This window comes from Pedobacter sp. UYP30 (assembly GCF_040547165.1).
Lineage (GTDB): Bacteria > Bacteroidota > Bacteroidia > Sphingobacteriales > Sphingobacteriaceae > Pedobacter.
Window position 1 is genome coordinate 1 of the sequence record NZ_JBEPPD010000009.1, and the last position, 57,671, is coordinate 57,671.

Below are 57,671 nucleotides of genomic sequence, written 5' to 3' on the forward strand. Positions count from 1 at the left end.
ACCAAGGAAACGATTTGGGTTTAAGACACCCAACGAAGTTTTCGCCGAAAAACTAAACAATCTAGCAGATGTTGCATTTATTACTTGAATCCACCTCCTTTAATAGGCCATTCCAAATTAACGATACCATAAAAAGTGGCGATATTTTTGGCAAGGTGAAATCTATGGAGTTTAGGTACACCAAAGTAAAAACTTTCGACGGAAGAGACGTGTACATTCCCAATAGCGATGTACTTAAATTACCCCTGTTTAATTATACAGAAGATGGTTTGTTTAGATGGGATTTTGTGGTAGGCATTGCATACGAGGATAACATAGATGCTGCGCAAAACTTAATTTTAAAAACAGTTAACAATACCGAAGGAGTCTATCAAGATGAAGACCACGAAACTTATGCTACAGTTGACGAGCTTTCTGTTAGCACGGTAAATATTAAGATTTTCTTTTGGGTATCTACCAAAGAATTTAGAAAAGACGCCGCTAAAAAACGCGGAGAAGTAATTACCACCGTAAAAATTGCGTTAGAACAAAATGGCTTCAGCATGCCTGCCGATATTCAAGAAATTAAACTTTACGGAAGCCAAAAAGCGATACCCATTTCTATAGAAAAAGGGGACGTAGGAGTAAAAGGCGAGACGAACAAATAATTATGTGAATTTTTCCTAGCGTTTTTTATTGTATTCAATAGCGCTAAAGAAATTAATTTTATGTTTTTAACAAGCTTCTTCGGCTGTTAAGAAATGTAATGGACGGCTAGCCTGTATTGATTTTGACTCCTATTAAGCTTTAAAATTATATTCTACTATATTCTAAAAATATTTTGGGCGTTACCCTGAAGAGGGTCGCGCTTTACGTTCCAATCTTTTACCTCCCCAAACCCCAAAGGGACCTTTTTTGGGTAAAAGGATTTCCTCTCCAATCTCTAACGCAAAAAACGTCTCAATCACAGCATTGATCAACAGAATACATTAGATCTTCGATTTTAAAGTCGTTACGAATCCCGAAGGGATTTAATGCTTATAGATTTATTTCAGGAAAGGATTATGCGACCCCGACGGGGTCGGATTTCCCGTTACACCAAATCTATAAACATTTGAATCGGTCCGGTTCAGATTTTGACTATTTAGAATGGTTTGTTCTTACGCTTGAAAGAGCGCTAACGACAGGAATGGCATTCTTTCTCACTGGGTTTTAGCAGGGAGAAAGATAGAATGGATGGCGTGTTAAGGCGGCCAATTTTTAACCTTGGATTTAGAAAATTACGTGATTATAATGTTAACAAATGCAAATCATTAAATTGGTTCGTACCCCGCAAAGATGATTTGTGAGAGAAATTAAACAAAAATTTACAACCTAAAAACCTATTGTTCTTGTTTCTGACCTCAAACTTCTGACTTCTCTACCCTATTTCAACGCTACTTTACTAAAAATATGGTATTCGCCAGGTGCTAGCTTAGACTTGTACGTGGTAGAACTCAAATTTACAGAAGAGCCAACGGCATCAGTCCAAGTGCCAGAGCTACCAAAATCTACATTGGCGGTTTGACTGACTACATCAAAATTACCAACTACTACCACGGTGTTTGTGGCATCGCTAAGCTTGATGTATTTGATCCCATTACTTAAGCTAAACGTTGGATTCGGCGCCGTAAAAATAACGTTGTTTTCCTTTAACTTAATAAATTTCGAATAGGCATCGTACAGCGCTTTTCTATTTGAATCGTTGTAGTATTCTGGATGAATGGGTTTTTCGCCAGTACGCCCGTTATAGTCGATACTGACATCGTAGCCCAACTCGCCAAACTGCCAGATCATTTTTGGACCAGGAATAGCGAACAGAAATGCAGCGGCCATCTCTTCGCGCTTTAGCGAAGTTGGCAAATTCCCTTTAATTGAATAGGAACTCGAGACAGAGGCATTTCCGTACGCGATGTTCTTATAATTTAAGCGTTCCTCATCATGACTTTCGCCGTAGGTAACCAGATTTTCTGATTTAGGAAAATCATGAGTTTGATACATTCCAGAAGAAAAATCAGAGGTTGGAACATAGCCCATAGTCGCTTCGTTCATGTTATAATTTAGGTTATTCCACATCATCATACCTTCATTAGCATACACTTGCTCTTCGGTTTTATCTGCAAAAAGCTCTAAAATAGTATAGAAATTATTATTGTCTATGCTCTTAATAAAGTTGTGGTAATCTTTCCAAATGGCAATCCTATCAGTATCGTAAGATCTAAACTCGCCATCATCCGTAGAAAAATGTTGTGTAAAACCTTTTGCCAAATCAAATCGAAAGCCATCTATTTTGTACTGTTGCATCCAAAATTTAATCACGTTTTTTGTAAAATATTTAGTGGCTGGACTATCGTGGTTGAAATCATAACCCACATTAAACGGATGTTTTGGATCTACATTAAACCATGGACTATCTGCAGTTGGTTTGCTGCCATCAAAATAGAGCTGCACCATGGGCGATTGGCCAAAAGAGTGGTTTAACACCATATCTAACACAACCGCAATCCCGTTTCCATGACATTCATCTATAAAATTTTGCAGTGCAACCTTAGTTCCATAGTATTTATCTGGAGCAAAATAGAACGATGGGTTGTAGCCCCAACTAGAATTCCCCTCAAACTCATTTACCGGCATCAACTCTATTGCATTTATGCCCAAACTCTTTAAATAAGGAAGTTTAGCCAGCGTAGATGCGTAATTATGATCGGCAGTAAAATCTCTAACCAGCAACTCATAAATAACCAGGTTGTTTTTCGCAGGGCGAACAAAACTGTTATTTTTCCAACTGTATTTAGGTTGATTTGCCTGCATTACGCTTACAATTCCGGTTGTTTTTCCTGTAGGATAAGGTTTTAAATTGGGATAAGTAGTTGCAGAAATGTATTTATCGTTTTGGGGATCCAATACCTTTTCGCAATAAGGATCGGCCACTTTAAGTGTTCCATCAACCAAAAATTGATAGGCGTATTCTTTATTCGGATCTAAATTATCTACCTGGACAAACCAATATTTCCCATCGCTGGTATTTTTCATGGCATTGCTAGTTGTTTTCCAATCGTTAAACTCGCCAATTACGGAGACCGATTTTTTACCGGGCGCAAATAATGTTACGATGGCCGAAGTACCATTATTTACAAAAGCTACGCCATCTTTTGCGCCAGCAGGTAAACCTACATTTGTAGCAGGAGGGGTTGGTGTTGGTGGAGCTGGTTGATCCGTACCGCCGGAGCCGCCTTTTTTGCATGCCGCAGACAGGGTAACTACAATTAATAAAAAGTTTAATAGCTGTTTCATATTGGTATGATGTTATTTTTTTAAGATCGCCCTATACAGACCTATCTTCTTCTATTTTAAGTTTGGTTGACAATATTTCGTTGGTCTTCTTCCCTTCTCTGATAAATAAAAAGCAAATAATGGCGGCCAAAACCATTAATCCACCACCCAATTGAACGGCTAGAAGTCTGTCATTATTTAGCACGTTTTTCATCAACCACCCAAAACCCAGCGATGCTATAATTTCTGGTAGTACAATAAAAAAGTTAAAAATGCCCATGTAAACGCCAATTTTATCTTTTGGCAAGCACCCGCTTAACATGGCATAAGGCATAGATAGAATACTTGCCCAAGCAATTCCAACACCAGTCATGCAGACGTACAACATGTTTTTATCGTGCACCCAAGCCACGCTGATTAAACCAATGGCACCGATAAGTAGGCAAATGGCATGGGTGGTTTTACGCCCAAGCAAATCGGCAATTTTCGGTAGCACCAAGGCAAATAAAAAGGTTATTACGCTATAATACGCCAAAGTTAAACTGCCAAAATCGGCGCCACGGGCATAAACTGGATCGCTTGCATCAATACCGCCAAATACGTTTACAGCAACCGCAGTGGTGTAATAAAACCACATTAAAAACAAGCCAGGCCAAGTAAAAAACTGCACGAGGGAAATAATCTGCATCCGTTTTGGCATATTCTTTAACGCTGAAAGAATTTCAGAAATCCCTTTAGAAATCCCTCCTTTCTCCTTTTTCATCCTCGATAGCTCTTCTGCCGTTGGCGGATACTCTTTAGTGGTAAAAACCGTGTAAAATACAGAGGCAAAAAAGAAGAATGCACCTATGTAAAAAGAGTATTGTACGTTTTCTGGAATGTGTCCTAAAGTTGCTGTGTTTTCTAGATGGAAAACATTATTCATTAGCCAAGGCAGAGAAGAGGCAATGCTCCCGCCTAAGCCAATCATTAAACTTTGCATTACAAAGCCTCTATTTACCTGACTATCGGGTAATTTATCTGTAACAAATGCCCGAAACGGCTCCATAGAAACATTGCCAAAAACATCTAACACCCACAACAAACCAGCTGCCATCCAAAGGGCAGAACTGTGCGGCATGGCAATAAGCGCTAAACTGCTTATAATCGCTCCGATCATAAAGTAAGGTCTCCTTCTTCCAAATGTAGGATGCCAGGTATTATCGCTTAGATAACCGATTATTGGCTGAACAAGCAGTCCTGTTAATGGCGCCGCTAAAAACAACAAGGGCACTTGATCTGGGTTTGCGCCCAAGCCTTCGTAAATACGCCCCATGTTTGCACGCTGTAGGTCCCAACCAAACTGGATTCCGAAAAAACCAACGCTCATGTTTATAATCTGTACCAGGCTGAGTTTTGGATTTTCGATGACTGACTTAATGTTCATGGTAATTTCTTTTTTTTAGCACAAAACTTGTGGCTCTTTGTATTTGTTATTCAGATATTTAAAATTCTATAATTTGTGCAGAAATAGGCGATAACGACACCTTGATGCCATCCGCGCCTACTTTCACAACTTTCGCATTCCCCAACAATTCTCTTAAATCACCAAGCGGTTTGCTTTTTAGCAGGCTTGGCGAAATTTGAATTGTAGTATTTAAGCTCATAGTCCTGTCAAAGTTTACTACAATTAGCAATCGTTGGTTATCGCTTTTGCGGATGTAGGCAAAAGTGCGTTTTGTCATCGCCGCAGTCGGCGCTACTTGATAGATCTGACCGTTTTGAATCGCGTTGCTTTGTGTAGCTACAGCAAGCAATTTTTCATAAAATTTCCTCAATGATTTTTGTTCTGCATTAAGTTTTCCTCCATCAAATTTTCCGCCGTCCATCCATTTTTGATGATTTGGTACGCCCCAATAATCGAATATTGTAGTTCTATTGTCGTCGCCACCGAAACCTTCTTTTCCTTTAGCCGGCTCACCAACCTCTTGCCCAAAGTAAATCATAACCGGTCCTTTACCTAAGGTTGCCGTAACCACCATAGCCGGCAAAGCAAACTCGGGCTTACCTGCAAAACCTTTGGAGGCAATTCTTTCCTCATCGTGGTTTTCTAAAAACCTAAGCATGTGATTATCCAAACCGGCGCTATCTGCCTTAATTACTTTTGTAATGTCGGCAACATTTGCGTCCGAATCATTTTTGATCAATTTTTTAAGACCATCGTATAGTCCTACCTTATCATACAAATAATCGAATTTTCCCTGATGGATAAATTGACTGTAGAGTGCAGAATTGTACGCTTCGCCGATGAAAATGAGGTTTGGATTTACCTGCTTGATTTGCGGAATTACCCACGCCCAAAATTCTACCGGAACCATTTCGGCCACATCGCAACGAAATCCATCTACCCCTTTTTTTGTCCAAAAAGTTAGAATATCTTTCATTTTTTCCCAAACTGGTGGTATCGGCATAAAATGGTTGGAGTTATTTCTGTAATCTACGCCATAATTTAACTTCACTGTTTCATACCAATCATTTACAGTTGGCGAGGCGCTAAACACGTTGTTTCCTGTTGCCTTGGCAGGATTTTCATTGTACTTACCATCTTGTAGCACCGTAAGCGGGTTTGCTTTCTGGTTGCTCTTCGGAACAACAAATGGTTTTCCTGGGATGTAATAGAAATCGTTTTTTATGCTAAACGTGCTGTCTTTAATGTCGTTTGCGCCAAAGTCTATTACGCTTTTTGGTTTTGCGTTAGAATGATAACTTCGCGCTACATGGTTTGGCACAAAATCTATTAAAACCTTAAGGTTTTTGGCATGCGTACGCTTTATCAGGTTTTCGAACTCTTGCATACGTTGACCAACGTTCACGGCCAAATCAGGATCCACATCATAATAGTCTCTAATGGCATAAGGAGAACCAGCCCTTCCTTTAACCACATCTGCATCATTTGCTTTAAGACCAAATTTGCTGTAATCGGTTAAACTTGCATGGGCAATTACGCCTGTGTACCAAACATAATTTACGTGCAGTTCTTTCAAGCCGTCTAAAGCTTCATCGGTAATGTCGTTAAATTTTCCACTTCCATTTTGTGCAATAGTTCCATAGGGTACGTTTGCAGTATCTTTATCGCCAAATAAACGAGGCAAAAGTTGATAGATGACAATTTTTTGCTCGGTATTTACCACTGTTGGTTGAATACCCTGGTTTTTGCAAGAAAAATAGGCCATTGTAACCGAAATTGCTACAAGGCAAAATCCAATTCTATATAAAAATCTACCCCGAGAAATCAGTGTTTGCTTTACGCCTAGAACATCTTTGGCTACAGGTTTAGTTGACATGTGTCTGCTATCCTTCATTAAACGCTAAGTTGGCATTTTCTATATTGACGTGCTCATTTGGCCTTACCTGGTAAATGTTACCGTTCATCACAAGCTCTGCAGCAGCGCTACCGATGTTTGAAACTGCCATTAAATCTTGACAAATGTTTACTTTTAACATTGCGCCCCTAAAACCAATGGTAAAAGAAAAGTGCTTCCATTTTGAGGGCAAAAAAGGATTGAAATGGAGCTTTCCATCTCGCACCCGCATGCCTGCAAAACCTTCTACAATACTCATCCAAGTGCCTGCCATAGAGGTAATGTGCAAACCGTCGTCTGTATCGTTGTTGTAGTCATCTAAATCTAAACGTGCAGTACGTAAATAAAATTCGTAGGCGCGAGCTTCATCATTTAGCTTAGCGGCCAAAATGCTGTGTACGCAAGGCGATAAAGAACTCTCATGCACCGTGCGCGCCTCGTAAAAATCGAAGTTTCTTCTTAACGTTTCGATGTCATAATCGTCTTCAAAAAAATACATGCCTTGCAACACATCTGCCTGTTTTATAAAGCACGACCTTAAAATACGGTCCCAACTCCATTTTTGGTTGATTGGCCGATCTTTGCTTGGTAAATCTTTAACAAGAATTTGTTCCTTATCCAAATATCCGTCTTGTTGTAAAAAAATTCCTTTTTCAGTATCGGCCGGATAGTACATATTATTGATGATTTTTTTCCAGTCTGAAATTTCCTTAGGGTTGAAATCAATCTTTTTTAAACTTGCTGCGCAGCGTTTAGAGTTTAAACGATTTACGATTTCTATCGCCTCCATGGCATATTTTAAACACCAAGTGGCCATGGTACTCGTGTACCAATTGTTGTTTACATTGTTCTCGTATTCATTTGGGCCAGTAACACCAAGCATAACGAACTGATTTTTATCTTCGCTCCAATTTACGCGTTGTTTCCAAAACCTTGCAATGGCAATAAGCACTTCCAAACCGTAATCTACCAAGTAATGCTCGTCTCCTGTATAGCGAATGTAATTAAAAATGGCAAAGCTGATGGCGCCATTTCTATGTATTTCCTCGAAAGTGATTTCCCACTCATTGTGGCATTCCTCACCATTAATGGTAACCATTGGAAATAGCGCTGCTCCATTATTAAAGCCCAACTTCTGCGCATTTTGTATCGCTTTGTCTAGTTGGTTGTAGCGATAAATAAGGAGATTTTTACTCACTTGTTCATCAGCGGTAGCCAAATAAAACGGCACACAATAAGCTTCGGTATCCCAATAAGTTGATCCACCATATTTTTCTCCCGTAAAGCCTTTCGGGCCAATATTCAAGCGATCATCTTTGCCAGTATAGGTTTGAAAAAGCTGAAAAATATTAAACCTGATGGCTTGTTGCGCAGACACGTCCCCTTCAATCACAATATCGCTCTGTTGCCATTTACGCTCCCAAGCATTAGCTTGTGCTTCCTTCAATACCTCAAAACCAGCTTTTTTAGCTCTTGCAATCGCTTTTTTACAGGTAGCTAAAAGTTCGGTTTTAGGATGATTTTCTGACGTAACATTTGCCGCCAATTTGCATAGCGTTATCTCTTCATTTTCCTTAACATTTACAGTGAAAACTTGTCCAACAAATTTCTCTTTTTTAACTTGCTTAACATCAAGCTTTAACTTCTCGCCATTTTTACTAACCGAACTAAAGCTTCCTGTACAGGCATGAAAAGCTGTTTTTTTGGTCGCCAAGGTAAGGTAACTTTCCTCATCAGAAAGGTCATCGCTTACAAAATCCCAAAATTTTTCGTCGTAATTGCTGTCTTGGTTTTTTACATCGCCATCAATAAAAGGCATCAATGTAATCTGCCCATCAAAGTTGAGCGGCGTAACGCTATATGTAAGTGCAGAAAGTTCGTCATCGGCAATACTGCAGAAACGAGTAGATTTTACTTTTATAGATTTGCCACTATTAAAAGTGGCGATAAAGCTGCGCTCTAAAATTCCCTGCTTCATATTTAAAACACGGGTAAAATCAGCAACTTGTACTTTCGTCAAGTCTAATAGTTCATCTGCTACCTTCACTTTAATGCCAATCCAATTTGCCGCATTAAGCACTTTTGCAAAATACTCTGGATAACCGTTTTTCCACCAACCCACTCTCGTTTTATCTGGATAATAAATGCCAGCCAAATAATTTCCCTCTAGCGTTTCGCCAGAATAGCTTTCCTCGAAATTAGCCCGCTGACCCATACGGCCGTTACCTATGCTAAAAATGCTTTCAGAAATTTTATTTAAGCGTGGGTCGAAGCCTTTTTCGATGATGTTCCAAGCATCTGGGATAATGTAATTTTTCATAATTAGTATTGAGTAGTGAGATTTGAGATTTGAGACATGACCCTAAACCTTAAACCTATAAATTCTCTAAATCTTCTACTGTTAATTTATTTAAACCGCTTACCACCAAGTTTGCCTCGGTAAGCAAGTTTTTATCTCCAATTCCAATGGATTTCATACCTGCATTTTTTGCCGCTTTGATGCCAGCAACGGCATCTTCAAACACCACACATTGCTCGGGTGCGAAACCTAAAAGTTCTGCACCTTTTAAAAACACCTCAGGATCTGGTTTAGATTTACTTACCATATTTCCATCTACAATCTCATCGAAAAAGTGGGTCAAATGGGTGTTTTTAAGAATGATACCAGAGTTTTTACTCGCCGAACCCAACGCCAGTTTATATCCACTTTGTGTTAAGGCGGTTAAAAAATCTTCTACTCCAGGCAGCACTTCTTCGGGTGTCATTTTATTGATCATATCTACATACCACCCGTTCTTTAATGCAGCAAGCTCGTTTTTCTCTACAGAAGATTTTGTTGCCTTTCCCCAACCAAGTACTTTATCCAAACTTTCCATCCGACTTATGCCCTTCAATTCTTCATTTTGTGCTTCTGTAAAATCGAAACCCAACTGATTGGCCAATCGCTTCCAAGCTTGATAGTGATAACCAGCAGTATCTACTAGTACACCGTCTAAGTCGAAAAGACAAGCTTTTATTGAGGTGTGAGGTATTAGGGTATAGGAGTTAGGTGTGTTCATCAATTTATTATTAAATGGTAAGATCTTAGTTATGGGTTAATGGTTTGCGCGTTTAGTGGGGTTTAGTGGGTTTTGAGTTGTAACTTAAGGGTTATGCCTAAAAACCTATTCCCTATCACCTCGGTCCTTACACCTATTCCAATTCCAACACCAAAGTAGTGTGTGCAGGCACTTGTATATTTTTAAATGCTATGGTTTTCTCGGTGATGATGTTCTTAGCTTTTGTAATGCCAGCTGTTCGTTCTGAAAAGCAATCCGTCGCCAAGGTTTTGTCTTTATCGTTGCCATTTACAATTACCATAACGGTGCCTTTTGCATCGCCTTCGTTATATCGGAAATACACATATACATCATCTTGAGGTAGGTATTGCATCAGCTTGCCAGTTTGCAAGGACTCATTGCTCTTCCGAAAATTTGCCAAAGTCTTTACAAAATTGAAAGCTTCGTTCTCTTTTTCGGTTCTTCCTGCCGCTGTAAATGCATCACGCTCTCTTTTATCGCCCTTCCAACCGCCGGGAAAATCAGATCTAACCAATCCATCGGGATTTGAATAGTTCTTCATTAAAATTTCGGTACCATAATACATTTGGGGAATTCCTCTCATTGTTAACAAAATTGCCATACCAGATTTATACTTGTCGAAATCTTCGTTAACCATAGAATAGAACCTGCTCATATCATGGTTATCCATAAAAATGCAGTTCTTGTTTGGGTCTTTGTATAAAAAATCGAGCGCAAGCGTGGCGTACAATCTATTTACGCCATCTGTCCAACCGCTTTTACCGTTTAAAGCTTCATAAATTGCGTCTTTCAGCACCGCATCGGTAATGCCTGGCAAATGTGTATCGAAACCTCTATTTACCGTATTTCCACCAGTAAAAAATGCCTGACTAGCTACCGAAGAAACAAGTGTTTCGCCAAAAACAGAAAGATTTGGAAATTCGTCATGAAGTTTCAGCGCCCAATCTGCCATATATTTGGCATCGTTATAGGGATAAGTGTCTAACCGCAATCCATCTATACCCGCATATTCTATCCACCAAATGTGGTTTTGCGTGAGGTAATTTTGAACATAAGGATTATTCTGATTCAAATCCGGCATGCTTGGCACAAACCAACCATCTAACATTTGCTTCTTGTCAATTGCAGATGCGTGCGGATCCATCACAGGTTGATCTCTATAATTTGTTTGCGTGTAAACGGGCCATTGGTGTACCCAGCTTTTCATCGGCATATCTTTAAAAAACCAATGCCCGGTGCCAATGTGATTATGCACGACATCTTTTATTACTTTTAAACCTTTTTCATGGCAAGCATCTACAAACTTTTTGTACAGCGCGTTGGTGCCGAAACGAGGATCTATTTTATAATGATCGGTAACTGCATAGCCGTGGTAAGAGGCAGAAGTCATGTCGTTTTCTATGGCTGGCGTCATCCAAACTGTGGTTACACCCAAATCTTTTAAATAGTCTAAATGGTTTATCACGCCTTGCAAATCGCCGCCGTGGCGATAATACATACTGTCTCTATTAAATTTGGTTTCTGCCATTCCTGCAACAACATCGTTGCTCGTGTCTCCATCGCTAAAACGATCTGGCATAAGCAAGTAGATAAAGTCTTTTTGAGTTACACCTTGGATACGGTCTTTCGAATTATTTTTAGGACGGAGTTCGTATGTATATGTGAATGTTTTTTCTCCTTTGGATGAAAAAGAAATAGCGAAGCTGCCAGGTTTTGCATTGGCAGAGACGATCAGGTCTAAGAATAAATAATTCGGATTTTCTACCTTATTTACTTTTATCAAGTTAACCCCTGGATATTTTAAAGAAACAGTCTTCGAAGCTATTTTCTCGCCATGCACCAACAATTGTAACTTAGGATTATGCATTCCTGAGAACCAAAACATAGGCTCTATGCGCTCCAAACGTTCTAATTTTGGTGTTTGGGCAAATAAATTTGCAGATAACGCAATTAGAAAAACTAAATTAAACAACCTCTTCATTGGTTTCTATTTTTTTAAAATTTGGCACAAAGTTTTCCTTTCATTTTCTACATCCACAGTGAACATACATTAACGAAGGTTTTAAATGAGAAGGTTTGGTAGATTTGCACGCTCTCTTTGCTAAATCTAGATTTTGTCGGATCCATCAAAGAAATGTAATCTTCAAAAGCTTTTGGCTTCTGAAGATTACAAGTGTTATTTTTTCACTACTGTATAGCTTCCAGTATTGAAATCGGGATTGATTGTTAGTGATATATCATAGGTACCAGCTTCAGTAATTTTAATATTATCTCCTCCATCTCCGATACTATTATCCCATTTATGATTTTTCCTAAACTTCATTTCTCCAACTTTTAATGGCAAAGTAATTGTCCAGGTATTATTACCAACAAATTTCATATCCAACTCATTGTAAGGACCCGAAGCAGGTGGCCAATCTGAGGGAGTAGCACTTCCAACTGCAGCCCAAACTACATCGGTAATGGTAATAGTGTTCTGGTTTAAATCTACTACCAATTCTTTAGCGCCAGGAGTTAAGGATTTGATATCGCCTCCAGTTGTGCTTATCTTCCCGCCGCCTGCATCGCCATAAGCAACATCCCAAGTCTTTTTAGGCGTAATTTTAAAATTCCCGCCATCAAAGCCAATTATGCCAGTGTAAATACCATTGCCAGTCGGAGAAATTAAGCTGTCGGCTGCAGAAGGATTCCAGCCCTGGTAAGCACCGGGAACATACACCCAAGCCGTAAGTGGAAAAGGTTTTGCACTTATGGTAAGGACATTGCTGTACACCGGAGCTACGTCATTTGAAATAGTAGATTTAACGCGCACTTCTATATCGCTGTTAGATGTACTTGGCAATTTTAGTCCAAGCAACAAATTATTAAAATCTAAACCATTAAATGATTTAGAGGTTGCATTGGCATCTAAAATTGTCTGGCTTGGTTCTGCAAAATTGCTCCCTTTTGGTGCAATTTGCAACACGTTGCTGACCGCAGCTTGATAACCAAAATTTGCATTCGACATGTCAAAGGTAATTACATCTGTGGTTAACATAGATTTATCTACTACTACAGAAGTTGCAGACGCTTTTAAAGCGCCAGGAGCGCCATCTGTGGCAACCGCCCTAGTTTCTTCTTTTTTACACGACCACAGAGACAAAGCGATTAAACTTAGCGCCATGGATTTTAAGAAAATTGATTTCATATCTTATAGAAAATTGAGATTAATAACCTGTGTTTTGTTTCAAATTTGGGTTTGCAATTAAATCTGCAGTAGGCAATGGATATAAGTTACGGTAAGCCGGTAATGCTGTACCAGCTTTAACGCCACCTTTAAATTGCCACAGGTAACTGCCACCTGTATATTTTCCATAACGAATTAAATCTGTACGACGATGACCTTCCCAATACAACTCACGTCCACGTTCATCTAAGAAAAAGTCTGTAGTAATCGAGGCTACATTTCCTGAAGCATTGCCATAAGCACGCGTGCGAAGCGCATTTACATAAGTTAGGGCTTGAGCTGTTGTACCGCCCGATCCACCACGCATTACCGCTTCGCCATAAATTAAATACTGTTCTGCTAAACGAAAGAGTGGAAAATCTAATGAACTAAACGTTCCATTTAAAGAAGCACCTTTAACACCTGTAGAACTTACGTTTTTAAATTTTGTCACTCGTAAGCCATCGGTAAACACGCCAATATTATCAACACTAGTTTTCTCACCGAAGAAAACACCCCGTTTATCTAACGTGCCGTTTGGATCTGGAAATAAAGCCGGTAAGTTTGCTCGAGTTCTGTTACCGCCCCAACCGCCATTTGGCACACCATAAGAAGTAGGATTCATGTCTCCATTAATACCTGCATTAATTAAGAAAGTTGTACCACCATAATTTGTTCCGTTTACACCATCATAGTTGATACTTAAGATAGTTTCCTGATTGTTTACATTATTATCCGTTTTAAACAAATCCATGTAATTAGACTTTAACGCATAGCCTGCATTTATCACTTTGCTTGAATAGGTAATGGCCTCTGTGTATTTTGCTGTACCCGTATAAACATTAGCGTTTAAATATAACCTTGCCAATAAGGCCCAATCTGCACCTTTATCTGCCCGGCCGTATTCGTTTGTGCGAGGCTCAGCTAAATCAGGTTCAATCGCTTTTAATTCAGATTCTACGTAAGTAAATAAGGCTGCTCTTGTAATTTGTTTCGGAGCAACTTTACCAATTAAATCATTTTCTGTTACAAAAGGCGGGTTGCCAAAAGCATCCATCAACACCCAGTATTGATATGCACGTAAGAAACGAGCTTCGGCACGATATCTGGTAACGGCTGTTGCATCAGCACCGGTAATGTTACGGCTTGCTAATTTTTCTGAAGTGCTTTCGCGAAGAAATTCGTTTACAAAAGTAATTTGTAAAAGACTTTTTGAATATAAACCTCTTAGAAACTGGTTATCTACACTCGGGGTAGAGTAGTCTAATTCAGGAATACCAGTATCGCCCCAAGCGCAAATGGCTTCGTCTGTCGTTAGCTCTTGCGAAGTCCAGAACAACCGTAAAAAATCTGCAAAACCAGAATTCAAACCACCAATATCACTGGCATCTGAACCGCCAGGACTTGTTAGCCCATAAGTTGCGTATAATTTAACCAAGCTGCTTTTATAACCTGCAGGTGTAGCATAAACCTCAGATGCTGTAACATCATTAGTTGGGGTCAGGTTTAAATCGTCCTTTTTACATGAATTTAAAGACAACAGTAAAATACCTGATGCCAATATTGTTTTAAATGAATTTCTCATCTTTTTCTTTTATTTAAAAACCAACATTTAATCCTAAAGTGAATGTCCTTGGTCTAGGATACAAATTATAATCGATACCAGTAATTGACTCAGGATCGATACCCTTATACTTAGATACGACGAACACATTCTGACAGTTTGCAGAAATACGCATGTTTGTATTGCCTCTTGTAGAAAGCTTGCCAACATCATACGATAAACCCAAGTTATCCATTTTTAAGAACGAAGCATTCTTTATATAATAATCACTTAGGTACTGTGCATTTGCAAAACCTGTATTGTAAATATCTACAGTAGAATTGTTAATAATTCCTTGTGTGCTTAACACATTGGTTTTGACACCAAAATTCGACGAAATGTTATCATATATGTAATTGCCAATATTTGCTCTTAACACCGTGCTTGCTGTCCATTTTTTGTAGGTGAACGAAGTATTAAAACCGTAGGTAAAGTTTGGATCTGGTGCTTTAAAGAAATATTGATCGCTCGTATTAATTACGCCATCATTATTTAAATCTGCATAAACGCCTTCTATTGGAGCACCGCTTGCATTGTAAACTTGTTTGTACACAAAGAATGCGCTTGGCACTTGGTTAACCGCGTTATATTTTAGCGTTACACCCGTGCCACCAGTAATGTCTCCTGCAGAAACTTTCGATCCAGGATCAGGATTTAACGTTAAGTTGGTAATTTTTCTTTTGTTATAAGCCATGTTGAAACCAAAATCCCATTTTACATTTTCGCTTTGAATGGCAACAAAGTTTAAGCTTGCCTCAAGGCCTATAACATCCATATTACCAACATTTGTGGTTAATAAATTGGTAAAGTTGGTACCTACCGGGATGTTAATCGTACTCAATAAATCTTTGGTTTTTTTGTAGTAAGCATCTATACTGCCATAAAGCCTACCTTGTAAAAAACCGTAATCTAAACCCGCATTGTAAGTGGTGGTAGTTTCCCATTTCAAGTCAGGATCATAACCGGCCGGGCTGTAGTAGTTGTAAAAAGTATTTCCTACTTGATATTGGCCATTGTTACTATTCGCGTAATATTTAGATAAGTAATCATAATTACCGATACCATCTTTATTACCAGTTTCACCATAACTCAATCTCAATTTCAAATCAGAAACAACCTTACTGTCTTTTAAGAAATCTTCTCCAATAACTCTCCATGTAAAACCTGCAGATGGGAAATAGCCCCAACGATTGTTTGCGGCAAATTTCGATGAAGCATCAGCACGCATTGTACCTTGCAAAATATATTTATCATTAAAAGTATAAGTAAATCTTCCGTAGTAAGAAAGCAATTTGTTTTGATCGACCGAAAGTGGGAAAACGGGAGTGGTGAATAGTTCGCCTGTTGCTTTGTATGCATTATAATAAAAGTTGGTTACCGCATCATCATAGTAGCCGTAGCCTACCGTTGCATCAAATCTACTCTTAATGCTTTCTACATTTTTGGCATAGTTTAAATAAAACTCAGAGAATTTATTAACCTCTGTATTTTTTCTACTTGTGTAAGAACCGTTTGTCGCGGCACTTTGTGCTGCAAAGCTCGGCACAAGCGTAGCACCATAACCTTTAGATACATCATAACCCAAGTTTAGATTAGCATGTAGTTCTGGTAAGAAATGAAACGAGTAATCAAATCGTGCGTTGCCAAAACTTCTTGCAGCGTTACCATGGTTATCTTGCTGCTCAATTAAACCAACTGGGTTACGTGGCGCATTTGGATTTGGGACTGCTCCATTAATCCATTCGTAATAACCACCAAATTTATTATCTGCATAAACAGGTTTAGTTGGATCGAACTGTATGGCCGAACCAATAGCGCCATCATTTGGGTATTGAGAATTACTTAATGCGCCTTTTAAGTTTAAATCGATTTTTAAATGGTCGGTAAATAATCTTGGAGAAATTGTAATTGCTCCGGTTGCTCTTTTTAGCTTACTGCGGATTACAACACCATCTTGATCTAAATAACCACCCGAAATACGATAAGGAACACCTTTAAATGAACCGGCGATACCTAAGTTATTATCTGTTGAGAATGCATTGCGATAAATTTGATCTTGCCAATTTGTACTTGCCGTACCCAACAATGCTTTTTGAGCGTTGCTACCGTTTGCAGTTACATAAGCACGAACCTGATCTGCAGAAAGTACATCGACCTTTTTAGCTACCGTAGCAATTGAGTTGTTTGTACTGAAATTAATAACAGGTGCTCCAGAACCTCCCTTTTTAGTCGTGATTAAAATTACACCATTTGAGGCTCTAGAACCGTAGATAGCTGTAGCGTTTGCATCTTTTAAAACCGTAAAAGTTTCGATGTCGTTAGGGTTAATTAACGACAGAGGACTTGGTGCATTACCGATAGTGTTGCCACTAAAAGGAACTCCATCCACCACAATTAAAGGATCGTTACTTGCATTTAGTGAAGCACCGCCGCGAATACGGATTGTACTACCACCGCCTGGAGCGCCACCACCAGAGGTGATGTTGACACCGGCAACTTTACCCTGAATTAATTGTTCTGGTGTAGTAATAGTGCCTTTCTGAAAATCTTTGGCATTTACTGTTGTAATGGCGCCTGTAAGATTTTTCTTTTCTGAAGTCCCGTAACCGATAACCACCACTTCATTAAGTTTCTGTGCATCTGGCTCTAGTTGGAAGTTGATGGTAGCGTTGCCATTAACGGTAATTACTTTTTCAAGCGTCTTGTAACCAATAAAACTTACTGCTAAGGTAACAGAGCCCGAAACACCCGATAACTTAAAATTACCGTTAACATCTGTGCTGGTACTTTTTGCAGTTCCCTTAACTAAAATACTAGCTCCGGGCAATCCGCCTCCGGTCTCGTCAGTTACCTTGCCACTTACCAATCCGGTCTGCGCATTTACCACTAATGCCGAGAAAACAAGCAGCATCAAAAGCACTTGTTTTAACAGGTATAGTTTTCTCATAATTATTTGCATTTTAAGGTTAAAAATTCAATTAGATAAAAAGGTGTTTTACACTTTGGACTAATTTACGTCAGTATTTTACAAATAAAAATAAAAATAAAAATAATTTCAAAAAATATTTTAGATACAAAAAACCGCTCGAAAAAAAATCTATTTTACATAAAAAGACTATTTTTTTATAAAAATAATTAGCTGATTAAAAGGTATTTATAAAAAGTAAAACGATTTAATACGTGTATATTTTACACTAAGCCTCTGTTTTGTTTAAAAATCGGGAACGTTCCCGATTTCAGTCCGGTTTTTGCTCGATTTTTCGGGAACGTTCCCGAAAAAAAATCAAAATTCTGCTTATTTTACACTAAGCGCCGATTTTTTTGATAGAAAATCGTTGAAGATTTGAACTCAAAGAAGCTGTAAAAACTAGGTGTTAGAAGTGGATTTTCTAAGCACAATTTTGGATTTCAGCACCACCTGTTTTGGCTTCAGGTTTTGTACTTTTCCATTTAAAATTTCGAACAATAAATTTGCGGCTGTTTCGCCAATTTCTGTGGCGGGTTGTGTAATAGATGTTAGCGAGGGGTTTAACAACGGCGCAATCTCCAAACTAGAGAAACTGATGACCTTTAACTGCTCTGGAATCTTAATATCCAATTCATAACAAGCGTAATAGGTGGCAAAAGCCAAACGCTCTACAGACGCAAAAATGCCTTCGGGCTTTAATTGTGTAAGTACGTCAATCAAAATCAAGCGATTTTCGTTGTAATTATTGCTGCAATCTATTACAAACTCCTCATCAAAACTAAGTTTATGCTTTTCTAATGCATCTTTGTAGCCCTGCATACGAGTTTTACCTATAGACAAACTCTTATTTACAACCAAATAGGCAATCTTCTCACACCCTTGTTCAATCAAATGCTCGGTTGCCATAAAACTACTCTCATAATCGTCTGTTAAAACCCTGGCCGTTTCAATATCTTCGTAAACCCTGTCGAAAAAAACCAGGGGAAGCCGGTTCGTTCCTAAACTATTTAAGTAATTATGATCGTTCGCCTCACCAGATACAGACATAATGATGCCCTCTGCCCTGCCGTTGTGCAAGTGCGAAATGAAATTAACTTCTTTATCATACTCGTCATCGGTTACATAAATTAAAATATGATATCCGTTTTGCCTAGCCACGCGCTCAATACCATGTATGGCCTGGGAAAAATAATTGTTGGCAAGTTCGGGCACTATTACTGCAATCGTTTTGCTTTTTTGCTCTCGCAAATTACTGGCGTAATGATTTGGCTGATAATTTAACTCTTTTGCTTTGGCCAAGATACGTTGTTTTGTGGCATCGCTAATTTCCTTATTTCCCCTAAATGCCCTAGAAATGGTAGAGGTGGACAGACCCAAAGCCTCAGCAAGCTGTTTAATGTTGATATTATCCATTAGGTATTTCGCGCAGTAATAAACAAAGTTAATTAGATAATACTCCTTACTCTACTGTTACATATTTTGTTAATAAAAATATTTTAACAATAGAAAGTAGTGTTACTTTTCCGACACAAATATATCCGAAATATTAAAAACAAAAGAGGCAAAGTTTCTATTACTACGTAGATACCTTTATTATGAACAGATGAAGAAAGCGGGAACCAGAGAAGTATGAGCAAAAAAATACTAATTGCAGATGATGACGAAGGAATTGTTGATGCAGTAACCATGATTTTAGAAGTCATGGGCTATGATGTTGAGTCAACTTATAACGGCGGGGAGGTATTATCTGCGGTTGAAAATCGACCAGATTTAATTTTACTTGATATTTGGATGAGCGGATATGACGGTAGAGACATTTGTAAGGCTTTAAAAAGCAACCCGAAATTGAAAGACATTCCGGTGTTAATGATTTCTGCCAGTAGGGGGATAATGCAATCAGCGCTTGATTCTGGAGCGAATGATTTTATGGAAAAACCTTTTGAAATGGATACATTATTAGAGAGGGTAGACCGTTTGATCAATTAACTACCTTTTAAAAAGCTGTTATTAAAGGTTTTTATCTACCCGACAATACATCAGAAACTATAGTTGGTAAAATTCGCAAGCCTGTTTAATCTCTATGATTTGAGGCCTTTTCCAAACAACCGCAAGCCCAACTAAAAAGAGGAGGGCAGCTTAACTTACGATAACTTGGCGTTGTCTGAATTATGACATCCGACTTTTGATTTCCCTCTAAGTGTTTTTTCCTCCAAACATTTGCTACACTACTCTACCGAGTTGGCTAATACAATTTATTCAAATTTAAACAGTGTCTTAGCTATTAAATATTTTTAATGCTGTTTGGTGGATAGATTACGTAAGAAAATGGATTTGGAATCGGCGATGTATAAGGGCTATAAAGCCCCAAATAGTTTATTCCTCTTACGGTGTCTGTTTTATGTATGAAGAAATCTGTTGATAGCAAAAAGTATTTTACCAGCTCCGAAAGCGAATTAGAATTTTTAGCGGTATAATTTAAATAATAGAATGTTTTCCATTTTGCAGTTTCTAACACGTTGTTTTTGTTGTGTTCAAAATAGTCATCTACATATTGGGCTGCAATTCCGGGGCGAAGTTTTAAATAGCTCAGCTCCTTTTCAATTAATTTTATGGCAAATTCTTTTATAGAGGGAGATACGAAATACAAGGTTGGCGGAACAATTACAGCACCGAGTGCCACGCCTGTTAACATGATGAAATTACGTCTTTTCATAACATCAAAAGGTTTTATCGGCGGCCCATAAAGAAAGAGCAGACAGTGTTAAAGTTGGGTTAGATGGCGAAAAAGTGGTAAACGCACCAGCACCAAGCACAAACAAATTTCTGTATTGATGGTGGATGAGGTGTTTATCTACAACGCCTAAATTTGCATTTTCGCTCATTCTAGTGCCTCCGATAATGTGTCCTTCATTGGGGAATGGATCTAAAAATTCTAGTTTTTCTACTGGAAGGCAAGATAATATTTCGGGCATTTTTTGCTTCATGTTTTCAACGGCTTTCAGCGTGTACTCAGATCTGCCACTAAAATTTACTTTTGGGATAAACCTGTTTTCTGTGGTGCTAATGTAATTCACATCGCGCGGTAAATCTTCAAAAAGCATTCTTATGCTTGCCATGTCTAGCCATTTGTCTTTTTCCAAGCGAAAATAATAGGGTGCATTGCTCACTTCCATCAAACAGCCAGCAAAATTTTTTCTATGATCGCCATCGTACAACATATAACCATTGGCATTTACCCAAGTGCTCCCGCCCGCGTTGCTCATGTTATCCAAGTAAATCAATACCTGCATTCCCAATTGTTCGCCAAAACCTTTTCCAGTAAATTTATTTTTATCGCCAGCGTTGAGCAGAATATTGCTGTTAAAAAATGGATTCGCACCCAGAATAACGGTTTCTCCGACAGCCTTCTGGTCCTTATCGTCCTTAACAAACAGCACTTCTTTTACAAGGTTGTTTTGCAGGGTTAGGCTATAAACTTGTGCGCCATAAACTAACTCTACTCTGGGGTCTTCATAAACGCCTATTTGAGAGTTCTCTATGGTAAACTTGGCATTTACCGGGCAAACATCGCATGCGCTAGAACTCATACATTGATTTCTGCCATTAGTAGCACGACTAGCCCTTGCAGAAGGTTGACTGATGTATTTATTGCCGTAGGTTTTATGTAAGATTTTATCAACCAAGCTAAATTCGTGTGGCGGTAATGGATATTTTCCTTTTCTCGGGAAAGGTGTATCCTCTGGCCCAGACACAGACATAAGGTTTTCGGCTTCGTAATAATAAGGGTCTAAGTCTTCATAATCTACCGGCCAATCTTGCTCGATGCCATAAAGCGTTTTCATTTTAAAATCGCTTGGCATAAACCTAGGTGTGCAACCCCACCAACAATTAGAACAGCCGCCCATTCCGGTGGTAAACGGCCAACGCTTCTCTTTGTTTACGTTTACAATGGCTTTTTCCCAAGGCTCTTCATACTTTTCGAATTTGGTAGGCTGGCCTCTTTTTAGTTTTAACCGCTCTGCGTGAGGATAATTGTAACCCCTCTCCAGCACCAAAACCCGAATGGTAGATTTAGCTTTCGCCAGGTATTTTTTTAAAAAGAAGGTTGAAGCAAAGCCTGTTCCCACCACCACTAAATCGTATTTATCTTGCAGCATCAGCTTATTTTACGGATGATAGTTATTTGCATTTTCTAAAAGCCAATGTAACCAAGGGATGTCTACAAACATCAACACGCAAATTAAAATGGCAAACAACACCAAATACGTCATAAACCATTTGCGTACGTACAGTTTTTCGGATCCTTGTACCGGCGAATCATTTAACAGCCCAATTCTTAAATACCAAGAAAATAACAATGCAAAAAATGGAAAGCTAACCAACAATTCTATCCGATCTTTAATTAAGAAAATACCCATAAAAAAGGCACAAGTAATCGCATAGAAAAACATAGAAACAAGTAAGCTGTTCTCGGTATAAAACTTAAACGACCTTCTGTACAAGCCCGCCAATTCTGCATCGCCGATAAGCCTATATTCTGCAAAACGTTTAGTAGCCATTAAAAATGCACCGCCCATCCAGTATGCTAGCATGATACTTAAAGGAGGAAAAGTATTGATCCAATCTAAATCCCACTTGGTATTTGGAAGGCCCAACGCGGGGCTAAAAATAAACCATCCGGCAGCAAACCTAATTGGATTGTTTATAGATTCTGAAAGCACATCCAAAAAAACACGTTCCTTACTTCTAAAAGGTTTAACGTTGTAAATTACGCCCATGCAGAGCAAAATGGTAGCCGTTACCAAAAATTTTATGGAAACGAACGACGCCAATCCCAAGCCAACAAGCGCCAATAGCGAGTATTCTGCATAGATTATTTTTGGATTTACCTTTGTCATCACCAGAGATCGTTTCCTTTTGAGCGGATGAAAACGGTCGTAGTCTATGTCTAGGTATTCGTTTATAACATAATTTGCGGAAGCAACCAGGCAAATACTTAGTAGGCCAACAATTATTTTAAACAACAGTTGGTTGCTATATGGGGTTTGGAAAAGCGCGAGTGCGAAGACCATACCAGGCAACATAAACACGTTTTTTACCCAGTTATCTACTCTTGCTATTTTAATGTATTGTTTTAAACCGGCAGGCACCTGCAAACGGTCGGCTGGGGCGGTTAGTGTGCTATCGGTTTGGGACGAGTGCGAGATCATTTCTTAATTTTTAAATTGCATTTAGTTGTTTACATAAAGTTAAATAAAAGTCTGCCACTGCTGTTGCCTGTTTCACCAATAGAAATTGTACACCAATGCTAGATGCACAAGCTCCATCTAACTCTAGCCTGTCTCCAATAAAAAGACAGTTTCGAGGGTTGCTGATATTGAAATGTTTTAATACGTATTCCAATCCTACAGTGGCTGGTTTTAGCGCATTAATTTCTGCATCTGTAGCGCTGGCGTTCAAATTCGCCTCGAGCTTCATGCCTTCCATCTTCGCTTTCGAGGGATAATCGGACAAGGTAGCTATTGCAATTCCCCTATTTTTTAAGTTGGTAAAAAATGTATCGACGCCAGGAAAAACGACAGGTAATAAAAATTTATTTGGAGCTGCAAACATCCATTTATCAATGGTTACTTTAATCCTCTCCAAAGATACCCCAGTTTTGGTTTTGCACCACTCATACTGTTTTTGTTCGAGGTTAGGGCCAACGTAGCCGGCATGTTTTTCGCGCTCTTTTCTAAAATGATAAAGAATCCACAGCTCTTTAAGCTGCCAAGGTCGTAATAAAAAATGCAGCAATAAAATTCTTAACATTTTTTTTCTCAACAACGATTGGTTGTATAGCGTTCCATCTACATCTAGCACCACTAATTCTACTTTCTGCCAATCAATAACTTGCATGCTAAACAATAACTTTTTTAAAATTAGAAAAAAATTGGATATTGCACCTAAGTTAATCTCTTAAAAACATGTTATTTACTTTTAAAGATATATTTCGTTCAGAAAACAAAAAGGAACATTTCTTCTTGTTGGTACTCGTATTTCTGGGGATTTTCTTTAGGCTATACCAATATTTTTACAATCATTCCTTATGGTTGGATGAGACTTACCTAAGCATCAGTTTATTTAAAAAGAGCTATTATGAACTCGCCGCCACATCACTTTTAAAGCAACAAAAAGCACCTTTGGGGTTTTTGTGGCTGGTTAAATCTTTTATCACCCTTTTCGGGAACTCAGAATATACGTTAAGGCTGGTCTCCTTAATTTCTGGAATAGCCACGCTATTTATTTTTATTCCGGTTGCAAAGTTTTTCTTAAACTATTGGGGCATATTAACCGCTGTAGGGATTTTGGCGTTGGCTCCAGCTTTTGTCCACCACAGCGTAGAGGTTAAGCAATATGGTACAGAAATGTTTTGCACGGTGCTGCTACTTTACTTTTACATCAAATACAGAGATAGAAAAAGGCTTATGGCCAAAGTTGCCTGGGGGGCTTTTGGGGCAATAATTTTATGGTTTTCTTATGCAGCCGTATTTATTGCTGCGGGCATTGCAGTTGGATTAAGTTTAGAACTATTAATCGCTAAGAATTGGCGTTTATTTTTTAGCAATGCAGTGGTTTTTTTGGTATGGATGATTAGCTTTCTCCTCAATTATGTTTTTGTGATTCATGCACATGCAGAATCGCCATGGACGAAGTATTGGTTTGATGCCTACCATACCTTTATGCCTTTTCCACCGAAAAGCATTTCTGATTTAACCTGGTTTCCGTTAACTGTTTACCGTATGTTCGATTATCCGCTGGGGTTGCTGTGGAATTTTATGCCAAATTTCTCAAATAAAATAGTTGCGGTGTTGATAAAAATGTCACTTATACCCATTGCAGCTTTATTGCTTGGGGTTTATGCTTTAATAAAAGGAAAGAGAGAATATTTACTCATTTTTTCATTCTCAATTCTGTTAACTTTTATCGCTTCTGGCTTAAAACTTTATCCGTTGGTAGAACGGTTTTGGGTTTTTATTGCCCCTATATTTTTAATCATCATTGGTTTATCGGTAGATTTTATTGCAAGGAGGGTTAAGTTTAGATTTTTAGCTATTGCATTTGCGATGCTTTTAATTTTTTCTCCCTTGGTACAATCGGCCATTTATGTCGTACAGCCAACAGAATTTTTTCTGCATAAAAGATCTTTCCATCGAGAGGCTTTCAACTACATCAACACTCATTTTAAGCCTGGCGATGTGGTGTATGTTTACTGGAATGATTTGGCCGCATTGCATGTTTATGAGATTATGGACAATTATAAATTTAAAGCGATAGAAGGAATAGATGTTAGAAATAGTTCTAAAAATTATGAGGATTATTACAGAAACCTATCGCCTGATTTTAGAAAATTAGCAAACAAGCGGGTTTGGGTAATGGTTAACACGTATTTTGTTTCTGATATAGGAGATTTGGTAGACGAGCCAACTTGGTATTATCGCGATAGCAAAACACCCCCCGAACATTTAATTGAGCAATTTTCTAAAATGGGCAAGAGATTAGCTGCATTTCAATCTGCAGATGTAGATGTTTTTTTGTTTGATTTGCGGAAATAGCAGCTATTTAGTCTAGCCAGATTGGGTAAGGGAAAGCTGTACCAGGAATTGGTCTTCACCATCATCTAGCAAAATCTTTGCATACCACCCATTTCTTTCGGCTACTTGTATGATGGTATCTTTATCGAGGTACACCCAATTAAACCAGCTACCTTTTTCGCCTTTGTATTCATATTGGTAAGAAACCTCGCCAAAATATTTGCTGGTTGGTTTGGGCAGGTCTTCATAGAGGTAAGAAATGTCAGAGCTATCGAAGAGCATTTGGCCATCTACATTCAAAAGTTTTTTCGCATCGCTGATAAATTTTTCAAAACCTTTTAGAGAGCCTGTTAAGCCAATACCGTTCATCAACATTAAAATGGTATCATATTTTTCCAACGGTGTAAAATGTAGAATATCGGCAACGATAGCTTGTTTAACTCCTCGCTGCTTCATAATCTTTACAGCTATTTCTGAAATATCTACGGCAGTTACATTTACATTAAAGTTTTGTAGAACAAGTGCATGGCTGCCCACGCCGGCGCCAACATCTAAAATTTTTCCTTTACATAAGTGAAGTGCGTTTATTTCTAGATCGGGCATTTCTTCCTCATCTCTGAAGAAGAGATCTACAGGCATTTCTTCTGGTTCTGCGTAAGAGTTATGCAACACCAGCCTATCGGCTTTGCCTGTATGATAAAAATCTAAAAGCGCACTACCGAAAACATCCATGGTTTTGTTAACTAAATTAAAGGCTTTTGCTAGGGTAGTTCAAATTCTTGATGGTATTCTGGTATTTGCACATCGTTAAAACCGTGGTTATTTAGCGTTTTGGCAAAATGTTGCTGCACATCATAATCGCCATGCACCAAAAACAATTGCTTTACCTTTTTGGGGTCTTGGCAAGAAAGAAACTGCAATAAGTCTTCGTAATCGCCATGCGCGCTCATAGATTTTATGCTCTGTACCTCTGCTTCTACCGCATAATCTTTATGGAAAATATCGACTACCTTTTTACCGGCCATCAATTCTCCGCCTAAAGATTCTGGCGAGCAATAGCCAACCAATAAGATGGTGTTTTTTTTATTGTTGATGTTGTTCTTTATATGATGCTTCACTCTTCCTGCATCGGCCATGCCAGAAGCAGAAATGACTACGCATGGTCTTGGATCGTTGTTTAATGCTTTAGATTGCTCCACACTTTCAATAAATTCTAAACCCTTAAACGAAAAAACGTCATGGTCTTGTTTAAGCGTTTCTTTAACGCCATTGTTATAAACTTCTGGATGGTTTTTTAAAACTTCGGTAGCTTTTGAAGATAGCGGGCTGTCCACATAGTATCTAACATCTGGCAGTTTACCTTTTAACTCTAACGCGTTTAGCGCGTAAAGTAATTCTTGGGTTCGGCCTACGCTAAATGCGGGTATAATGAGTTTGCCTCTCTTATCCACGCAAGTGTGCTGAACCATTTGAAACAATTGATTTTCTATCGGTTCCAGATCCTTGTGCAAGGAATCGCCATAGGTAGATTCTAGCACGATATAATCTGCTTGACTAAAAGTTTGCGGGCTCTTAAGCAACAAATCTCCGTATCTGCCCACATCGCCGCTAAAGGTTAAGCGGGTAGATTTTTCAAGCTCTTTAATGGTTAAGTGCACCGCCGTACTTCCCAAAATATGGCCAGCATCGGTAAACTGCAGATGGATAGCTGGTTCTATTTCAAAAAGCTCGTTATAGGCCACAATCTTACAAAGCCCTAAGGTTTTAACAACATCTTGTTCTGTGTAAAGAGGTTGCTCCACTTCTTCGGCATCTCTACGGTGCCGATTCGAGTATTCTGCATCTTGTTCTTGTATATGTGCAGAATCCATCAAAAGGATTCGCGCAAGATCAATCGTTGCCGAGGTACAAAATATATTTCCTTCGAAACCTTGGGCCACTAATCGCGGTAAAAGTCCGCAATGATCTATGTGTGCATGAGATAGTACTACATGGGTAACTTTTTTTGCGTCGAAACCAAAATATTCATTTAATTTTTCTGTAACATGTCCCATTCCTTGGAATAGGCCACAATCTAACAAGACTTGTGTGCCGTTATCGAGCGTTATTAAATGCTTACTACCTGTTACAGTTCTCGCAGCGCCATGGAAAGCAATTTTCATCTAATATTATTTATTGCTCAATATAAATAAAAAATGCCGGGATTTCCCGGCATTAAAAGATTTCTAAAAAAATTATTATGCGTATTTGTTCTTAGCTTTTTTTGCCGCTTTCTCGGCGGCTTCGAACGCCTCACCTTTATATTCTTCGTACCTATCTCTAGCGCTACCTGCTAATTTTTCTGCAGAATGGCGAGCCTGATCTTTATAATCGTCATATCTATCTTTAGCCCGATCCGCTACTTTCTCTGCAGCATCTACCGCTTTGTCCTTATACTCTGAATATTTGTGTCTGCTTGCATCAAGCAAATCACTAAACCAATCCTCAACCTTATCTTTTAATTCGCTATTAGAGTTAGAAGAAAGTGCCAAAGCAATTGTGGCGCCGAGTGCTGCACCCGCTAATACGCCCACTATAATTTTTGTATCCTTAGTCATGATTGTTTATTTTAGAAGAATAACACATTATGCCTTAAGCTGTTTTATTTATTTTTAAATTGTTGCCGCAAAGTGCCGACTAAATTATTTTTAGTTTTAACCATAAGCAAAAAAGATCGGCACAATGGCTAATCTTTTTGATGGTGTTTTTAGCCTCTTGAAGGTCTTCCGCCGCTTCTCGAATTTTCTGTACGCGCAGGAGCTGGTTGTTGCCTAGGTGGCTGAGCTCGTTCTACACGCTGCGGCTTTTCTTGACGCTGTTGTTGTTGGCGAGCTTGTTCTTGACGTTGAGACTGTTCCTGCTGTGCACGTTGAGTCCTTTGTTGTTCCGCCTGTTTTTGAACTGCCTGTTCTCGTTGCGCACTTTGTGCCTTTTGTTGTTGAGCCTGCTGTTCACGTTGAGCCTGTGCGGCCTGTTCTTGGCCCCGCTGCTCTCTTTGTTGCTGAGCTTGGCGTTGCTCTGTTGCCGCTTGTTTTTGCTGCACTTGCTCAGCCTCCCGTGTACCAGTTTCGGCACGTTGTTGGGGCGGTGCCGTTTGTGGCAGTCTTTGTGCCCGTTGTTGATTTTGCTGCTGTCTAGCTGCATTTGCATTGGCAGGTTGATTAGTTGCCTCTATATTATTCCTGCTCGGTCTGGCATTATTTTGTTCAGCGGGCGATGAAATTCCAGTCTGTTCGCGGGGATTTCTATCCATCACATTTCTACCTCCAGTAGTATTAGTAGTACCGTTACTAGTTGCAACTCCACGTTGAGGTCTTCCATTTGTAGATGCGTCTCGATTAACGTTTTGATCTGTAACTCTTCTGTTTTCTTGCGTAGCACTTGTTCTATCTGTATTGTTGTTTACGTTTGCGCCAGTTCTTTCCGGACGGCCACTTGTTACATCTCTAACGCTGGCAATGCTTCCCCTCTGAAAATCTTTTGGAGCAGAAGTTCTATTAGACTCGCCACGTTCTGGCCTTGGTCTGTAAATGTTTACAGCTCTATTATCAACCTCGCTTGCACCTGGTCTGCTGGTTCTGTTTATCCCATAAACAGTTACGTCTCTATTGGTAGCTCTACGAATGTCAGATTTGCTTGGACCGCCATAGTACGTTCTTCTATTGTAAACGTACGTATTGTTTATAATCGTGGTGTTGCGGATGTACACATTGTTTCGACCGTAATTATACCTTGGATAATAGTTGTTGTAGATAGACCTTCGTGGAATAAAGTTCCAACAATAGTTGGGAAGAGCATACCTGCGGCCAAAGCTTATGTTAATATTGATGCTAGGCCCCATAGGTGCCCAACCATAATACCCGCCACCGCTGCGCCAATCTACCCAAGCTGGTCCCCAAGTAGTGCCTGGAAGCCAAATCCATTGCCTATAGTTATTGTAAACCCAACGACCGTAGTGAAATGGTGCCCAACCCCAATCGTAATTAGAGACCCAAGTGTTGCCATATTCGGTCATTGCCCATCTGCCTTGCGTATAATAAGGCCTAAATTCGCTTTGGTCTACATCTGGTCGCCAAACGTAACCGTATTGCGGGTCTTGTATCCATGTGCCGTAAGGAGAGAGTTCATCGTAAAAGGTTTGCAACGAAACATTTCCATCGTTACTGTTACTGTGGGTGTCTTGATACCCATCATCATAGTCTTGCGCCCTAACAATTGTGGTTCCGGCAAGGAGCGTAAAGAGCCCCAGCGCAAGTGCCGTAGTTTTAAGTTTTTTCATTTGTGTTTATTTTTAATAACCTATTGTGTGTATAGCAATTAGAGTTCCAAAACATCAAAAAGTTTAATATGCAAGCATAGTTTTTGCTTTTTTGCCCCTCAGCATTTATTTTGGCGGTATTTTTTCTTATTTAACGTTTTAGACAATATTTTTTAATTCAAAAAAAGGAGCAAATGCGCTATATTATTTGCTACAATGTCCTTTGTTCGACAAGACATTTTGTGTCTATATGTGCTTGCCTGATAGATATTAATTTAATTGTGTGTATTTTTGCCTCATGGCAAATGGCACTTTATTTCTCATTCCCGTTCCCCTTGCAGAAGAAGCGGCGCACAAAACATTTACTCCATATTTGGTAGACACCATCAATCAGATAGACACCTATATTGTAGAAAGCAGTAAAACTGCTCGAAAATTTTTGAAAGAGGCAGGATTAACGATACCCCAAAAAGATTTGATTGTTCATGATTATGGCAAACATAATAGGAGCGATTTGAAGCAGTTTTTTACAGAACTTAAAGCAGGGAAAAATGTAGGCTTAATGAGCGAGGCAGGATGCCCTGGTGTTGCAGATCCTGGCGCAGAAATAGTTGCCGAAGCACATAGACGTGGCATAAAGGTAGTTCCCTTGGTTGGTCCATGTTCTATTTTGCTTGCGCTGATGGGATCTGGCTTCAACGGCCAAAGTTTTGCTTTTTGGGGATATTTACCCATTGATAAGGAACAGCGCGCTAAACGCATAAAAGATTTAGACCTTTCTGCCAGTAGATATAAGCAAACCCAAATTTTTATAGAAACACCTTTTAGAAACAATCCGCTCTTGGTCGAAGTGCTAAACAGCTGCAAGCCAGATACCAAGCTTTGTATTGCCTGTAGTTTAACTGGCGAAGATGAATTTATCAAAACCCAAAGTATAGCCAGTTGGCGTAAGGAAGAGATAGATCTGCATAAAAAGCCCTGTATTTTTTTATTACAGTAGAATAAAGGATGTTACTTTAAAGATGGGTAGGGGGTTCTTTCGAAGAAAGTTGCCCTATTTATACATTCCTTTTCCATCGATAAAATCTATTACTTTATCTGGTATAAAAAACTGAACATTTTTACTATTTTTTATCGCTTTGCGAATAAATGTAGAGGAAATTTCCATAAGCGGTGTGTTGGTAAAAATGATTGCTGGGTTAGTTTCCCACTCCTGCACATCGGCACCTGGTCGAGGATAGACGAAAATCTGATAGTTTTTTAGCAGCACTTCATAGTTTTTCCATTTCTTTAGAGATGCGAGATTATCTGCGCCCATAATCAATACAAACTCTCGCTCTGGATATTTTTCATGCAAATGGGCTAAGGTATCTATGGTATAAGATGGTTGTGGCAGGGAAAATTCTACATCGCTTACCCTGATGTTTTCAGCACTTTCTGTCGCAAGTTTTGCCATCTCCAACCTATCGTACATGTTTGTTAGGGCACGTTTATCTTTTAATGGATTATGAGGAGAAACTATTAGCCAAACTTCTGCCAAATTAGTGTGGTTGGCCATATAGTTAGCAATAATCAAATGGCCAGTGTGGATGGGGTTAAAGGAGCCGAAGAAAAGACCAGTTTTCATTTTGGAAAGTTACAAAACATCTGCCGCTGTTCGAAAGCGGTTTTTCTCATGAAAAAACAAGCTAATTTTTTGAAAGAAAATCCCTCACAATTTGCTCTGCTTCTGCACAGGCAACATCTAGGTCATTATTTTTTAAGATAACATCAAACTTATCAGCATACAATAATTCTTTTTCTGCCTTTATAAATCTTTCTTCTAGCTTGTCTAAACTGTCTGTCCCGCGGCCACTCAGCCTTTCCTTTAATACCTGCAACGATGGTGGCTGCACGAATATGGCCAGCGAATCGTTTTCGTATTTTCTCCTAAGCCTTAATCCGCCTTCTACATCAATATCAAAAATAACATGCTTTCCCTCGTCCCAAATACGCTGTATCTCAGAACGGAGTGTGCCGTAGTAAGTGCCCTTGTACACTTCCTCAAATTCTACAAATTCTTGGTGAGCCACCTTGTGCAAAAATTCTTCTGTGCGTATAAAGTAGTAGTCGCTTTCGTGTTTTTCATCTCCACGTTTTGGCCGCGTGGTTGCAGAAATAGAAAAGCTAAGCTCGGGAATTTTCTTTAACAGGTGATGTACAATGGTAGTTTTGCCTGCTCCAGATGGTGCCGAAAAGATAATGAGTTTGCCCTGCATGGGTTTATTTGGTAATTTGTTGGTTTAAATAGTTACGAGTTATTAGCGCACTGGCCTTATAACACATTTAACAATTGCTCTTTTATTTTTTCTAGTTCTTCTTTCATCCCAACTACAAATTGCTGCATGTGGGCATTGTTGGCTTTGGCGCCCATGGTATTAATTTCTCGGCCAATTTCTTGCGAGATAAAGCCCAGTTTTTTGCCGTTTGCCTCTGTACTCGCTAAGGTTTTTAAAAAATAATCGCAATGACTTCTTAACCGTGTTTTTTCCTCGGTGATGTCTATTTTGTCTATATAATAAATCAATTCTTGTTCAAACCTGTTCTGATCTATGTTTACTTTGCTTACGGCTTCTTCTAAAAACTGGTTAAACCGTTCTCTAATGGCTGTAATTCTTGTGGGCTCCAATTGCTCAACCGAACTGAAAAAATCTAAAATATTAAATATTCTTAAATCTAGATCTGCTTTTAAGGCCAAGCCTTCTGTGGTTCTAAAGGTGTTAAATTGTTCTAATGCTTGCAGAAAAACTTTATGCACTTGCACCCATTCCTCTTCATTAATGTTTTCTTCTTTATAGTTGATCACTTCTGGCAAGCTCATGGCAATTTGCAGCAAATTGGAGCTGTTTGCGCCTAAATCATCATTTATCGCTTTTAGCTGACGATAATAACTGCTTAGTACACTTGCGTTTATTTGAGCCACCGTGCTCTCTACATCTACACGGTCTATCGTAATATTTACGCTTACTTTACCTCGTTCTATATCTTTGCTGCAAATATTCCTTATCAATAGTTCTTTGTCGGAAATTGCTTTTGGAAACTTTAAATTAAGTTCTAAGAATTTGCTATTGAGCGATTTAATTTCTACGCTGTACTTGGCGCTTGCGAAATTGCTGGTCGCCAAGCCATATCCGGTCATGGATTTTATCATGCGCAAAGATAGAAAAAATGAAACATATTTGTCTGACAGCTTTTTGTTGCCAGCGCTTTATGAAAGAAAATAAATACTTAACATGCATATAACCTAAAACCAAATCGGGTTCTTAACGTTTTTTAACTAAATCGAGCTTTAAAAAAGGCTATCTTTAAATCTAAAAGCTATAAGATAATGCAACAAAAATTACGCTTTTTTAAACTTACCTTGGGGCTTGTTTTATTAGCCGCTATCTCATTTGGACAACAAGTGGTTAAAGGGGTGGTGATGGAAAAAGGTTCTAATCTTCGTATTGCGCTGGCGGATATAACAAACTTGCGTACAAAACTTGGCGTTGGAAGTAACGATCTTGGGCTTTTTCAGCTTAAAGCGGAAGTGGGAGATACTTTGTTAGTAAGCAAAAGAGATCATGCAGACGTACGCGTTGCGGTAACAGGTGCGGCAGATTTAGTTGTATATCTCCTCAGATCCAGTACGCAGTTAAAAGATGTGAATGTTTTTGGCGATACTAAGGAGCAAGATTTGGCAGAGGTTAAAAGTGAGTATAAGCGAAAAGGTTCTTTTTATGGGGGTAAACCGCCGTTCTTGTCGTTTTTGTTTTCTCCGCTAACTGCTGTGTATGAGCTTTTTGGTAAAACACCACGTAATGCGCGCAGGTTTTCTCGCTATGCAGACAATGAAATAAAGCAAAGTGAAATCGATCGATATTTTAACCAGTCCATTATTAAGAACAATAGTTGTTTGCGGGGCGATACTTTAGAAACTTATATGTTAAATTGTAGGCCAAGTTATAATCAGGTTGAGCACTGGAACAGTTACGATTACATCAAGTATATTAAAGAAAGCACTAAAAAATTTACAGATACTTTGGGTAAGGGAAATTGATAGCGCTGTGCTGGTATTGTTATTATTGCCAGATTGTTAGCATTGCTAAATTGTTGGATTTCTGGCATTGTTAAATTGTTGGTATTGCTAGTTGTAATATTGCTTGATTACTGAATTGTTGGGCTTTGGAAAGCTAGATGCGAACACTTAGACCTGCAACTCATAACTCGCAACCATTAGCCCTTTTTACTCAAAAGCTAAAATTTCGCATGCTTTTTCTGCAGCCATTTTTTCTGCGTTTTTTTTGTTATAGTCTCTTCCAGATCCGCAAGCTTCTCCATCTACCATGGCATTGATGGTAAAAAGTTTGGGGCTTTCTCCTTCGGCATTTTCAGTAATTTCAAATGAAATATCTTTTCCATGGCGTTGGCACCATTCTATCAGTTTGCTCTTAAAGTTTGTTTCTGTAAGTTCTAGTGTATGGATATCTATGTGCGGTTTTACAATTCTTTTAATTAAAAACTCTCTTGTAAAATCGTAGCCCTTATCCATATAGATCGCTCCAACAACGGCCTCAAAAGCATCGCCAAGCATAGAGTTGTGTTTGGTTTGTATACTTACAGTGCGCTCATCAAAGTTGATCATGCTGTCGAACCCTATTTTTTTTGCCAATTGGTTTAGGTTCACCCTGTTTACAATTTTCGATCGCATTTCTGTTAGAAAACCTTCTTCTTTATAGGGATATTGCTTAAAAAGCAATTCTGCAATGACTGAGCCAAGAATGGCATCGCCTAAAAACTCTAATCGTTCATTGCTGCTTCGAGTACCATTTTTTAGCAGTCTCGCTGCAGACCTATGCCTAAAAGCCATTTTATATAGCGAAATATTGTCGGGTACGAAACCCAACACATTCTTCAACTTTTTTACAAACTCTTTTTGTGGAGAGAAGTAAAGTTTATATAATTTTAAAAATGGCATTAAACAAATAACATGATAAGAAGAACAGCATCTTTATCCGGTCATCTGTTTGGATAAGTCCAATGAAAAAACGGTTTAAAGAATTTATTCGGTGTATTTTTTAAATATAACCGATGCATTATGTCCGCCAAAGCCAAAGGTGTTGCTTAATGCAGCATTTACGGTACGCTTTTGTGCTTTGTTGAACGTAAAATTTAATTTTGGATCAAACTCAGGATCATCGGTAAAATGATTTATTGTTGGGGGTACAATGTCGTTTTTTACAGCCAAGATACATGCAATACCTTCAATTGCACCTGCGGCTCCAAGTAAATGACCGGTCATAGATTTTGTAGAACTTATATTCAGGTCATAGGCATCTTCACCAAACAAGGCCCTTATGGCTTTGGTTTCGCTAATATCGCCCAATGGGGTAGATGTTCCGTGAACATTGATATAATCAATGTCTGCCGTCGACATGCCCGCATCGTTAAGCGCATTGGTCATGACCATTTTAGCGCCTAAACCTTCGGGATGTGGTGCGGTGATGTGATTTGCATCGGCACTCATTCCGCCGCCAACAAGTTCGGCATAAATCTTTGCTCCTCTAGCCTTGGCATGTTCCAACTCTTCTAGTATAATAGTTCCGGCACCTTCTCCGGCAACGAAACCGTCGCGGTCTTTATCGAAAGGCCTAGAAGCGGTAGAAGGATCATCATTACGCGTGGAAAGCGCATGCATGGCGTTAAAACCACCCATACCTGCCTCGTTAATAATGGCTTCGGATCCACCGGTAATAATCATATCGGCCATGTTAAGGCGAATGTAATTAAAAGCATCTATCATAGCATTTGTAGAAGATGCACATGCAGAAACGGTAGAAAAGTTTGGCCCCCTCAACCCGTACTTTATAGAAATATGCCCTGGAGCAATGTCTATAATCATTTTTGGAATAAAAAACGGATTGTAACGAGGGGTTCCATCGCCTTTGGCAAAATTAGAAACCTCATCTAAAAAAGTCTTTAGCCCTCCAATGCCCGCGCCCCAAATTACTCCAATACGGTTGGTGTCTAGTTTAGTAAAGTCTAACCCAGCATCTTTTACCGCTTCTTCTGTAGCCACTAAGGCATACTGTACGAAGGGATCTATTTTACGGGCTTCTTTTTTTTCTAGATAATCTTCGGGATTAAAGTTTTTTAGCTCGCAAGCAAACTTCGTTTTAAATTTTTCGGTGTTAAAGCTCTTAATTGGAGCAGCGCCGCTCACCCCATTGGTCAACCCATCCCAAAATTCTGGAATATTGTTTCCTATTGGAGTGAGCGCACCTAACCCAGTTACTACTACTCTTCTTAATCCCATCTATACGTAAAAATGCGTAAGTTTTTTATTTAACGTTTTTTTCCAAATAGGCAATTGCTTGGCCAACGGTACCAATGGTCTCAGCCTGATCATCAGGAATGGCTACATTAAATTCTTTTTCAAATTCCATAATCAACTCAACGGTATCCAAAGAATCTGCACCTAAGTCGTTAGTGAATGAGGCCTCTGGCGTAACTTCGCTCTCATCTACACCTAGTTTTTCTACGATAATAGCTTTTACTCTTGAAGCAATATCAGACATAATTTTATAATTTAATGGTTAAATAATTCAGTGCAAAGAAAAAGTAAATTCTTACAATATTCAAATGTTTTTTATTTCGGTGCCTAATTTAGGGCTCGAATATAAAGCGAATATAGAATTAGTTTTTTAATTTCGACTTGTTTAATAAATAATTTGTTTTGAATAAGACTTACCTGAAGCTCGCCTTAGACCTAGATTTTACTCTAATTGCAATTACGGCTCCTTTAAAGGATTATACGCTTTGCCACAAGATAAACACCAATTTGGAGTTAGAGTTTGAAAAAATTGAAGACCATGAAATTTTCCATGCGGTAGAGGCATACACCTTAAATTTTTCTAAGTATTATTTTTTTATAGAAGAGGATGAGCAGGAGTATTATCTGTTAGGTAACAAAAGTAGCGACGGCATCCTTATCCCAGAAATGGCCAATGTAGATTTTTTTTTGATTATAATGGAATACATAGATGAAGAGGATCTTAGTAGGTTGATTACAAGTTTAAATAGGATGCCGGAGATACAAGTTGCTGCGAAGATTGATCAACACAAGCTCAGAAACCGAGAAAACTTGGTCTTATAAAAAAAATGTCACATGGTGTATTAATTACACTATATTTGCCCGTTTTTAAATATATTCTTAAATTCGCATAGTTCTAAAATATGGGGGCCTAGTCTCCTAAATTACTTCATTGCAAAACCAACTACATAAATGAAACCTTTTCATTCAAGAACCAAAATTGTTGCCACGCTTGGCCCAGCATCATCGCAACCCGACGTATTGTTTAACATGTTTAACGCGGGGTTAGATGTTTGCCGTCTTAATTTTTCTCATGGCAGCCAGGCAGATCATCAGGCAGCTTTGGATACCATAAAAGATCTAAACAAAAAACACAACTATAATGTCGGTATTTTGGCCGATTTGCAAGGGCCAAAAATCCGTATTGGTAAAGTGCAAGAGGGTGGGATACATTTAATTAATGGACACACCACCGTAATTACCACCGAAGAGTGCATCGGAACCGAAGAACGGATATACATCACTTACGAGAATTTTCCAAAGGACGTTCAAAAAGGCGAAATCATCTTATTAGACGACGGAAAATTGCAAATGGAGGTATTAGAAACCGATCTAAAAACTTCTGTAACTTGTAGAATTGTACATGGTGGTTTGCTTACCTCTAGAAAAGGTGTTAATCTACCTAATACAAAGGTATCTATACCATCTTTAACCCCAGAAGATAGGGATAATTTGGAATTTGTACTGAAGAATGATGTTGAATGGATAGGTTTATCTTTTGTGCGCAAAGCGGAAGACATCATCGAGCTTAAGCAGATTATTGCCGATCGTGGTAAGACGGCGCGCGTAATTGCGAAAATCGAAAAACCAGAAGCTATCGAAAATATCGACGAAATTATAGCTGTAACTGATGCCATAATGGTTGCTCGTGGCGATTTGGGTGTTGAATGTCCGATGGAAGAAGTGCCTTTGTTACAAAAGATGATTGTAGAAAAGTGTAGGGCAGCATCTAAACCGGTTATCATCGCAACGCAGATGTTAGAAAGCATGATTACTACGCCAAGGCCAACTCGTGCCGAGGTAAATGATGTGGCTAACTCGGTATTGGATGGTGCAGATGCAGTTATGCTAAGTGGCGAAACCTCGGTGGGCGAATTTCCGCTAATCGTTATCGAAACGATGCAGAAAATTATTCAAAACATCGAGACCAATAAATATCCATTTAATCCAGACAAATTTTTAAAACCTTCATCTCCAACCTTTTTAGGTGATGCCATTTGTAATTCTGCCTGCTTTTTGGCCAAGCAAACTAACGCGGTGGGTATTGTTTCTATGACAGTAAGTGGGTACACAGCATTTGAAATTTCCAGTTATCGTTCTAGGGCACTTACTTTCATTTTTACCAGCAACAGATCTCTTTTAAACACCGTTAGTTTATTATGGGGTGTTAGGGGCTTTTATTATGATAAGTTTGAAAGTACCGACAATACCATTATAGAGGTAAACCAATTCTTAAAGAAGCAAGGTTTGGTAAAAGAGGGAGATATTTTAATAAATACAGCTTCTACGCCCTTAAAAGAAAAAGGTAAAACCAACATGCTAAAAATATCTGTTGTAGATTAAGCAGTGTTTTATAGGAGAGGTGTCAGAGTGGTCGATCGAGCACGCTTGGAAAGCGTGTGTGCTGCAAGGTACCGCGGGTTCGAATCCCGCCCTCTCCGCCAATACAAAGGCTGTTCATCTTTTATAGTTGAAGGGCTTTTTTTTTGTTTTTGATGAGCGGCGCTTGCTCCAGCGAAATTGAGGACAAAAAATGGTTGGAGCATAGCGACAGCCTTTGCATTTTAGCCTCCCCCTTATCGGAATCAATGAAATTAATCCCGCCCTCTCCGCGAATTTCAGTCTAAAATAAAACAAAAGCCTGCAATCGTTTGATTTGCAGGCTTCTATTTTACTATCTTTATTCAATAAGCCATAGCAATGATGATTTGATCAACTTATGGGAATGTAAAATCACAAACTAGTATATGGAACAACTGAATTATTTTAAAAAGGTAGCATTGCTATTTCTAATAATAAGCGGCTACAACAATGCCTACGCACAGGGTGTGCGCTTTATATCTTCAAATACAGAAGATAAAATCGATGTAAAAGTGGATGGGAAACTGTTTACGACTTTTGTGTTTTCAGATACTTTAGAAAAGCCAATACTTTTTCCGGTAAAAACCGCTGACGGACTGACCATTACGCGAGGTTTTCCTTTTAAGGTTCGAGCAGGCGAAAGAACCGATCACCCTCATCATCAGGGTATATGGTTTACATACGAAAATGTAAATAATATTGATTTCTGGAATAATTCTTATGCAATTGCCCCCGAGAAAAAATCTGCCTACGGCTGGATAAGGAATGTAAAAATTGGAGTCATGAAGAATGGAAGCCAAAAAGGTAGATTGTCTTTTACTGCTAACTGGGAAAAACAAAACCAAACAATCCTTCTTAAAGAAAAAACTACCTTAATATTTAGTGGTACTTGCAATTCAAGAACTATTGATAGAATTACAACGTTAACAGCCCAAAAAGATTCTGTTCATTTTTACGATGCAAAAGACGCTTTATTAGGCATCCGAGTAACGAAAGAGCTGGAAATCCCATCAAATGAGGTAGAAAATTTTTCAGATAGTCATGGAAATATTGCTACCGTTTCTCCAAAGCAGAACGGTGCAACAGGAAATTATCTTACCAGCCAGGGAAAGACAGGGAATGATGCCTGGGGAACCCGAGGCAACTGGTGCGTTTTATACGGAACTATGAATAATGAACCAGTTTCGGTTGCGATAATTGATAATCCATTAAACCCCGGTTATCCTGCTTACTGGCACGCAAGGGGTTATGGTCTTTTTGCGGTAAATCCGTTGGGACAAAAAATATTTAGCAACGGCAAAGAAATTATGAATTTAACTTTAAAGCCTGGCCAATCGGTAACTTTTCGGTATAGAATGTTGATTACCTCCGGCAAAAAGATAACAGCAGATGAATTAAATAAACAAGCAGCTGTCTTTTCTATTGTTAAATAACATTAATCTTTCAAATTTTAATCTAATGATTTTAACTGGCTAACACATGCGCTCGGCTCGATTGACAAGGTGTTTGTTTTATTTTTCATCTATTTAAAACGGCAAGCTTTCGACGAATTTAGAAATATCGTAAATGGATTTTAGGATTAGCATGCTTGAGAGTTTTAAGGCTCTACAAATCTAAGCTTTATTAGCTCAACTTTTGTCGCCCAATAATCGGCACCGAAAGGTGGGACTACTCTATTCCCGCTAAAAACAATATTTTTAACCTTCCCTTCTTTTAAACTAATAGTTGGCGGCATATTGCATACAATAAAAGCTGTTGTATCTGGGAGGGTTATTATATAGGTATATTCTTGAAACGCAAAATTTCTATATTTCTTGGTGTAAGTTAATGTTGCAGATTGATTAGCCATGACGATAACTCTTTCTGTGCTTGCTAAATTACAAGATTCAAAAGTTAAATTTTCAATAGGTACTTTTTTCTGACAAGAAAGAAGAAGTACTAAGGCGAGCAATAATGAACCTCTTTTCATAAAAATAATTTGGTTATCCCGTAAACGATAGCTAAAGTGAAAACGCTACAATATCATTAATATATTTTATGAGCAAGGCACTCTTTAATAATAGATACAATTATTTCACAAATACCAATGTTTCCCACATTTATATCCTCTTTTTTAAAATAGTTGAAGAAACATTAACTGAAACATCATTTGCAACCAAATTGGGAAACTAAATGCTTAAATAGTATCAACTTTTAATGCGTTTAAAGCATATTTTTGGAAAGCTAACCAATCCCTTTAAATACCAAATTCTTTAAAAGCTTTATGATGATACATTTTTCTAAGTCTTTTTCAGCGAGCCTAATCGCAATATGTTGCTTTATCTCCAGTGCCTACTCCCAAAAATCGGGCGATAAATATAGCGTAGAAAACAATACGGTAGTGTTAAAAATTAACCAGGCTAAACTTGGTATTACCGTAGTAACTGATGAGATTATGCAAATAAGGTATACGCTTGCCGATACTTTTTCGACGAAAAAAAGCTTGTTTATACAAGATGACTTTCCGAAGCCCAAGTTTAGAGTGAGCGAAGCAAATAATAAAGTTGTTATTTCTACCGCTAAACTTACCGCGAAGATTGATAAGATCAACGGACAAGTGGCTTTTTTCGACAAGGACAATCAACCATTGTTGGCAGAGAAAACGGGGGGTGGTAAAACCATATTGCCAAGTAGTTTCGAAGACTACAAAACACATTCTGTGCAACAACAGTTTAAATCGCCTACAGATGAAGCCATTTACGGGTTAGGCCAGCACCAAGACAGGTTGTTAAATATTAAAGGGTACGATTTAGATTTGTATCAGCACAATACCGAAGTGTATATTCCGTTTTTTGTGTCGACCAAAGGCTACGGTTTATTGTGGAACAACTTATCTTACACCAAGTTTAACCATCCAGATTCTATCGTTGCCATCCCGGCAAAATTACTGTTTGATAAAAATAATGTTAAAGGGGGATTATCTTCAACCATAACTGGAAGTGAAGTTGATAAAGAGCCGTCAGTTAAAAGCGCACAGACAGCAAATATTGCACTTTTAAGAGAGGCGCCTGTAAAATTGGCGACTTACACAGGTTTCTTACAGGCGGATAGAACAGGCGAATATTCTTTTTATAGCTATTCTGATGGAACATTTAGTTTGAAAGTTGACGGTAAATTGGTGCTGAACAATTGGGCTCCTTATGCAAATGCCCGCGATATGGGTCGCATCAATCTGGAAAAAGGAAAGAAATATAAAATAGAAATAGTGTGGCAACGGTTTCACAAAAACAATTCATTCCAACTTAAATGGCGAGAACCAAGCCAAACATCCGTAACCTCACTTTGGTCTAAAGCAGGCGAAGAGATTAATTACTACGTGATCGGCGGCCAAAATATGGATCAAATTATTTCTGGTTATAGAACATTAACAGGTAAGGCCAGCATTTTACCGAAATGGGCAATGGGTTTTTGGCAATGTAGAGAGCGCTACAAAACTCAAGATGAGATATTAAACACGGTTAGAGAGTTTCGCAAAAGAAGAGTTCCCTTAGATCTAATTGTACAAGATTGGCAATATTGGAAAATCGACCAGTGGGGTTCTGCCACTTTCGAACCTTCTCGTTATCCAAATCCTAAGGCTATGATAGATACTTTGCATCAAGATTTGCACACCAAGTTTATGATTTCTATCTGGGGGAAATTTTACCGCAACAGCGATAATTTTAGAGAACTTTATAAAACAGGCTTTCTTTATCCAAAGCCATTAAAAGAAAATCTAGTCGATTTCCTCAACTATAATTTTTCTTATTACGATGCATTTAATCCTGCGGCGCGCAAAATGTACTGGAGCCAGATTGATCAAAAGCTCTACAGCAAAGGGGTAGATGCTTGGTGGATGGATGCCGCCGAACCCGAAATGCCAGATCATGATGCAACGCCAGAAAATATGGCGCATTTTATGAATCCAACTTTCGAAGGTCCGGGTGTAGCCAATTTAAATGCTTATCCTTTAGAACACACCAAGGGCGTATTTGATGGGCAAATGGAAGCTTCGCCAGAAAAAAGGGTGACTATTTTAACCCGTTCTGCCTTTGCTGGCCAGCAAAAATATGGTACTGTAATCTGGTCTGGAGATATTGCCGGCCAATGGGATAATTTAAAAGCCTCTATCCCTGCGGGCTTAAGTTTTTCTATGTCGGGCATGCCTTATTGGACAACTGATATTGGCGGTTTTTGGGTAAAATATCCTAGTGGAAATAAAAACCCTGCTTACCGCGAATTGTATACAAGGTGGTATCAGTTTGGTGCGTTTTGCCCAATTTTTAGGGCGCACGGCTCTAATACAGAAAGAGAAATTTGGTTTTTTGGCGACGAAAATTCAGAAACTTATAAAACACAGTTAAAGTTTAATAAGTTGCGTTACAGGCTTATGCCATATATTTATACCCTTAATGGGATGGTAAATCATCAAGATTATACCATGATGCGTGGCTTGGTGATGGATTTTCCGAATGATGAAAAAGTACGCAACATAGATAATCAGTTTATGTTTGGGCCTTCTCTTATGGTAAATCCGGTAACAGATCCTGGTGCAAAAACACGTAGTGTTTATTTGCCAAAAGGCGCCGATTGGGTAGATTTTTGGACTGGCAAAGGATATGCTGGTGGAGAAACCATCAATACGTCAACTCCAATAAATGAAATGCCTTTGTTTATTAAAGCTGGGGCAATTATTCCCTTTGGGCCAGATTTGCAATATGCAACGGAGAAAAAGGCAGATCCGTTAGAATTAAGGGTTTATACAGGTGCGGATGGCTCATTTAGTCTTTATGAGGATGAAAATGACAACAACAACTACGAAAAAGGGATTTTTAGCACCATTCCGTTCAATTGGAGCGAGGCAACGAAAACGTTAACTATTGGAGAACGGAAAGGTACATTTCCTGGAATGTTAGAGGAACGAACTATTAACGTAATTTTTGTGGATGCAACCCATGGCACTGGTTCTTTAGTAAGCGCTAAAATTGATAAAACAGTAAAATATAACGGAAATTCCATCACCATTAAAATTAAAGGACGATGAAAAAATTAATAGTTAATGCCATTTGTGTTGTAATAGCCGGTATCGCCTTAGTGTCATGCAAAGCAAAACAGGCTTTTGTAAAAGTAAAGAATACCAATTTTACCATTAAAGATAAACCCTACCATTTTGTTGGAACTAATTTTTGGTATGGCGCGTATTTGGGTGCCGATACAGAATACGGAAATCGCGAGCGATTGATTAGAGAACTAAATCAATTACAGCAAATAGGGGTTAAAAATCTACGCGTTGTAGCTGCATCAGAAGAATCTGATTACGGCCTGCCTTTAAGTCCGCCGTTCCAATACAAAAATGGAACTTACAACGAAAAACTTTTAGAAGGACTAGATTTCTTGCTCGCAGAAATGGCAAAAAGAGACATGCGTGCCGTATTGGTAATGAATAACTATTGGGATTGGAGCGGCGGTATGGCGGAGTACGTTTCTTGGACAACTGGAAAACCGGTGATAGATCCTGTAACTAATAAAAACCAGACTTGGGACGAGGCCATAAAATTTTCTGCTACGTTCTATACAAATCAAAAAGCACAAAATTTGTATAGAAAGTACATAAACATGTTAGTTAATCGCACGAACGTGTACACCAAAAAAACATATAAAAACGACCCAGCCGTAATGACCTGGGAACTGGCAAACGAACCTCGCCCATCTAACGCTGGAAATGCAGAGGAGAAAGTGAAGATTTTTGCTAATTGGGTAGATAAGACTGCGGAATTTATTCACTCTATCGCCCCAAATCAGTTGGTTACCACAGGTAGCGAAGGCAGCAAAGGTACTTTAAACAACCTGGATTACACCTTGCAAGTACATAGCAGTAAGTATATCGATTATATGACTTTTCACATGTGGCCAAAAAACTGGGGATGGTATAAATTCGATAAGCCGGAAATGGAACAAACCAAGCAAAAAACTGCGCAGTATTTTGCCGAACATTTAGAGTTGGCAAAAAAACTAGACAAGCCCATTGTTATGGAAGAATTTGGCTTTGTGAGAGATGGCGAAAAGCATGAGCCAGACACGCCCACCACTGCCAGAGACGAATATTATAAATTTGTATTTCAACTTTTAAAAGATTCCATTCAGGCAAAATCTCCATTAGGAGGACTAAATTTTTGGGGATGGGGCGGCGAAGGCAGAACTCCACAAAAAGATGGTATGTGGAAACCCGGCGACATTACTTATACAGCAGATCCATATAGCGAGGCGCAGGGGTTAAATTCAGTTTTCAATACGGATGAGAGTACTTTGAAAATAATTTCTAAGTATGCGCACGAGATTGATAAATTATCTTCTGCAAAGAAATAATCATATTAGTTTGTTGCTAACAAAACCTACACTTCTGTTTTTTCTTTTTTCAATGATACTTTTTCAAAGTTGTAAGACTCCTGGATTAGTATCTTCGAAAGTGCCTTTAAGTAACGGAGCAACTATTGCTAAATATTTAAAAACTATTCAATATTCTGCAGATGGCAAACATCTTTTTGGTCATGAAAGTACCATTATGATGGGTGTTGGGGGCGAAAAAGATTGGGAAATAAAAACCAAGAACGAAATAGGAAAAAATATTTCGACCCAAAAATCGGATGTTAAGGAAATGACTGGACAACTTCCCGCCATTATGGGATACGACGCTTTCAAATTGATTTTGGATATTACGGATGGTCCAAATCGTAAGGCAGAGGTAGAGGCAAGTTTAGCAGCAATGAAACTGTATCGTGATAACGGAGGTTTAATAGCTTTCGATTGGCATATTCAACCGGTATTATTGCCAGGATATAGAGAAAGAGCGTATCGTATGGATGAACGTAATAACAATCCATACATTGAGTTGATGAAGAAAGAACAGCCTTTCTATCATATTGCGAATGGTTTTGCCACAAAAGATAAATGGTGGATGGCATACAAAATGCAAAGGCTCAAACCCATGGCAGAAAGATTGAAACGTATATCTGCTGATGGTTCTGGAATAATTTTCCGGCCTTTTCATGAAGCCGATGGCGACTGGTTTTGGTGGGGGCTCAAGTGGCTCCGCGGAGACCAGCCATTGAATGGAAAAGAAGCATTGATGAAGGTTTTTGTTGAAACTGCTCGATATTTAAAGCAACAACTTCCGGGGATACTCATTGCATTTTCAACAGATAAATTGAATGATGTAAATCTTGAAAATGCAAAAGATGATGAAGAAATCGCTCGTCGTTATCGAGATGAATTTAGTAGTTATCTACCTAAAGATTCAACCGATTTAGCTTTTATTGATATCTACGGAATGGATCTTTATACAGGTAAAGAGAATCCTTCAGCAAGTTTGAATGAATTTAAGGTTAAGCTACAAGGTTTGTCGTTAATAGCGAAAGAAGATGATAAAATAGCGGCAATTACAGAGGCGGGTGACCGTGGTATTCCGTCTGAAGAAGACGGCAGAAAACCTACCATTAACTGGTATAACGATTATTTATTTTCTTGGATTACCGATAAGAACGTTCATGTAGCATATACTGTTATTTGGCAAAGTTGGAGTAACAACCGAGACCGAACTGCATTAGATCCTGATGACGGTTATTTCGTTCCAACGTATAAAAGTTCAGCGGCAGGGAAAGATTTTATTAAATATGTGCAAAAGAAACAGTCTATTATGTTAGGTGACTTTAGATCGGATTTAAGCAAATTTAAGAACCATTGAAATTCGCTTATTCAAAGACATAGAAGTAGAGCGAAAATTTTAAAAAATAGAATTGTTACTAATACTTTGGGCAACGCAATTTTGGACCGGTAAAACACAATATGGAATTAATTACAGCCGAATTAGCAGACCCGATTAAAGCCATTTTGACGAAGAAAGTGTGTGCTATGCAGATATTCTAGCGCTATGAATGCAAAAAAAGCAGACATAGAGCCTCTCTGAGAAGTGGTATTGTTATGCGGAGCTCGAATCTATGCAAACTCAACGGAAGATACTTTGAAGATAGGCTGTTCGAAAGGCTTATTATTGCCAATATTACAGGATTTGGAGTTGTTACGGATAATCAAAAAAAACTCCTCAAATTAAGGTTATTGAAATAAAATAAACACTATGAAAAAATTGATGCTTATTACACTTTGTATCTCGCTATTTGCAGCAGCATGTTCAACTATCAGTAATCGAAAAGCGGCAAATAACATAAAATGGTTGGCAACAAAGGGCAAATTTATTGTAAATAAAGACAACGGTGAGAAGAGAATTTTAAGAGGTGTAAATGTGAGCGGACTGGAATACGACAGCACTGGAAGAAAAGTTCCAATTTCAGAATTGATGACACTTGCCAATCGTTGGAACATAAATGTTGTGCGCTTGCCTATAAATCAGCAATGGTGGCTTAATAACGAGAACGGAAATTATAGAAAGTTGATAGATAATATAATCGATTCATTAAAATCGAGAAATATCTATACCATTTTTGATCTTCAATGGATTAACACTAAGCTAAAAATTAATCCATTGCCAAATCAACAATCTGTTGAGTTAATGAAGCAGGTGGCAAAAAGATATAAAAACGAGCCAGCAGTTATTTACGATATTTATAACGAGCCGAGAGATTGTACACACCAAGACTGGGCTGCATGGGCTGTTAAACTAATTGAAGGAATAAGAGGGGTGCACCCTAACGCTCTTATTCTGGTAAACGGTATAGATTGGGGCTACGACTTGGGTGGGTTTATGAAGAATCCATTGCCATACAAAAACATTGTTTATGGTTCACACCTCTATCCACAAAAGCCCGGTTCTGGTTATAAAAGCAAACCAGAATTTGATAAATATTGGAAGGGAATCCTCGACAAAAATCTACCGCTTTTTATCGGCGAAATTGGCCCAGAAGAGCCAAATTATAATAATGAAGAACAATTAGCTTCTTTTCTGGACCCTCACTTAGCTTTAATAGACAGTCTAAGTCTAGGCTACACTGCATGGTCATGGCACAACAAGCCTTTCCTTACCAAAAATGGCGATGGCAACGTAGACAGTTTAACTGCTTTTGGGAAACGTGTATTTAATAACTTAAAGCAAAATAAGCGGAACTGAAATAGCGAAATATGGTTTGAGTAATTTCAGGATTCGTTGGATGATAAATAGAATCTAATTTCTAAAAGCACTTTTTATTGTTTAAATCGAATTTACCAAGCACTAGACAAAGTAGCCTGCGATAAAAAAACCTTTATTGCTACATTTCGAATCCCGAGAAATATTTCCTTTAATTTGTACATGCTACAATACTTCTCTGCCGATTGGATTTTTCCAGTTAGTTCTCCACCTATTAAAAATGGCGTTATTGCAGTTAATGAAGGTGGAATAATTGCAGAAATTTTCTCCGCCGAACAGGCAAAAACAATTAAAGCTGAGGTGAAAAAATATCGCGGTGCGATAGTGCCCGGATTTATAAATACCCATTGCCATATAGAATTATCGGCTATGCGGGGAATTGTTCCGAAACATACCGGTTTGGTAAAGTTTGTAGAAACTGTAATTACCAAGCGCGGTCAAAGTACGGAGGAGATAGATAGCGCTATGTTAGCCGCCGATGCAGCAATGTGGCAGAATGGAATTGTAGCTGTTGGCGACATTAGCAACAATCTTGGCTCAAAAAAGATAAAATTGCAGAGCAATATCCATTACCATACTTTTATAGAAACCTTGGGTTTTAATCCCGCGAAAGCAGAAGAAATACTAGAAAATGCAATTGCTTTACGCGATGAATTTTTACCGCTAAAATCCAGCATTGTTCCGCATGCACCTTATTCTGTTTCAGCAAAGCTGATAGGATTGCTTAATGATTACGCATCGATAAATAACGATTTTCTAAGCATCCACAACCAAGAAAGCCAAGCCGAAAATTTATTTTTTGAAAAAAGAGAAGGAGATTTTTTGCCATTTTTCAATTTTTTGGGTATTGATGTTTCCCATTTTCAAGCGAGTGGAAAATCTTCATTAAAGACTTGGTTAAGCGCATTCGAAACGCAAAAAACATTGTTGGTTCACAACACTTTTAGCAGCAAAGCTGATGTTGAATTTGCAAAACAGCACAATCCAAACTTGTACTGGTGCCTTTGTCCGCAGGCAAATCTCTACATCGAAAATACTTTGCCCGATGTGCAAATGTTGATAGATGAAGAAGTAAAAATAACTTTGGGCACAGATAGTTTGGCAAGTAACGACCAACTTAATATTTTGGCAGAAATGCAAATACTACAAAAGCAAAAAAACATTCCTTTCGAAAACCTTTTGAGCTGGGCGACAAAAAACGGTGCCGGATTTTTAAATCTTGATGCGCAATTTGGCAGCTTGGAGAAAGGTAAACGGCCTGGTTTAAACCTTATTCAGCTATCTAACGATTTTGAAATTTTAAGCAACAAAGTAGAAAAGTTGTTGTAATTTGAAAGGTATGGAAACTAAAAATCCCATTTGTAAACTTTTCGGCATACAATATCCCATCATCCAAGCCGGTATGGTTTGGTGTAGCGGATGGCGTTTAGCGGCTGCGGTAAGTAATGCCGGTGGCCTGGGGATTATCGGCGCTGGATCAATGTACCCAGAGGTTTTGCGCGCGCATATAACGAAGTGTAAAGCTTCAACAAACAGGCCTTTTGCGGTAAATGTGCCTCTTCTTTACCCAAATGTCGAAGAAATTTTTGCGGTAATTCTTGAGGAGAATGTTGGCATTGTCTTTTCCTCAGCTGGCAATCCTACAACGTGGACGCCAACTTTAAAGGCAAAAGAAATTATTGTGGTGCATGTGGTGGCAAACACAAAATTTGCGTTAAAGGCGCAAGAAGCAGGCGTAGATGCTATCGTTGCTGAAGGATTTGAAGCCGGCGGGCACAACGGGCGCGAAGAAACGACTACTTTATGTTTAATCCCTATGATTTGCGATGCCGTAAAAATTCCGGTTATTGCTGCTGGAGGTATGGCAAGCGGAAGAGCAATGTTAGCGGCTTTTGCGCTAGGCGCATCGGCAGTCCAAATCGGTTCTGCCTTTGCAGTTGCCAAGGAATCGTCGGCGCATGCCAATTTTAAGGAAAAAATTATTTCATCTGCCGAAGGCGATACCAAATTGGCAATGAAAAAATTGGTGCCGGTAAGGCTACTTAAAAACGAGTTTTCAGATGCCGTAGCGCAAGCAGAAGCAGAAGGCGCAGATAGAAAAAGTTTGATGGAGCTTTTAGGCAGGGCTAGAGCAAAACTTGGCATGTTTGAAGGGGATATGGATAATGGTGAGCTCGAAATTGGGCAAGTATCGGCCATGCTGAATGAAAATAAACCAGCAGCAAAAATTTTAGAAGACATTTGGCAGGAATTTCGAACTGGCCTAAAAGCGTTAACAGCATTGTAGACATTTATCGCGTAGGCCTAAACCAAAAATTAGTTTTACTTTTGTGGACAAAAATAAATCGGTTTTAATCGAAGATAAAAACGTCAAATTACCATGGCAGAAATTAAACACCTAAAGATAACCGTTACCGGAAAAGTACAGGGCGTGTTTTTTAGAGCAAGCACCAAAGCGGTGGCCAATCAAATGGGCATAAACGGCTTTGTTAGAAATGAAAAAGACGGTTCGGTTTACATAGAGGCAGAAGGAGAAATTTTTATGGTCGATGAGTTGGTAACTTGGTGCAAGGAAGGACCCGACGGTGCAAAGGTAGAAGAGGTAGGTGTTATTGAAGGTGAACTGAAAAATCATAAAGGCTTCGAGATTTTAAAAAATAGGAATGGCAAAAACTGTTAAGCATGAAATTAATCTTAAATCTCACATCTAAAGTCTCACATCTATCTGCTAGGTTAGTGGTTAAGCAAGTCATTTGTTCAGCTATTGTGCAGTTAAGTACCCTGTCTTTGCTCTTCGTTCCATCGAAAGTCTCATATCTCGATACTCATATCTTAGCTAAAATGTCTCACATCTCACATTCCACATCTCAAATCTAACTCCTTGTCAGTATTTAAAAAATTTGCGGGGCAAACGATGGTTTATGGTATTAGCACCATCTTCTCTCGTCTGCTAAATTTCATTCTTACTCCGGTTTTTACGCACACGTATGCTACCGCCGTGTATGGCATTCTTATTACGATGTACAGTTGGGCCTCGCTAATTAATGTGTTTTTGGCCTTTGGAATGGAGACCACCTATTTTAGATATCTGAACAAACACGAGGACAAAAAGCAACAGGTGTATAACAATTCTTTTCTAATCGTAGCTTTTTCGGCTTCATTGCTATTAATTACAGGGTTAGTTTTTATAAATCCGATTTCTAAATGGTTGTCAAGCAACGATATGTCGCAATATCAAGATCAGCGGAGGTATGTGTTATATTTTGTGTTTCTACTCTTTTTCGATGCGATTGCCCTTATCCCGTTTGCTAAATTAAGGGCAGATGGAAAGCCATTTCGTTACAGTCTAATTAAGTTTATAAACATTTTAAGCTCTGTTACTATAATCCTTTTCTTTATATACGTTGTTCCATACATTATCAAAAATCACTGGTCTACGGCGCACTTTTTTGCGGGCTGGTACCGGGAAAAGTGGCTAGGGTATGTCTTTATTGGTAATCTATGTGCAAGCATAATTACCTTTATTTTATTGTTGCCCGAAATTTTACAGGTAAGGTTTAATTTTGATAAGGCAATGTTTAAAAAAATGGCGCAATACAGTTGGCCCATTTTGGCTGCAAATGTTTCGTTTATCATCAACGAAAATTTGGATAAACTTCTATTGGGTAGGTTTCTTAGCGATAAGGATGTTGGTATTTATGGCGCGGTATGCAAAATAGCCATTTTTATGAGTATTTTTAATATGGCTTTTAGGCTTGGTGCAGAGCCGTTTTTCTTTAGTCACGCAAAACACGCAAATGCCAGAACTACATACGCCACGATTTTAAAATATTTCAGCATCGCTTTGGCGATTATATTTGTCGCACTAATTGCCAACATAGAAATATTAAAATATTTTATCTCTAGAGATGCCGCCCACCGTGCAGAATATTGGGTGGGTTTACCCGTCATTCCGTATCTCTTACTTGGCTATGTTTGTTTGGGTATTTATATGAATCTTTCTGTATGGTACCGTCTTTCCGATCAAACCAAATTTGGGCTTTATATTTCTGTAGTTGGGGCATTTATTACCATCGTTTTCAACATTCTATTGATTCCGAAATATGGCTATATGGCATCAGCATGGGTTTCTTTGGCTGCTTATGCAAGCATGATGGTAATGTCATACATCCTGGGACAAAAGCATTATCCAATTCCTTACGATTTAAAAAGAATAGGAAGTTACCTCTTATTATCCATTGTGCTTGTGTTCTTGTCTTTCTTCGTGTTTCACCGAAATATTTACATCGGCAACGCAATGTTGATAGCCTTTGTGGGATTGATTGCCTATTTTGAAAAGAACGAATTAATGAAAATGTTAAGGAGAAATGCGTAATTCGTTGAGCCTAAGAAAATCTGTATCTTGCAGACGTACTCAAATTCGAAGCATCTTAATAGGCAAATCTACACGGCGCTAAACAACTAGGCAACATTATGTGTAAGGTAACATGTATCCTTCTTCTGTTATTTTCTACAACGGCCTTTGCGCAAAGCGATGTAATTTCTTCTGCTCAAATAGATAGCCTAGCCGTCAAAGAGCTGTTTTTTGCCGGATTAAGGGAAAAGTTGTTGGACAATGATGAGGCTACAACCCTCAATTTTACTAAGGTTTTATCTCTAGATAAAACAAACGATGCAGCCCTTTATGAGGTGGCGAAGGTAGATTTGCGGTTAAACCATTTAGTAGAAGCCACCCAGCATGCTGCGGCCGCCGCTAATTTAAAACCCGAAAACAAATATTATTTGCAGTTGCTGGCAGAAATTTATAAAGCCGCCAACAATGTTTCGGCATTAGATGCTGTACTAAATAAGTTGATTAAGCTAGATCCAGAGAATAGGGCTTACTATTTTGATAAGGCAAATGTTCAATTGCTAACAAATAAAGCAGAAGAGGCAAAAGCCACATACAAAGCTATAGAACAGAAGTTTGGCTCATCTACTGAACTTAATAATGCAAGAAATAGGGCGGAGCAAAACAATACCAAATCTGGCGAGATTGTAAAATTGTTAGACAGCAATAACGCAAGTACCAAAGAATATTTATACGCAGCTGGTTTGTTGATGCAAAAAGGCAGCAACAATGAAGCCTTGGCGGTTTTGCAAAAAGCAGCGCCATTGAATCCCAATAATTATCAGGTTTGGCTTGCCCTGGCAGATGTATATCGCAAAATTGGTAAACCTATTCAATCTTTCGAAGCCTTAAAATCTGCTTTCGAGATAGAAGATATGCCTTTAAACGACAAGGTGCAAATTGTTGGGAGTTTATTCTCCAAAATGGAAGGTAAAGAAGCTGTGGACAACATCAACGCATTGACTGAAGTATTGGTAAAGCAAAACCCAACAGACCCAAAAGCCTTGGCGTTATACGCCGACGTGCTTTTTAAGCAAGAAAAATTTGCAGAAGCACTTAAAAAATATGAGGAATCGCTTAAAATAAACGATCAGGTTTTCAGCGTTTGGGAGGGATTGATAAACACTCATAATTTGATTGGGCAATACAATGAAGCAATCAAAGTATGCAACGAGGCTTTGACCGTTTATCCCAATCAGGCTAGCTTATACTATTTTTTGGCCTATGCGCAATATCGCACGGAAATCCCTAACGAAGCCTTAAAAAATATTGCAAATGCATTGGCATTAGGGATTGAAGACCATAGTTTGTCGGCTCAATCTTATGCCCTAAAAGCAGATATTCTTATCAACAAAAACAACCTCGGTGACGCAAAGGCGGCATTTTATCAGGCCGTTAAAGAAGAGCCAGACAATTATCAAATAATGACCAAGGCAGCATATTTTCTAGCTTTGCGCGATGAAGATTTAACGGTTGCAGCAGGGTATGCCCAAACGGCCGCAAAAGCAAAACCAGAAAATTCTGCAATTACCGATACCTACGCTTTTGTGTTGTTTAAACAGAAAAAGTATGCACAGGCAAAACAATGGATAGAAGTTGCTGTACAAAACAAAAAAACAAACAATGGTGTTTACTTGGAGCATTATGGAGACATCTTATATTTTTTGGGCGATAATGAAAAAGCCTTTCAAAAATGGCAATTGGCAAAAGATGCGGGAAACACATCAAAAATTTTAATTAGAAAAATAAATGAAAAAAAATATTTCAAATAGTGTTGCGGTTGTAATCATCGCAGTTTTACTAACATCTTGCGGAACAAAAAAAGCCGTAGTAGTGGCGCCGAAGCCTAAGGTTGATTCGATTGTTCCTCCGGATACAAAAAGTGAAACATTAAATCTTTTAAAGAGTAAGCAACTCCAATTTAATACCTTAAGCTTAAAAGGCAAGGCCAATTTAACCATCAATGGCGAAGCGAACGATGTAACCATGAATTTTAGGATTAAGGATAAGCAGGTTATTTGGGTGAGCATAACCGCTGTGGGCGGCGTGGTAGAAGTTGCGCGCGCATTGATTACGCCAGATAGCATAAAAATAATGGACAGACTGAAGGGCAGGTATATTAAAAAACCGTTCAGTTATATTTACAATTTTACCAACAAGCAAGTTAATTTTAACACCCTGCAAAATATTTTAACAGGCAATGCCATCTCGGGTTTTTTAAATTTAGACGCAAATGTAAAACTGGCTAATGGCGTTTGGACATTGAGCGGAAGTAAAGAAGATTTAGATTATAAGTTTCTATTTAACACACTTTATAAAGTAGAAGAAACTAACCTAAGCGATTCTAAGTCTGGCCAAGCGTTAAAGGTGACTTATAATAATTATCAGAAGCTGGACGATTATCTTGTTCCTGGCACATTAAAGATAAATACTCTTTCTGGTGCAAAAAAAATAATTATTGCGATTGATTACGTAAAAGTAGAAGGCAATAGTGCATTAAATTTCCCATTTAACGTGCCAAGCCGTTTTGAACTTGTTAAATAACATTCTACATTTTTTTGGTGCTTGCAAACTTCCGATTCGCCGAAAAAGAATGAAGTTTTGATGAATTATTTTAAGCACAATGCAGATAATCTTGCTAGTTAGATAGGTTCAGCTCAATCGTTTTTGATAAAGCATAGCCCTAAGAGTGCGTTGATTCTAATTTTAAGGCGGTTATAATGAAAATGGTGTTTCGTTCGTTCAATTGGAAACCCGTCTTATCTTTGTACCATGTTTTTAAACCGCCGCACAATTAATCAAAAATTTTATACTTTTGACCTAATGAAGTTTAGGGGAGGCTTATTTTTATTGTTTTTTTTATTTATAGCGCATTCGGTTTCGGCCCAAACGGCAAATGAGCTTAGAAGAAAGAAGGAGGCTATCCAGCGTGAAATAGAGCAGTTGCAAAAAAATTTAAAGAAGGCATCTAGTGGCAAAAAACTAACACTACAGCAAATAAATGCCCTGAATGCTCAAATTAGATTGCGCCAAGAAAAGATTGGTACGGTAAATTCTGAGATAAAAAGTTTAGATAATCAAATCTCTACCAACACAAACACCGTAAATACGTTGAAAGGTCAGTTAAGCGACCTAAAAAGCGATTATGCAGCCATGATTAGGTTTGCACAGCGAAATAGAAACGCTTACGATAAAATGATGTTTATTTTTGCCGCCAAAGACTTTAACCAGGCATATAAACGGATAAAATATTTACAGCAGTTTAGCCAATATAGGAAAAAACAGGCTGGATATATAGAAGATACACAGCATGAGCTAAACGGGAAAATAACCGTTTTAGGTAAAACGCTCAAAGAAAAAAATAATTTGCTAAAAGAGCAAGAGGACGAAAAAAGTAGGCTAGGCAAGGATAAAAGTAAACAAGCCGTTGTTTTAAACAAGTTTAGCAGACAGGAAAAAGGTTTTAAGGGTGATATAGCAACGCGTAAAAGACAGCAGGCAAAAATTGATAGTGAAATACGCGCTGCAATAAAACGAGCCATAGAAGAAGCAAGACGAAAGGCAGCAGAGGAAGCCAGAAAGAAAGCTGCGGAAGCTGCAAGACTGGCAGCTTTAAAGGCAAAAGAAAATAATACAACTGTAGAAGCAACACCGGCTGCAAAAGAGAAAACAACCAATGAGCTCTTAACAGATAATGCCTACACGGCTAAGTTGGCTGCGGGCTTCGAAAATAATAGGGGCAAATTGCCGTATCCTGTTGTTGGCACCATTACAGAAAGTTTTGGTGTACACAAGGTAGATAAGGCAACGATGAACAATGAGGGTGTAAATATTACAGGTGCAGAAGGGGCTGCTGTAAGGGCGGTATTTGATGGAGAGGTTTTATATGTGAGTGTGATTTATGGTAAATACGTGGTGGTTATCCAACATGGTAGTTATTTTTCCATCTATCAAAATTTAAGGTCTACTAGCGTAAGCAAAGGAGATAAAGTAACTACAAGACAGACCATTGGTGTTTTGGCCAATACCGGCGATGTAGCAGAGTTGCACTTTGAAATAATGAGGGGGCAAACGAAGTTAAATCCAGAAGCCTGGATTAGTAAATAGTATTAGTGAGTTTATTAATGTATATATTTGTTTAAATAAAAATAGTGATGTATCAAGGCACGTTATTAGAGTTTTTAAATATGGGTGGATCGGAGATCATCCTCATATTGGTAGTAGTTTTATTGCTTTTTGGCGGGAAAAAACTTCCAGAGTTGGCTAGGGGGCTAGGCAAGGGCATTAGAGAGTTTAAAGATGCCTCAGAAGGGGTAAAGAGAGAGATACATCGAAACATTAATGCGATGGATGAAGACAAGGTAGCAGACGAAGTGGTAGTTGCAAACAGTAGTGAGTCTCACAAACCCACAGCTGCTGATGTAGCCGCAGTTACTGGCGTAGAAGAGACGGCGCCACATCTTAGTAACGTTGAGAAGGTAGGTCATGATGTTGCAGCAGTTACTGGCGTAGAAGAAAGAGTATCACATCTTAGCAATGTAGAGAAGGTAGGTCATGATGTGCCCATTGCAAACGTTACAGAGCCTGTTACAGAAAGTCGCAGCACAGTAATTGAGCCGTTGCCTTCGGTTAAGTAGATTGAAAAAATAGACGGTTAAAAAAAAGAAATTATGTTAAATACAACAATAGCAGCAATGCTCGGAACTCCAGAAATTATTATGATTTTGGTGGCTGTACTTTTACTTTTTGGAGGTAAAAAGATACCAGAACTTATGCGAGGCCTGGGTAAAGGTATTAAAGAGTTTAAAGATGGTAAAGATGGTCCGGCAGACGATCATGTAGATCCTTCTAACAGAGACAGGACTGTTTAATCTCATTATTTTTCAGGTTTGAAGAAATACAGTTCTCTCCAAGAGATACAAAAATCCCTTGCCAAAGGGCAATTAACATTAGCAGATTTACTCAGTTATTACTTCGAGCAAATTAGCGCAAACGAACACCTCAATGCTTTTAATGAGGTGTTTTTTCATTCTGCCAACTTGCAAGCAAAAGCAGTACAAGAAAAGTTAAACAACGGTACCGCAGGTAAATTGGCAGGCATGGTTATTGGTATAAAAGATAACATCTGCTATAAAGACCATGCGGTTACCGCATCTTCTAAAATGCTCGATGGCTTTGTTGCGCCCTATTCTGCTACGGTAGTTGAACGGTTGTTGGCAGAAGATGCCATTATCATTGGCCGGCTTAATTGCGATGAATTTGCGATGGGCGGCTCTAATGAAACTTCGCATTTTGGCGTGGTAAAGAATGCAAAAGACCATAGTTTAGTTCCCGGCGGATCGTCTGGAGGTTCGGCAGTTGCCGTGCAGGCAGACATGTGCTTGGCTGCCTTGGGTACAGATACAGGTGGCTCAGTTAGGCAACCGGCCGCATTTTGCGGACAAATAGGACTGAAACCCAGTTACGGACGCATTTCTAGATATGGCGTAATCGCTTACGCATCTTCCTTTGATCAGGTTGGTCCCATTACTTCATCTATTAGCGATGCCGCGCTACTATTGGAGGTTTTGGCAGGAGCCGACCAATACGATAGTACCGTATCACCTAATCAGGTGCCTGCCTATTCAGAAAAATTAGCTAATCCTCCCATAAAGAAAATTGCCGTTTTACAAGAAACAATAGATAGTGATGCGCTTGACCCAGAGATTAAAGCTGCTGTTTTATCGTCTATAGAAAGATTAAAAAAAGATGGCCATCAAATAGAATATGTTTCTTTTGATTTGTTAGACTATTTAGTGCCCACCTATTATATACTTACGGCTGCAGAAGCCTCTTCTAATTTATCTAGGTATGATGGGGTACATTATGGTCACAGGAACACAGACGCAAAAAGCCTGACCGAATTATATAAAAAGTCTAGAGCAGAAGGTTTTGGCGAAGAAGTGCAAAGAAGAATTTTACTAGGTACGTTTGTTTTGAGTGCGGGATATTACGATGCTTATTATCAAAAAGCTCA

Annotated in this window: 47 protein-coding genes and 1 tRNA gene (1 of these 48 running past the window's edge); 23 read left to right on the top strand and 25 right to left on the bottom strand. The window is 38.7% G+C overall.

The annotated features are described in order from the left end of the window. Positions 1–68: 68 nt before the first annotated feature. The gene (locus ABIB40_RS11405; RefSeq protein ID WP_354359125.1) at positions 69–647 is read left to right on the top strand and encodes a mechanosensitive ion channel family protein; all 579 of its coding nucleotides are present in this window, start codon (positions 69–71) and stop codon (positions 645–647) included. A 757-nt stretch (positions 648–1,404) separates the two neighbouring features. Here the strand turns inward: ABIB40_RS11405 and ABIB40_RS11410 are convergent. The 10 genes from ABIB40_RS11410 to ABIB40_RS11455 all read right to left on the bottom strand — a co-directional run bounded on the left by ABIB40_RS11410 (position 1,405) and on the right by ABIB40_RS11455 (position 18,901). Then, entirely contained in the window at positions 1,405–3,312 is a 1,908-nt protein-coding gene (locus ABIB40_RS11410) for an alpha-amylase family glycosyl hydrolase (RefSeq protein WP_354359127.1), read from the bottom strand. A 31-nt stretch (positions 3,313–3,343) separates the two neighbouring features. Then, positions 3,344–4,717 carry an MFS transporter gene (locus ABIB40_RS11415; RefSeq protein ID WP_354359129.1) on the bottom strand — a complete coding sequence of 458 codons (1,374 nt, stop codon included), beginning with the start codon at positions 4,715–4,717 and terminating at the stop codon, positions 3,344–3,346. 58 nt (positions 4,718–4,775) lie between these two features. Continuing rightward, entirely contained in the window at positions 4,776–6,632 is a 1,857-nt protein-coding gene (locus ABIB40_RS11420) for an alpha-amylase family glycosyl hydrolase (RefSeq protein ID WP_354359131.1), read from the bottom strand. Next, entirely contained in the window at positions 6,622–8,952 is a 2,331-nt protein-coding gene (locus tag ABIB40_RS11425; protein WP_354359133.1) for a glycoside hydrolase family 65 protein, read from the bottom strand. The genes ABIB40_RS11420 and ABIB40_RS11425 overlap by 11 nt, the downstream gene beginning before the upstream one ends. A 55-nt stretch (positions 8,953–9,007) precedes the next feature. Then, the gene (pgmB, locus tag ABIB40_RS11430) at positions 9,008–9,691 is read right to left on the bottom strand and encodes a beta-phosphoglucomutase (RefSeq protein WP_354359135.1); all 684 of its coding nucleotides are present in this window, start codon (positions 9,689–9,691) and stop codon (positions 9,008–9,010) included. Positions 9,692–9,824: 133 nt separating this feature from the next. Beyond that, the gene (locus tag ABIB40_RS11435) at positions 9,825–11,693 is read right to left on the bottom strand and encodes a glycoside hydrolase family 13 protein (RefSeq protein ID WP_354359137.1); all 1,869 of its coding nucleotides are present in this window, start codon (positions 11,691–11,693) and stop codon (positions 9,825–9,827) included. Positions 11,694–11,888: 195 nt separating this feature from the next. Beyond that, a complete protein-coding gene (locus ABIB40_RS11440) occupies positions 11,889–12,899 on the bottom strand; it encodes a SusE domain-containing protein (RefSeq protein WP_354359139.1) in 1,011 nt (336 codons plus the stop codon). A gap of 19 nt (positions 12,900–12,918) precedes the next feature. Then, a complete protein-coding gene (locus ABIB40_RS11445) occupies positions 12,919–14,502 on the bottom strand; it encodes a RagB/SusD family nutrient uptake outer membrane protein (RefSeq protein ID WP_354359141.1) in 1,584 nt (527 codons plus the stop codon). A 13-nt stretch (positions 14,503–14,515) separates the two neighbouring features. Further along, complete coding sequence (locus ABIB40_RS11450) at positions 14,516–17,467, bottom strand: SusC/RagA family TonB-linked outer membrane protein (protein ID WP_354359143.1); 2,952 nt, start codon at positions 17,465–17,467, stop codon at positions 14,516–14,518. Between the two features lie 420 nt (positions 17,468–17,887). Further along, entirely contained in the window at positions 17,888–18,901 is a 1,014-nt protein-coding gene (locus tag ABIB40_RS11455) for a LacI family DNA-binding transcriptional regulator (protein ID WP_354359145.1), read from the bottom strand. A 216-nt stretch (positions 18,902–19,117) separates the two neighbouring features. On the opposite strand from ABIB40_RS11455, the gene ABIB40_RS11460 reads away from it, so the two are divergent. After that, a complete protein-coding gene (locus tag ABIB40_RS11460) occupies positions 19,118–19,474 on the top strand; it encodes a response regulator (RefSeq protein ID WP_354359147.1) in 357 nt (118 codons plus the stop codon). Positions 19,475–19,769: 295 nt separating this feature from the next. Here ABIB40_RS11460 and ABIB40_RS11465 read toward each other — a convergent pair whose 3' ends face one another. The 4 genes from ABIB40_RS11465 to ABIB40_RS11480 are packed head-to-tail and all read right to left on the bottom strand — an operon-like array spanning position 19,770 to position 23,386. Beyond that, entirely contained in the window at positions 19,770–20,201 is a 432-nt protein-coding gene (locus ABIB40_RS11465) for a hypothetical protein (protein WP_354359149.1), read from the bottom strand. Positions 20,202–20,205: 4 nt separating this feature from the next. Beyond that, positions 20,206–21,645 carry a GMC oxidoreductase gene (locus tag ABIB40_RS11470; RefSeq protein WP_354359150.1) on the bottom strand — a complete coding sequence of 480 codons (1,440 nt, stop codon included), beginning with the start codon at positions 21,643–21,645 and terminating at the stop codon, positions 20,206–20,208. Between the two features lie 9 nt (positions 21,646–21,654). Beyond that, entirely contained in the window at positions 21,655–22,698 is a 1,044-nt protein-coding gene (locus tag ABIB40_RS11475) for a UbiA family prenyltransferase (RefSeq protein ID WP_354359152.1), read from the bottom strand. A gap of 10 nt (positions 22,699–22,708) precedes the next feature. Further along, the gene (locus tag ABIB40_RS11480) at positions 22,709–23,386 is read right to left on the bottom strand and encodes an HAD family hydrolase (RefSeq protein WP_354359154.1); all 678 of its coding nucleotides are present in this window, start codon (positions 23,384–23,386) and stop codon (positions 22,709–22,711) included. A 68-nt stretch (positions 23,387–23,454) separates the two neighbouring features. Here ABIB40_RS11480 and ABIB40_RS11485 point away from each other — a divergent pair, with 68 nt between their 5' ends. Next, entirely contained in the window at positions 23,455–25,083 is a 1,629-nt protein-coding gene (locus ABIB40_RS11485; protein WP_354359156.1) for a glycosyltransferase family 39 protein, read from the top strand. Between the two features lie 12 nt (positions 25,084–25,095). Here the strand turns inward: ABIB40_RS11485 and ABIB40_RS11490 are convergent, their stop codons facing one another. The 4 genes from ABIB40_RS11490 to ABIB40_RS11505 form a co-directional block, all read right to left on the bottom strand. Continuing rightward, positions 25,096–25,794, bottom strand: coding sequence for a class I SAM-dependent methyltransferase (locus tag ABIB40_RS11490; RefSeq protein ID WP_354359158.1), 699 nt, complete (start codon positions 25,792–25,794; stop codon positions 25,096–25,098). Between the two features lie 29 nt (positions 25,795–25,823). Further along, positions 25,824–27,224: an MBL fold metallo-hydrolase RNA specificity domain-containing protein gene (locus tag ABIB40_RS11495; protein WP_354359160.1), complete on the bottom strand. Its 1,401-nt coding sequence runs from the start codon at positions 27,222–27,224 to the stop codon at positions 25,824–25,826. A 75-nt stretch (positions 27,225–27,299) separates the two neighbouring features. After that, complete coding sequence (locus ABIB40_RS11500) at positions 27,300–27,659, bottom strand: YtxH domain-containing protein (RefSeq protein WP_354359162.1); 360 nt, start codon at positions 27,657–27,659, stop codon at positions 27,300–27,302. 149 nt (positions 27,660–27,808) lie between these two features. Beyond that, positions 27,809–29,380 carry a DUF6600 domain-containing protein gene (locus ABIB40_RS11505; protein WP_354359164.1) on the bottom strand — a complete coding sequence of 524 codons (1,572 nt, stop codon included), beginning with the start codon at positions 29,378–29,380 and terminating at the stop codon, positions 27,809–27,811. Between the two features lie 277 nt (positions 29,381–29,657). On the opposite strand from ABIB40_RS11505, the gene ABIB40_RS11510 reads away from it, so the two are divergent. Next, positions 29,658–30,359, top strand: a complete 702-nt coding sequence (locus tag ABIB40_RS11510; protein WP_354359166.1) for an SAM-dependent methyltransferase — start codon at positions 29,658–29,660, stop codon at positions 30,357–30,359. A gap of 54 nt (positions 30,360–30,413) precedes the next feature. On the opposite strand, the gene nadD is transcribed toward ABIB40_RS11510, so the two are convergent. The 3 genes from nadD to ABIB40_RS11525 form a co-directional block, all read right to left on the bottom strand. Further along, positions 30,414–30,986, bottom strand: coding sequence for a nicotinate (nicotinamide) nucleotide adenylyltransferase (gene nadD, locus ABIB40_RS11515; RefSeq protein WP_354359168.1), 573 nt, complete (start codon positions 30,984–30,986; stop codon positions 30,414–30,416). A 61-nt stretch (positions 30,987–31,047) separates the two neighbouring features. Further along, positions 31,048–31,617 (bottom strand): guanylate kinase, encoded by a 570-nt coding sequence (gene gmk, locus ABIB40_RS11520; protein WP_354359170.1) that lies wholly within the window; start codon positions 31,615–31,617, stop codon positions 31,048–31,050. A gap of 56 nt (positions 31,618–31,673) precedes the next feature. After that, positions 31,674–32,549 carry a YicC/YloC family endoribonuclease gene (locus ABIB40_RS11525; RefSeq protein ID WP_354359172.1) on the bottom strand — a complete coding sequence of 292 codons (876 nt, stop codon included), beginning with the start codon at positions 32,547–32,549 and terminating at the stop codon, positions 31,674–31,676. 177 nt (positions 32,550–32,726) lie between these two features. On the opposite strand from ABIB40_RS11525, the gene ABIB40_RS11530 reads away from it, so the two are divergent. Next, positions 32,727–33,437: a hypothetical protein gene (locus ABIB40_RS11530; protein ID WP_354359174.1), complete on the top strand. Its 711-nt coding sequence runs from the start codon at positions 32,727–32,729 to the stop codon at positions 33,435–33,437. A gap of 186 nt (positions 33,438–33,623) precedes the next feature. Here ABIB40_RS11530 and rnc read toward each other — a convergent pair whose 3' ends face one another. The 3 genes from rnc to ABIB40_RS11545 form a co-directional block, all read right to left on the bottom strand. Then, complete coding sequence (rnc, locus tag ABIB40_RS11535; RefSeq protein WP_354359176.1) at positions 33,624–34,355, bottom strand: ribonuclease III; 732 nt, start codon at positions 34,353–34,355, stop codon at positions 33,624–33,626. An 84-nt stretch (positions 34,356–34,439) separates the two neighbouring features. After that, positions 34,440–35,693: a beta-ketoacyl-ACP synthase II gene (gene fabF, locus ABIB40_RS11540; RefSeq protein WP_354359178.1), complete on the bottom strand. Its 1,254-nt coding sequence runs from the start codon at positions 35,691–35,693 to the stop codon at positions 34,440–34,442. Positions 35,694–35,718: 25 nt separating this feature from the next. Then, positions 35,719–35,955 (bottom strand): acyl carrier protein, encoded by a 237-nt coding sequence (locus ABIB40_RS11545; protein ID WP_008508386.1) that lies wholly within the window; start codon positions 35,953–35,955, stop codon positions 35,719–35,721. A gap of 158 nt (positions 35,956–36,113) precedes the next feature. Between ABIB40_RS11545 and ABIB40_RS11550 the strand changes: the two genes are divergently transcribed. The 4 genes from ABIB40_RS11550 (at position 36,114) to ABIB40_RS11565 (ending at position 39,544) form a co-directional block, all read left to right on the top strand. Then, a complete protein-coding gene (locus ABIB40_RS11550; protein ID WP_354359180.1) occupies positions 36,114–36,533 on the top strand; it encodes an IPExxxVDY family protein in 420 nt (139 codons plus the stop codon). Between the two features lie 129 nt (positions 36,534–36,662). Further along, on the top strand, positions 36,663–38,093 hold the full coding sequence (gene pyk / locus ABIB40_RS11555) for a pyruvate kinase (RefSeq protein ID WP_354359182.1): 1,431 nt from the start codon (positions 36,663–36,665) through the stop codon (positions 38,091–38,093). Between the two features lie 13 nt (positions 38,094–38,106). Further along, a tRNA-Ser gene (locus ABIB40_RS11560) sits at positions 38,107–38,194 on the top strand. A gap of 303 nt (positions 38,195–38,497) precedes the next feature. Next, positions 38,498–39,544 carry a DUF6807 domain-containing protein gene (locus ABIB40_RS11565; protein WP_354359184.1) on the top strand — a complete coding sequence of 349 codons (1,047 nt, stop codon included), beginning with the start codon at positions 38,498–38,500 and terminating at the stop codon, positions 39,542–39,544. A 164-nt stretch (positions 39,545–39,708) separates the two neighbouring features. Here ABIB40_RS11565 and ABIB40_RS11570 read toward each other — a convergent pair whose 3' ends face one another. Further along, positions 39,709–40,080: a hypothetical protein gene (locus ABIB40_RS11570; protein ID WP_354359186.1), complete on the bottom strand. Its 372-nt coding sequence runs from the start codon at positions 40,078–40,080 to the stop codon at positions 39,709–39,711. A 294-nt stretch (positions 40,081–40,374) separates the two neighbouring features. On the opposite strand from ABIB40_RS11570, the gene ABIB40_RS11575 reads away from it, so the two are divergent. The 14 genes from ABIB40_RS11575 to gatA form a co-directional block, all read left to right on the top strand. Next, positions 40,375–43,173 (top strand): TIM-barrel domain-containing protein, encoded by a 2,799-nt coding sequence (locus ABIB40_RS11575; RefSeq protein ID WP_354359188.1) that lies wholly within the window; start codon positions 40,375–40,377, stop codon positions 43,171–43,173. Next, positions 43,170–44,495: a glycoside hydrolase 5 family protein gene (locus ABIB40_RS11580; protein WP_354359190.1), complete on the top strand. Its 1,326-nt coding sequence runs from the start codon at positions 43,170–43,172 to the stop codon at positions 44,493–44,495. The genes ABIB40_RS11575 and ABIB40_RS11580 overlap by 4 nt, the downstream gene beginning before the upstream one ends. A 52-nt stretch (positions 44,496–44,547) precedes the next feature. Continuing rightward, a complete protein-coding gene (locus tag ABIB40_RS11585) occupies positions 44,548–45,870 on the top strand; it encodes a glycosyl hydrolase (protein WP_354359192.1) in 1,323 nt (440 codons plus the stop codon). Between the two features lie 390 nt (positions 45,871–46,260). After that, positions 46,261–47,247: a glycoside hydrolase family 5 protein gene (locus ABIB40_RS11590; protein ID WP_354359194.1), complete on the top strand. Its 987-nt coding sequence runs from the start codon at positions 46,261–46,263 to the stop codon at positions 47,245–47,247. Between the two features lie 180 nt (positions 47,248–47,427). Beyond that, positions 47,428–48,594 carry an amidohydrolase family protein gene (locus ABIB40_RS11595; RefSeq protein WP_354359196.1) on the top strand — a complete coding sequence of 389 codons (1,167 nt, stop codon included), beginning with the start codon at positions 47,428–47,430 and terminating at the stop codon, positions 48,592–48,594. A gap of 10 nt (positions 48,595–48,604) precedes the next feature. Then, positions 48,605–49,552: an NAD(P)H-dependent flavin oxidoreductase gene (locus tag ABIB40_RS11600; protein ID WP_354359198.1), complete on the top strand. Its 948-nt coding sequence runs from the start codon at positions 48,605–48,607 to the stop codon at positions 49,550–49,552. Between the two features lie 102 nt (positions 49,553–49,654). Further along, positions 49,655–49,945 carry an acylphosphatase gene (locus ABIB40_RS11605; protein ID WP_354359418.1) on the top strand — a complete coding sequence of 97 codons (291 nt, stop codon included), beginning with the start codon at positions 49,655–49,657 and terminating at the stop codon, positions 49,943–49,945. Positions 49,946–50,146: 201 nt separating this feature from the next. Then, entirely contained in the window at positions 50,147–51,640 is a 1,494-nt protein-coding gene (locus tag ABIB40_RS11610; protein ID WP_354359200.1) for a lipopolysaccharide biosynthesis protein, read from the top strand. Positions 51,641–51,738: 98 nt separating this feature from the next. Further along, the gene (locus tag ABIB40_RS11615) at positions 51,739–53,427 is read left to right on the top strand and encodes a tetratricopeptide repeat protein (RefSeq protein ID WP_354359202.1); all 1,689 of its coding nucleotides are present in this window, start codon (positions 51,739–51,741) and stop codon (positions 53,425–53,427) included. Next, positions 53,405–54,199: a lipoprotein insertase outer membrane protein LolB1 gene (gene lolB1, locus ABIB40_RS11620; RefSeq protein WP_354359204.1), complete on the top strand. Its 795-nt coding sequence runs from the start codon at positions 53,405–53,407 to the stop codon at positions 54,197–54,199. Before ABIB40_RS11615 ends, lolB1 begins: the two co-directional genes overlap by 23 nt. 279 nt (positions 54,200–54,478) lie before the next feature. Continuing rightward, the gene (locus tag ABIB40_RS11625; protein WP_354359206.1) at positions 54,479–55,762 is read left to right on the top strand and encodes a murein hydrolase activator EnvC family protein; all 1,284 of its coding nucleotides are present in this window, start codon (positions 54,479–54,481) and stop codon (positions 55,760–55,762) included. A gap of 47 nt (positions 55,763–55,809) precedes the next feature. Further along, positions 55,810–56,292, top strand: coding sequence for a twin-arginine translocase TatA/TatE family subunit (gene tatA / locus ABIB40_RS11630; RefSeq protein WP_354359208.1), 483 nt, complete (start codon positions 55,810–55,812; stop codon positions 56,290–56,292). A gap of 33 nt (positions 56,293–56,325) precedes the next feature. After that, complete coding sequence (locus ABIB40_RS11635) at positions 56,326–56,526, top strand: Sec-independent protein translocase subunit TatA/TatB (protein ID WP_354359210.1); 201 nt, start codon at positions 56,326–56,328, stop codon at positions 56,524–56,526. Between the two features lie 18 nt (positions 56,527–56,544). Next, positions 56,545–57,671: the 5' portion of an Asp-tRNA(Asn)/Glu-tRNA(Gln) amidotransferase subunit GatA gene (gatA, locus tag ABIB40_RS11640; RefSeq protein WP_354359212.1), read on the top strand. It continues 295 nt past the right edge of the window; only the first 1,127 of its 1,422 coding nucleotides appear in the window; the start codon lies at positions 56,545–56,547; its stop codon lies off the right edge, out of view.

Bases quoted from the DNA above. Each gene is read 5' to 3' on its own strand.
- ABIB40_RS11405 (WP_354359125.1), top strand. From the start codon at position 69: ATGTTGCATTTATTACTTGAATCCACCTCCTTTAATAGGCCATTCCAA.
- ABIB40_RS11410 (WP_354359127.1), bottom strand. From the start codon at position 3,312: ATGAAACAGCTATTAAACTTTTTATTAATTGTAGTTACCCTGTCTGCG.
- ABIB40_RS11415 (WP_354359129.1), bottom strand. From the start codon at position 4,717: ATGAACATTAAGTCAGTCATCGAAAATCCAAAACTCAGCCTGGTACAG.
- ABIB40_RS11420 (WP_354359131.1), bottom strand. From the start codon at position 6,632: ATGAAGGATAGCAGACACATGTCAACTAAACCTGTAGCCAAAGATGTT.
- ABIB40_RS11425 (WP_354359133.1), bottom strand. From the start codon at position 8,952: ATGAAAAATTACATTATCCCAGATGCTTGGAACATCATCGAAAAAGGC.
- pgmB (WP_354359135.1), bottom strand. From the start codon at position 9,691: ATGAACACACCTAACTCCTATACCCTAATACCTCACACCTCAATAAAA.
- ABIB40_RS11435 (WP_354359137.1), bottom strand. From the start codon at position 11,693: ATGAAGAGGTTGTTTAATTTAGTTTTTCTAATTGCGTTATCTGCAAAT.
- ABIB40_RS11440 (WP_354359139.1), bottom strand. From the start codon at position 12,899: ATGAAATCAATTTTCTTAAAATCCATGGCGCTAAGTTTAATCGCTTTG.
- ABIB40_RS11445 (WP_354359141.1), bottom strand. From the start codon at position 14,502: ATGAGAAATTCATTTAAAACAATATTGGCATCAGGTATTTTACTGTTG.
- ABIB40_RS11450 (WP_354359143.1), bottom strand. From the start codon at position 17,467: ATGAGAAAACTATACCTGTTAAAACAAGTGCTTTTGATGCTGCTTGTT.
- ABIB40_RS11455 (WP_354359145.1), bottom strand. From the start codon at position 18,901: ATGGATAATATCAACATTAAACAGCTTGCTGAGGCTTTGGGTCTGTCC.
- ABIB40_RS11460 (WP_354359147.1), top strand. From the start codon at position 19,118: ATGAGCAAAAAAATACTAATTGCAGATGATGACGAAGGAATTGTTGAT.
- ABIB40_RS11465 (WP_354359149.1), bottom strand. From the start codon at position 20,201: ATGAAAAGACGTAATTTCATCATGTTAACAGGCGTGGCACTCGGTGCT.
- ABIB40_RS11470 (WP_354359150.1), bottom strand. From the start codon at position 21,645: ATGCTGCAAGATAAATACGATTTAGTGGTGGTGGGAACAGGCTTTGCT.
- ABIB40_RS11475 (WP_354359152.1), bottom strand. From the start codon at position 22,698: ATGATCTCGCACTCGTCCCAAACCGATAGCACACTAACCGCCCCAGCC.
- ABIB40_RS11480 (WP_354359154.1), bottom strand. From the start codon at position 23,386: ATGCAAGTTATTGATTGGCAGAAAGTAGAATTAGTGGTGCTAGATGTA.
- ABIB40_RS11485 (WP_354359156.1), top strand. From the start codon at position 23,455: ATGTTATTTACTTTTAAAGATATATTTCGTTCAGAAAACAAAAAGGAA.
- ABIB40_RS11490 (WP_354359158.1), bottom strand. From the start codon at position 25,794: ATGGATGTTTTCGGTAGTGCGCTTTTAGATTTTTATCATACAGGCAAA.
- ABIB40_RS11495 (WP_354359160.1), bottom strand. From the start codon at position 27,224: ATGAAAATTGCTTTCCATGGCGCTGCGAGAACTGTAACAGGTAGTAAG.
- ABIB40_RS11500 (WP_354359162.1), bottom strand. From the start codon at position 27,659: ATGACTAAGGATACAAAAATTATAGTGGGCGTATTAGCGGGTGCAGCA.
- ABIB40_RS11505 (WP_354359164.1), bottom strand. From the start codon at position 29,380: ATGAAAAAACTTAAAACTACGGCACTTGCGCTGGGGCTCTTTACGCTC.
- ABIB40_RS11510 (WP_354359166.1), top strand. From the start codon at position 29,658: ATGGCAAATGGCACTTTATTTCTCATTCCCGTTCCCCTTGCAGAAGAA.
- nadD (WP_354359168.1), bottom strand. From the start codon at position 30,986: ATGAAAACTGGTCTTTTCTTCGGCTCCTTTAACCCCATCCACACTGGC.
- gmk (WP_354359170.1), bottom strand. From the start codon at position 31,617: ATGCAGGGCAAACTCATTATCTTTTCGGCACCATCTGGAGCAGGCAAA.
- ABIB40_RS11525 (WP_354359172.1), bottom strand. From the start codon at position 32,549: ATGATAAAATCCATGACCGGATATGGCTTGGCGACCAGCAATTTCGCA.
- ABIB40_RS11530 (WP_354359174.1), top strand. From the start codon at position 32,727: ATGCAACAAAAATTACGCTTTTTTAAACTTACCTTGGGGCTTGTTTTA.
- rnc (WP_354359176.1), bottom strand. From the start codon at position 34,355: ATGCCATTTTTAAAATTATATAAACTTTACTTCTCTCCACAAAAAGAG.
- fabF (WP_354359178.1), bottom strand. From the start codon at position 35,693: ATGGGATTAAGAAGAGTAGTAGTAACTGGGTTAGGTGCGCTCACTCCA.
- ABIB40_RS11545 (WP_008508386.1), bottom strand. From the start codon at position 35,955: ATGTCTGATATTGCTTCAAGAGTAAAAGCTATTATCGTAGAAAAACTA.
- pyk (WP_354359182.1), top strand. From the start codon at position 36,663: ATGAAACCTTTTCATTCAAGAACCAAAATTGTTGCCACGCTTGGCCCA.
- ABIB40_RS11565 (WP_354359184.1), top strand. From the start codon at position 38,498: ATGGAACAACTGAATTATTTTAAAAAGGTAGCATTGCTATTTCTAATA.
- ABIB40_RS11570 (WP_354359186.1), bottom strand. From the start codon at position 40,080: ATGAAAAGAGGTTCATTATTGCTCGCCTTAGTACTTCTTCTTTCTTGT.
- ABIB40_RS11575 (WP_354359188.1), top strand. From the start codon at position 40,375: ATGATGATACATTTTTCTAAGTCTTTTTCAGCGAGCCTAATCGCAATA.
- ABIB40_RS11580 (WP_354359190.1), top strand. From the start codon at position 43,170: ATGAAAAAATTAATAGTTAATGCCATTTGTGTTGTAATAGCCGGTATC.
- ABIB40_RS11585 (WP_354359192.1), top strand. From the start codon at position 44,548: ATGATACTTTTTCAAAGTTGTAAGACTCCTGGATTAGTATCTTCGAAA.
- ABIB40_RS11590 (WP_354359194.1), top strand. From the start codon at position 46,261: ATGAAAAAATTGATGCTTATTACACTTTGTATCTCGCTATTTGCAGCA.
- ABIB40_RS11595 (WP_354359196.1), top strand. From the start codon at position 47,428: ATGCTACAATACTTCTCTGCCGATTGGATTTTTCCAGTTAGTTCTCCA.
- ABIB40_RS11600 (WP_354359198.1), top strand. From the start codon at position 48,605: ATGGAAACTAAAAATCCCATTTGTAAACTTTTCGGCATACAATATCCC.
- ABIB40_RS11615 (WP_354359202.1), top strand. From the start codon at position 51,739: ATGTGTAAGGTAACATGTATCCTTCTTCTGTTATTTTCTACAACGGCC.
- lolB1 (WP_354359204.1), top strand. From the start codon at position 53,405: ATGAAAAAAAATATTTCAAATAGTGTTGCGGTTGTAATCATCGCAGTT.
- ABIB40_RS11625 (WP_354359206.1), top strand. From the start codon at position 54,479: ATGAAGTTTAGGGGAGGCTTATTTTTATTGTTTTTTTTATTTATAGCG.
- tatA (WP_354359208.1), top strand. From the start codon at position 55,810: ATGTATCAAGGCACGTTATTAGAGTTTTTAAATATGGGTGGATCGGAG.
- ABIB40_RS11635 (WP_354359210.1), top strand. From the start codon at position 56,326: ATGTTAAATACAACAATAGCAGCAATGCTCGGAACTCCAGAAATTATT.